This is a genomic window from Streptomyces sp. SID5464, from assembly GCF_009862985.1.
GTDB lineage: Bacteria > Actinomycetota > Actinomycetes > Streptomycetales > Streptomycetaceae > Streptomyces > Streptomyces chartreusis_D.
On sequence record NZ_WWIQ01000051.1, the window covers coordinates 1 to 47,456 of the forward strand.

The 47,456-nt window shown below is 72.8% G+C and carries 43 protein-coding genes; 31 read left to right on the top strand and 12 right to left on the bottom strand.

The window, feature by feature from the left end; genetic code table 11:
- Positions 1-227 precede the first annotated feature (227 nt).
- Together GTY47_RS40405 and GTY47_RS40410 are read left to right on the top strand one after the other, a co-directional pair.
- Positions 228-1,331, top strand: a complete 1,104-nt coding sequence (locus GTY47_RS40405) for a hypothetical protein (protein WP_202458669.1) — start codon at positions 228-230, stop codon at positions 1,329-1,331.
- Entirely contained in the window at positions 1,223-1,954 is a 732-nt protein-coding gene (locus GTY47_RS40410) for a tetratricopeptide repeat protein (protein ID WP_029181600.1), read from the top strand. The genes GTY47_RS40405 and GTY47_RS40410 overlap by 109 nt, the downstream gene beginning before the upstream one ends.
- A gap of 63 nt (positions 1,955-2,017) precedes the next feature.
- Here the strand turns inward: GTY47_RS40410 and GTY47_RS24905 are convergent, their stop codons facing one another.
- A complete protein-coding gene (locus GTY47_RS24905; protein WP_029181601.1) occupies positions 2,018-3,310 on the bottom strand; it encodes a DUF1015 domain-containing protein in 1,293 nt (430 codons plus the stop codon).
- A gap of 72 nt (positions 3,311-3,382) precedes the next feature.
- On the opposite strand from GTY47_RS24905, the gene GTY47_RS24910 reads away from it, so the two are divergent.
- The 4 genes from GTY47_RS24910 to GTY47_RS24925 all read left to right on the top strand — a co-directional run bounded on the left by GTY47_RS24910 (position 3,383) and on the right by GTY47_RS24925 (position 7,464).
- Entirely contained in the window at positions 3,383-4,414 is a 1,032-nt protein-coding gene (locus GTY47_RS24910) for an HAD hydrolase-like protein (protein WP_010046009.1), read from the top strand.
- 106 nt (positions 4,415-4,520) lie between these two features.
- On the top strand, positions 4,521-5,564 hold the full coding sequence (locus GTY47_RS24915) for an iron chelate uptake ABC transporter family permease subunit (protein WP_029181602.1): 1,044 nt from the start codon (positions 4,521-4,523) through the stop codon (positions 5,562-5,564).
- Positions 5,561-6,601 carry an iron chelate uptake ABC transporter family permease subunit gene (locus tag GTY47_RS24920; protein ID WP_010046013.1) on the top strand — a complete coding sequence of 347 codons (1,041 nt, stop codon included), beginning with the start codon at positions 5,561-5,563 and terminating at the stop codon, positions 6,599-6,601. The genes GTY47_RS24915 and GTY47_RS24920 overlap by 4 nt, the downstream gene beginning before the upstream one ends.
- Positions 6,598-7,464 (top strand): ABC transporter ATP-binding protein, encoded by an 867-nt coding sequence (locus GTY47_RS24925; protein ID WP_078602949.1) that lies wholly within the window; start codon positions 6,598-6,600, stop codon positions 7,462-7,464. Before GTY47_RS24920 ends, GTY47_RS24925 begins: the two co-directional genes overlap by 4 nt.
- On the opposite strand, the gene GTY47_RS24930 is transcribed toward GTY47_RS24925, so the two are convergent.
- Positions 7,448-7,795, bottom strand: a complete 348-nt coding sequence (locus GTY47_RS24930; protein WP_010046015.1) for a sterol-binding protein — start codon at positions 7,793-7,795, stop codon at positions 7,448-7,450. The two genes, GTY47_RS24925 and GTY47_RS24930, sit on opposite strands and share 17 nt — an antisense overlap.
- Before the next feature lie 42 nt (positions 7,796-7,837).
- On the opposite strand from GTY47_RS24930, the gene GTY47_RS24935 reads away from it, so the two are divergent.
- The 5 genes from GTY47_RS24935 (at position 7,838) to GTY47_RS24955 (ending at position 13,118) form a co-directional block, all read left to right on the top strand.
- Positions 7,838-8,146 (top strand): hypothetical protein, encoded by a 309-nt coding sequence (locus GTY47_RS24935; protein WP_010046016.1) that lies wholly within the window; start codon positions 7,838-7,840, stop codon positions 8,144-8,146.
- A gap of 7 nt (positions 8,147-8,153) precedes the next feature.
- A complete protein-coding gene (locus GTY47_RS24940) occupies positions 8,154-8,969 on the top strand; it encodes a TlyA family RNA methyltransferase (RefSeq protein ID WP_010046018.1) in 816 nt (271 codons plus the stop codon).
- On the top strand, positions 8,966-9,871 hold the full coding sequence (locus GTY47_RS24945; RefSeq protein ID WP_029181603.1) for an NAD kinase: 906 nt from the start codon (positions 8,966-8,968) through the stop codon (positions 9,869-9,871). Before GTY47_RS24940 ends, GTY47_RS24945 begins: the two co-directional genes overlap by 4 nt.
- Before the next feature lie 171 nt (positions 9,872-10,042).
- The gene (recN, locus tag GTY47_RS24950; protein ID WP_029181604.1) at positions 10,043-11,761 is read left to right on the top strand and encodes a DNA repair protein RecN; all 1,719 of its coding nucleotides are present in this window, start codon (positions 10,043-10,045) and stop codon (positions 11,759-11,761) included.
- Between the two features lie 211 nt (positions 11,762-11,972).
- A complete protein-coding gene (locus tag GTY47_RS24955; RefSeq protein ID WP_029181605.1) occupies positions 11,973-13,118 on the top strand; it encodes a glycosyltransferase family 4 protein in 1,146 nt (381 codons plus the stop codon).
- An 83-nt stretch (positions 13,119-13,201) separates the two neighbouring features.
- Here the strand turns inward: GTY47_RS24955 and GTY47_RS24960 are convergent, their stop codons facing one another.
- The gene (locus GTY47_RS24960) at positions 13,202-14,869 is read right to left on the bottom strand and encodes a PucR family transcriptional regulator ligand-binding domain-containing protein (protein ID WP_010046027.1); all 1,668 of its coding nucleotides are present in this window, start codon (positions 14,867-14,869) and stop codon (positions 13,202-13,204) included.
- 126 nt (positions 14,870-14,995) lie between these two features.
- On the opposite strand from GTY47_RS24960, the gene GTY47_RS24965 reads away from it, so the two are divergent.
- A complete protein-coding gene (locus GTY47_RS24965) occupies positions 14,996-15,952 on the top strand; it encodes an LLM class F420-dependent oxidoreductase (RefSeq protein ID WP_010046029.1) in 957 nt (318 codons plus the stop codon).
- Here GTY47_RS24965 and GTY47_RS24970 read toward each other — a convergent pair.
- Both GTY47_RS24970 and GTY47_RS24975 read right to left on the bottom strand, forming a co-directional pair.
- Positions 15,939-17,321: an FAD-binding oxidoreductase gene (locus GTY47_RS24970; RefSeq protein WP_010046030.1), complete on the bottom strand. Its 1,383-nt coding sequence runs from the start codon at positions 17,319-17,321 to the stop codon at positions 15,939-15,941. The two genes, GTY47_RS24965 and GTY47_RS24970, sit on opposite strands and share 14 nt — an antisense overlap.
- A gap of 69 nt (positions 17,322-17,390) precedes the next feature.
- Positions 17,391-19,193, bottom strand: coding sequence for a glycoside hydrolase family 15 protein (locus GTY47_RS24975; protein ID WP_010046031.1), 1,803 nt, complete (start codon positions 19,191-19,193; stop codon positions 17,391-17,393).
- Positions 19,194-19,711: 518 nt separating this feature from the next.
- Here GTY47_RS24975 and GTY47_RS24980 point away from each other — a divergent pair.
- The 10 genes from GTY47_RS24980 to GTY47_RS25025 all read left to right on the top strand — a co-directional run bounded on the left by GTY47_RS24980 (position 19,712) and on the right by GTY47_RS25025 (position 31,947).
- Positions 19,712-21,370: a CTP synthase gene (locus GTY47_RS24980; protein ID WP_010046033.1), complete on the top strand. Its 1,659-nt coding sequence runs from the start codon at positions 19,712-19,714 to the stop codon at positions 21,368-21,370.
- Positions 21,371-21,485: 115 nt separating this feature from the next.
- The gene (locus tag GTY47_RS24985; protein ID WP_010046035.1) at positions 21,486-22,112 is read left to right on the top strand and encodes an NUDIX hydrolase; all 627 of its coding nucleotides are present in this window, start codon (positions 21,486-21,488) and stop codon (positions 22,110-22,112) included.
- A 181-nt stretch (positions 22,113-22,293) separates the two neighbouring features.
- Positions 22,294-24,378 (top strand): tetratricopeptide repeat protein, encoded by a 2,085-nt coding sequence (locus tag GTY47_RS24990; RefSeq protein ID WP_010046038.1) that lies wholly within the window; start codon positions 22,294-22,296, stop codon positions 24,376-24,378.
- A gap of 136 nt (positions 24,379-24,514) precedes the next feature.
- Positions 24,515-25,639: an alanine dehydrogenase gene (ald, locus tag GTY47_RS24995; protein WP_029181606.1), complete on the top strand. Its 1,125-nt coding sequence runs from the start codon at positions 24,515-24,517 to the stop codon at positions 25,637-25,639.
- A gap of 425 nt (positions 25,640-26,064) precedes the next feature.
- A complete protein-coding gene (locus GTY47_RS25000; protein ID WP_078602950.1) occupies positions 26,065-27,192 on the top strand; it encodes a ParA family protein in 1,128 nt (375 codons plus the stop codon).
- Entirely contained in the window at positions 27,177-27,764 is a 588-nt protein-coding gene (locus tag GTY47_RS25005) for a hypothetical protein (RefSeq protein WP_040904086.1), read from the top strand. The genes GTY47_RS25000 and GTY47_RS25005 overlap by 16 nt, the downstream gene beginning before the upstream one ends.
- A gap of 264 nt (positions 27,765-28,028) precedes the next feature.
- A complete protein-coding gene (locus tag GTY47_RS25010) occupies positions 28,029-29,111 on the top strand; it encodes a segregation/condensation protein A (protein ID WP_324604467.1) in 1,083 nt (360 codons plus the stop codon).
- Entirely contained in the window at positions 29,108-29,794 is a 687-nt protein-coding gene (gene scpB, locus GTY47_RS25015) for an SMC-Scp complex subunit ScpB (RefSeq protein WP_010046052.1), read from the top strand. The genes GTY47_RS25010 and scpB overlap by 4 nt, the downstream gene beginning before the upstream one ends.
- A complete protein-coding gene (locus tag GTY47_RS25020) occupies positions 29,794-30,855 on the top strand; it encodes a pseudouridine synthase (protein ID WP_010046054.1) in 1,062 nt (353 codons plus the stop codon). The genes scpB and GTY47_RS25020 overlap by 1 nt, the downstream gene beginning before the upstream one ends.
- Before the next feature lie 72 nt (positions 30,856-30,927).
- Positions 30,928-31,947 (top strand): ADP-ribosylglycohydrolase family protein, encoded by a 1,020-nt coding sequence (locus tag GTY47_RS25025; protein ID WP_010046056.1) that lies wholly within the window; start codon positions 30,928-30,930, stop codon positions 31,945-31,947.
- On the opposite strand, the gene GTY47_RS25030 is transcribed toward GTY47_RS25025, so the two are convergent.
- Positions 31,948-32,640 (bottom strand): nucleotidyltransferase domain-containing protein, encoded by a 693-nt coding sequence (locus tag GTY47_RS25030; RefSeq protein ID WP_010046059.1) that lies wholly within the window; start codon positions 32,638-32,640, stop codon positions 31,948-31,950.
- A 22-nt stretch (positions 32,641-32,662) separates the two neighbouring features.
- Positions 32,663-33,103, bottom strand: a complete 441-nt coding sequence (locus GTY47_RS25035) for a Rieske (2Fe-2S) protein (RefSeq protein ID WP_010046063.1) — start codon at positions 33,101-33,103, stop codon at positions 32,663-32,665.
- A 177-nt stretch (positions 33,104-33,280) separates the two neighbouring features.
- Here GTY47_RS25035 and aroH point away from each other — a divergent pair, with 177 nt between their 5' ends.
- The 5 genes from aroH (at position 33,281) to der (ending at position 37,744) form a co-directional block, all read left to right on the top strand.
- Positions 33,281-33,643: a chorismate mutase gene (gene aroH, locus GTY47_RS25040; RefSeq protein ID WP_010046066.1), complete on the top strand. Its 363-nt coding sequence runs from the start codon at positions 33,281-33,283 to the stop codon at positions 33,641-33,643.
- Positions 33,640-34,725, top strand: coding sequence for a prephenate dehydrogenase (locus GTY47_RS25045; protein ID WP_010046068.1), 1,086 nt, complete (start codon positions 33,640-33,642; stop codon positions 34,723-34,725). The genes aroH and GTY47_RS25045 overlap by 4 nt, the downstream gene beginning before the upstream one ends.
- 117 nt (positions 34,726-34,842) lie before the next feature.
- The gene (gene cmk / locus GTY47_RS25050) at positions 34,843-35,523 is read left to right on the top strand and encodes a (d)CMP kinase (RefSeq protein ID WP_029181608.1); all 681 of its coding nucleotides are present in this window, start codon (positions 34,843-34,845) and stop codon (positions 35,521-35,523) included.
- Positions 35,520-36,170 carry a lysophospholipid acyltransferase family protein gene (locus tag GTY47_RS25055; protein WP_010046070.1) on the top strand — a complete coding sequence of 217 codons (651 nt, stop codon included), beginning with the start codon at positions 35,520-35,522 and terminating at the stop codon, positions 36,168-36,170. Before cmk ends, GTY47_RS25055 begins: the two co-directional genes overlap by 4 nt.
- Before the next feature lie 80 nt (positions 36,171-36,250).
- A complete protein-coding gene (gene der / locus GTY47_RS25060; protein WP_010046076.1) occupies positions 36,251-37,744 on the top strand; it encodes a ribosome biogenesis GTPase Der in 1,494 nt (497 codons plus the stop codon).
- Positions 37,745-37,805: 61 nt separating this feature from the next.
- Here the strand turns inward: der and GTY47_RS25065 are convergent, their stop codons facing one another.
- Together GTY47_RS25065 and GTY47_RS25070 are read right to left on the bottom strand one after the other, a co-directional pair.
- The gene (locus GTY47_RS25065) at positions 37,806-38,195 is read right to left on the bottom strand and encodes a hypothetical protein (RefSeq protein ID WP_010046078.1); all 390 of its coding nucleotides are present in this window, start codon (positions 38,193-38,195) and stop codon (positions 37,806-37,808) included.
- Between the two features lie 85 nt (positions 38,196-38,280).
- A complete protein-coding gene (locus GTY47_RS25070; protein ID WP_010046080.1) occupies positions 38,281-39,063 on the bottom strand; it encodes a hypothetical protein in 783 nt (260 codons plus the stop codon).
- 545 nt (positions 39,064-39,608) lie between these two features.
- Between GTY47_RS25070 and GTY47_RS25075 the strand changes: the two genes are divergently transcribed.
- A complete protein-coding gene (locus GTY47_RS25075; protein ID WP_010046083.1) occupies positions 39,609-40,253 on the top strand; it encodes a transglycosylase family protein in 645 nt (214 codons plus the stop codon).
- Positions 40,254-40,322: 69 nt separating this feature from the next.
- Here GTY47_RS25075 and GTY47_RS25080 read toward each other — a convergent pair whose 3' ends face one another.
- From GTY47_RS25080 to GTY47_RS25090, 3 genes are read right to left on the bottom strand one after another with little or no spacing between them, the layout of a single operon-like run.
- Complete coding sequence (locus tag GTY47_RS25080) at positions 40,323-40,964, bottom strand: ATP-binding cassette domain-containing protein (protein ID WP_010046087.1); 642 nt, start codon at positions 40,962-40,964, stop codon at positions 40,323-40,325.
- Positions 40,964-43,681 carry an ATP-binding cassette domain-containing protein gene (locus GTY47_RS25085; RefSeq protein ID WP_010046092.1) on the bottom strand — a complete coding sequence of 906 codons (2,718 nt, stop codon included), beginning with the start codon at positions 43,679-43,681 and terminating at the stop codon, positions 40,964-40,966. Before GTY47_RS25085 ends, GTY47_RS25080 begins: the two co-directional genes overlap by 1 nt.
- A 9-nt stretch (positions 43,682-43,690) precedes the next feature.
- Positions 43,691-44,167 (bottom strand): hypothetical protein, encoded by a 477-nt coding sequence (locus GTY47_RS25090; protein WP_029181609.1) that lies wholly within the window; start codon positions 44,165-44,167, stop codon positions 43,691-43,693.
- 143 nt (positions 44,168-44,310) lie between these two features.
- Here GTY47_RS25090 and GTY47_RS25095 point away from each other — a divergent pair, with 143 nt between their 5' ends.
- Genes GTY47_RS25095 through GTY47_RS25105 form a run of 3 tightly spaced genes read left to right on the top strand, consistent with a single transcriptional unit; the run spans position 44,311 to position 47,215 of the window.
- Positions 44,311-44,874, top strand: a complete 564-nt coding sequence (locus GTY47_RS25095) for a hypothetical protein (protein ID WP_010046097.1) — start codon at positions 44,311-44,313, stop codon at positions 44,872-44,874.
- Entirely contained in the window at positions 44,849-46,135 is a 1,287-nt protein-coding gene (locus GTY47_RS25100; RefSeq protein WP_029181610.1) for an ABC transporter substrate-binding protein, read from the top strand. Before GTY47_RS25095 ends, GTY47_RS25100 begins: the two co-directional genes overlap by 26 nt.
- 39 nt (positions 46,136-46,174) lie before the next feature.
- Complete coding sequence (locus GTY47_RS25105; RefSeq protein ID WP_010046101.1) at positions 46,175-47,215, top strand: YafY family protein; 1,041 nt, start codon at positions 46,175-46,177, stop codon at positions 47,213-47,215.
- Positions 47,216-47,456 lie beyond the last annotated feature (241 nt).

Genomic DNA, 47,456 nt, shown 5'->3' on the forward strand with positions numbered 1-47,456 from the left:
CAATCTTTGGAAGGACCCCTGGTCACCAGCGTTCAGCTGGGACCAGGGGTCCTTTTTGTTTTTGCACTGCGCGCTGGGCACCCGGCTGCGCGAGAATGACTTTGCGGTACCGAAGACAGGAGTCACCATGTCCACCAACTCTCCCGACGACCGACCGGAGCGCGACCAGCGGCGACGGGAGGGGGACCGGAGCGACCGCGGCGGTCAGCGCGGGGACCGTGGCGACCGTGGCGGCTTCCGCCGCAGCGACCGAGGTGAGCGGAGCGACCGCGGTGAGCGTGGTGGCTTCCGGCGTGATGACAACCGTGGTGGTGGCGGCCGGCGTGACGACCGCGACCGAGGACCGCGCAGGGACGACCGTGACCGGGGCGGCTTCCGGCGGGACGACCGCGGTGACCGTCCCTCCTTCCGGCGGGATGACCGAGGAGAGCGACGGGACGACCGGGACCGTGGCGGGTTCCGCCGCGACGACAACCGTGGCGGTGGCTACGGCCGCCGTGACGACAGCCGGCGCGATGACCGACGGGGCGATGACCGCGGGCAGCGCGGTGGCTTCCGACGGGATGACCGTCGGGACGACAGGCGCGATGACCGCCGTGACGACAGGCGCGAGGGCGACCGAGGAGGGTTCCCCCGGCGTGACGACCGTGCCCCGGAGCGCCGCGACAACCGGGACCGTAATTTCCGTGGCGACGACCGGGACCGCGGGCCTCGGGGCGACGACCGCGACCGTGGCTTCCGGCGCGACGACCGGGACCGTGGCTTCCGTGGGGACGACCGTGACCGCGGTTTCCGGCGTGACGACCGGGACCGTGGCCCCCGCGGCGACGACCGCGACCGTGGCTTCCGGCGTGACGACCGCGGTGGCTTCCGCGGCCGTGACGAGCGCCGTGACGACCGTCGCGGGGACGACCGCGGGGAGCGCGGCGGTTTCCGGCGCGACGACGCCCCTCGGGGCGGGCGTGGCGGATTCCGCCGGGACGACGGTCCTCGGAGCGAGCGTGGCGAGTTCAGGCGAGACGACAGCCGTGACACCCGCGGCGACCGCGGTGGTTTCCGTGGGCGGGACGACCGTGGGCGTGGCCCGCGGCGTGATGATCGCGGTGGGCGGCCCGGGGGCTTCCGGGGTCGTGATGACCGGCGCGACGACCGTCGGGACGACCGGCGTGGCGGCGGCCGGTTCCGTGAGGAGCGGGAGCGGGACAGGGAGCCGATCAAGCGGCTGCCGATCCCCGAGGACGTCACGGGCGAGGAGATCGACAAGGACGTACGGCAGGAGCTCCAGAGCCTGCCGAAGACGCTCGCGGACGATGTCGCGAAGAACCTGGTGATGGTCGCGCGGCTCCTCGACGAGGACCCCGAGGGCGCGTACGGCTACTCCAGGGTGGCGCTGCGGCTGGCGTCGCGGGTCGCCGCCGTGCGGGAGGCCGCCGGGTTCGCCGCGTATGCCACTCAGAAGTACGGCGAGGCGCTGGCCGAGTTCCGGGCCGCCAAGCGGATGACGGGGAACATCGACCTGTGGCCTGTCATGGCCGACTGCGAGCGCGGGCTCGGACGGCCGGAGAAGGCGCTGGACATGGCCGGGGCGCCCGAGGTGCACAAGCTCGACAAGGCCGGACAGGTCGAGATGCGGCTCGTCGCGGCCGGTGCGCGGCGGGACATGGGGCAGCTGGACGCGGCCATCGTGACGCTGCAGAGCCCGGAGCTGGCCTCCAACTCCGTGCAGCCGTGGACCGCTCGCCTGCGGTACGCCTACGCCGACGCACTGCTGGAGGCCGGGCGGGAGAGCGAGGCGCGGGAGTGGTTCGCGAAGGCCGTGGAGGCCGACCGGGACGGCAGCACGGACGCCTCGGACCGGCTCGCCGAGCTGGACGGGGTGGAGTTCGTGGACGCCCTGGCCGAGGACGAGGACCAGGGTGAGGGCGGCGACACCGCCGAGGAGGAGAAGGACTGACATCGCGCGGAGGGGGCGGGTCCCGGTCGGGATCCGCCCCCTTCGTGTGTCGGAAACAGCGCGTCAGAGGTCCAGCGCGCGCAGTACCAGGCCCGAGGCAGGCTTCGGGCCGAACGACGTCGACTTGCGCGGCATGGTGACGCCCTGCCGGGCCAGGTCGCGGACGACCTCCTCGCGGACCGGGTGCATCAGGACGGCCGTACCGCCGTCGCGTTCCGCCTTCGCGACCGTGGCGGCCGTGTCGTGGATGTAGGAGATGTGGGCGGGGGAGTCCTCGGGGATGCGCCAGACGTGGTCGAGGAGCGTGGCGTGCAGGACCGTCGCGTCGAGGGTGCGCCAGGCGGTGGGGCGGTCGGCGGGGACCGTGCGGGCCAGGAGGTCCGGGTCCGGTCGGTCGACGAGGTGGAAGGCGCCGTCGCCGGCGAGCAGGAACGCGTTGCCCGCGCAGGCCGCGTCCGCGAGCGTCGCCAGGGCTTCGGGCAGGGGGACTTCGAGGCGGCGCACGCGGAAGTGGCCGTCCAGGGCGGCTACGGCGTCGCCGACCGGCAGGTCGTGGAGGAGGCGGTGGATGGCGCGGACGCGGAGGGGGTAGCGGGCCGTGTCGACCAGGAGGACCAGGCCGTGGTCCCACGGGCTGGGGGAGGGGTGCTCCGTGCGGAGGCGGCGGTAGGTCGCCCAGCGGTGGTGGCCGTCGGCGATGAGGGCTTGGTGACGGGCCAGGCCGCTCTGGATCGTCGTCAGGTCGGCGGGGGCGGTGACCGACCACAGGCGGTGGCTGAAGCCGTCCTCCGTGGTGGTCGCGAGGAGCGGTGGCTGCTCGGCGGTGCGCTCGATCAGGTCCGCCGTGGCGGTCGTCGAGTCGTCGCCGCGGTAGGTCAGCAGGAGGGGTTCGAGATTCGCGGAGGTGGCCCGCATCAGGGCCGCGCGGTCGGCGACGATGTGCGGCATGACGTCCTCGTGCGGCAGCACCACCTGCTCGGCCGGGTCCGAGACGCGCAGGGCGCCGATGATGCCGCGTTGCAGCATGCCGTTGCCGTCCCGCTGCTCGTAGACGTACAGGCCGGGATCCGGGTCGGTGGTCAGGACGCCCTCGGACAGCCAGCGGCGCAAAGTCTGCGCGGCCTGGTCGTTGCGGGCGCTGGGAGTGGCGGCCTGGGGGAGGATCAGGCGGACGATGTTGTGCGGGTCGGCGGACTGGAGATGGTGCACTCCGTCGGGGCGGACGACGACGTCGTACGGCGGGGACGTCACTGCGGCCAGGCTGCCGACCCGGTCGGGGTCGTAGCGAAGGCCTCGGAACGGGGTGAGTTCCAGGCCTCGGCGCTCCGTTGCTTCCGAGTGACCTGCTGTGTTCATCCCGGCATCGTACGGCTGTCAGTGGCATGGGGGATGATCGGGGGAAAGCCGTCGAACGAGGAGCGATGCGGGATGAGCCGGAGCGTCAGGACGAGGCCCGAGGGCAGTGGGCAGGCCCTGAACGAGGCGTACGACACGGCGCTGCTCGACCTGGACGGTGTCGTGTACGCGGGCGGGAGCGCGATCGCGTACGCCGTGGAGTCGCTGGCCACGGCGCGGACGGGCGGGATGCGTCTGGCGTACGTCACCAACAACGCGCTGCGGACTCCGGACACCGTGGCCGAGCATCTGACCGAGCTGGGCATACCGACGGGCGCGGACGACGTCATCACCTCGGCGCAGGCGGTCGCGCGGCTGATCAGCGAGCAGGTGCCGCAGGGCGCTCGCGTGCTGGTGATCGGCGGTGAGGGGCTCCGGGTGGCGCTGCGCGAGCGCGGGCTGGTGCCCGTGGAGTCGGCGGACGACGATCCGGTGGCGGTGGTGCAGGGGTACGGCGGTCCCGAGCTGCCGTGGGGGCGCTTCGCGGAGGCCAGTTACGCCGTCGCGCGCGGTGTGCCCTGGTTCGCCTCGAACACCGACCTGACGATTCCGAGCGGGCGTGGTATCGCACCGGGCAACGGCGCGGCGGTGGAGGTGGTGCGGATCGCCACGGGCGCCGAGCCGCAGGTCGCGGGCAAGCCGCTGCCGCCGATGCACCGGGAGACCATCCTGCGGACCGGGGCGGAGCGGCCGCTGGTGGTGGGCGACCGGCTGGACACAGACATCGAGGGCGCGTTCAACGGGGAGGTCGACTCGCTGCTCGTCCTGACCGGGGTGACCGACGGCGCTCAGCTGCTGGCGGCGCCGCCGCAGCACCGGCCGACGTATGTGGACGCCGATCTGCGCGGGATGCTCAGCGGCCAGCCTGATGTCGTGGAGGCGGGCGACGGCGGCTTCCGGTGCGGTGACTGGACGGCGACGGCCGGTGCGGACCGGCTGGAGCTCGACGGGGACGGTGAGGCGCTGGACGGGCTGCGCGCGTTGTGTGCCGCGGCGTGGACGGCCGCCGGTGCGGGGGTCTGCGAGCTGGACGGAGGGAAGTCGCTGGCGAGGCTGGGGCTTTGACTGCCGGTTGGATCCTTGGTTCGCGGGCACGCTCCGGTCGGGCGCCCGTGGCGGCGGCAGGGCTCGGGATCGAGATCGAATGGCAGGGTAGGCTAACCTAACCTGCGTGTTGGTCGAGAGTCCCCCCGAACAGCGCGCGGAGACCGCCCCCGCGCCCCCGGCCCGACGGGCGATACGTGCCTTTGGGCTCGTCCTGGCCGTCGCGATCCTGGTGCTCGTCGCGCTGGCGAGTATCGCGATCGGAGCGAAAGAACTGTCCCTCGGGCAGGTCTGGCACGGCTTGTTCGAGGACTCGGGGACGTACGGCGACGTCGTCGTCGCGGAGCGGCTGTCGCGGACCGTGCTCGGGCTGCTGGCCGGAGCAGCCCTCGGTCTGGCCGGAGCGGTTCTCCAGGCGCTCACGCGCAACCCGCTGGCCGACCCCGGGCTGCTCGGCATCAACGCGGGCGCGTCCGCCGCGGTCGTCACGGCCATCACGTACCTCGGGATCACCTCGCTCAGCGGCTACGTCTGGTTCGCGTTCCTCGGCGCGGCCGCGGTCGGGGCGCTGGTGTGGTTCCTGGGCGGCAGCCGGGGCGCGACGCCGGTGCGGCTCGCGCTCGCCGGTACGGCGCTCAGCGCCGCGCTCTACGGCTACCTGCAGGCCGTGATGATCATGGACGACGCGGCGCTCGGCAAGATGCGGTTCTGGACGGTCGGTTCACTGTCCTCGGCGAGCGACTCGATCATCAGGCAGGTCCTGCCGTTCCTGCTGGCCGGCATGGTCCTGGCGCTGGCGCTGTCCCGGCCGCTCAACGCCATGGCCATGGGCGACGACACCGCCAAGGCGCTCGGCGCCAACCTGAACCGGACGCGGGCGCTGTCCATGCTGGCGGCGACCGTGCTGTGCGGGGCGGCGACCGCGGCCTGCGGGCCGATCGTGTTCGTCGGGCTGATGGTGCCGCACGTCGTGCGTTCCTTCACCGGGCCCGACCTGCGCTGGATCCTGCCGTACGCGGCGATCCTGTCGCCGGTGCTGCTGCTCGGCGCCGACGTCGTCGGCCGGATCGTGGCCCGGCCCGCGGAACTGCAGGTGGGCATCGTCACCGCGATCCTCGGCGGGCCGGTGTTCATCTATCTCGTACGACGGCGGAGGACGGCGCAGCTGTGAAGACCACCAACCGTGCTGTGAGGACCCCGGGCGGGCTCTCCGTGCGCCTGGACGTGCGGGCCTTCACCGTCGTGCTCCTGCTGCTGGTCGCGGCGCTCACGGCGAGTGTCGTGCTCATCGGCACCGGCGACTTCCCGATCCCGGCCGCCGACGTGCTGCGGACGCTGTTCGGCGAGGGCAACGCCGGCCAGGAGTTCATCGTCAACGAACTGCGGCTGCCGCGGGTCCTGGTCGGGCTGCTGGTCGGCGCCTCGCTCGGGCTCGGGGGCGCGCTGTTCCAGTCCATCTCCCGCAATCCGCTGGGCAGTCCGGACGTGCTGGGCCTCGGGCAGGGGGCGACGGCCGGAGCGCTCACGGTGATCGTGCTGTTCTCCGGGAGCGCGAACCAGGTCGCCGCCGGCGCGCTGGTGGGCGGCCTGGTGACCGGCCTGGCCATCTATGTGCTCGCCTGGAAGCGGGGCGTGCACGGATACCGGCTGGTGCTGGTCGGTATCGGTGTCTCCGCGATCGTCACGGCGGTCAACGGCTATCTGCTCACCAAGTCCGACATCGTGGACGCGGCCCGCGCGGTCGTGTGGATGACCGGATCCCTCGACGGCCGTGACTGGGCCCAGGTGTGGCCGCTGCTCGGGCTGTGCGCCGTGCTCGTGCCGCTCGTCCTGAGCAACGCGCGCGGGCTGCGGATGATGGAGATGGGTGACGACGTGTCGTACGCCCTCGGGGTGCGGGTGGAGCGCGTACGGCTGCTGCTGATGGTGGCGGCCGTGTTGCTGACAGCGTCGGCGACCGCCGCTGCCGGTCCCGTCAGCTTCGTCGCGCTCACCGCGCCGCAGCTGGCCCGGCGCCTGACCCGTGCGCCGGGCCCGAACCTGCTGGCCTCCCTGTGCATGGGCGCCGCCCTGCTGGTCATCGCCGACTGGCTCTCGCAGCGGGCGTTCGGCGCCGAGCAGTTGCCCGTGGGTGTGGTCACCGGCGTGCTCGGCGGTGTCTATCTGCTGTGGCTGCTGGTCACCGAGCGCAAGGCGGGCCGGATATGAGCAAGAACCGAAGGAGCACCGTGAACCGTCTGTCCGCCGAGAACGTCACCCTCGCCTACGACCAGCGGGTGATCGCCGAGCAACTGTCGGTGGAGATACCCGACAACTCCTTCACCGTGATCGTCGGCCCCAACGCGTGCGGCAAGTCGACGCTCCTGCGGGCGCTGTCGCGGATGCTCAAGCCCAGTGCGGGCCGGGTGCTGCTCGACGGTCGGACCATCCAGTCGATGCCCGCGAAGAAGGTCGCGCGGACGCTCGGTCTGCTGCCCCAGTCGTCCATCGCGCCCGACGGCATCACCGTCGGCGATCTGGTGGGCCGCGGCCGCTACCCGCACCAGGGGATCCTGCGCCAGTGGTCGACCGAGGACGAGCGGGTCGTCCAGGAGTCGATGCGGCAGACCGGCGTCGCCGAGCTGGCCGAGCGCTACGTCGACGAGCTGTCGGGCGGTCAGCGCCAGCGCGTGTGGATCGCCATGGCACTCGCCCAGCAGACGCCGTTGCTGCTGCTCGACGAACCGACGACGTACCTGGACATCCAGCACCAGATCGACGTGCTGGACCTGTGCGCGGAGCTGCACGAGGAGCAGGGGCGCACGCTCGTCGCCGTGCTCCACGACCTGAACCACGCCGCCCGCTACGCCACGCACCTCATCGCCCTGCGCGAGGGCCGGGTCATCGCCGAGGGCACGCCGAAGGACATCGTCACGGCCGACCTGGTGGAGGAGGTCTTCGGACTGCGCTGCCAGGTCATCGACGACCCGGAGACGGGCACGCCCCTGGTCGTGCCGGCGGCGCGCAAGGCACGCGCCGGGGCCCCGGCAGGGAACGGGGCCGGGCAGGCGGTCGCTACAGAAGCTTCCTGAGCTGCAGCAGGTCGCGCACACCCGCGTGCAGTTTCACCCGGCCCGAGCCCCAGGCCTTGGCGAAGCTCAGCTCGCCGTCGACCAGGGCGACCAGGTCGTCGCCCGTCATGGCGAGCCTGATCTCGGCCCTGTCCGGCGGCGGTCCCTGCACGGTGTCGTGCACCTCGATCCGCCCGCCGCGCATGCGGCCGACGAAGGTGACGTCCAGGTCCGTGATGTGGCAGCTCACCGAACGGTCCAGGGCCGCCGCGTCGCGGACGTCCCCTTCGGCGCGCTGCATGTTGTCGGAGAGCTTGTCGAGTGCGCTGCGGCACTCCTCGATCGTGGCCATCGCGGTCGACGGTACCGCAGCGGTTCGCGGTAGCGTCGGGGCATGGAAGACGCAGTTCCCGAAACGCCGGCGGCGGAGGAAGAGCCCGCTCCCGCGCCGGAGCCCGAGCCGGCGCCGGAACCGGAGGACGACCCCGCCGCCCCCGCCCCGCTGGACGTGCCCCGCACCCCCACGGGCAACGCCGACGTGGACGCGGCCCTGGACCGGCTCGGTGACGCGGACCACCTCGCCACGGACGGACACGTCGAGGTGTACGAGGATGTACACCGGGGGCTGCGCGACGCGCTCACCGCGCTCGACGCCCGCCCGGGACCTCCGGTGCCCCCGCGGCCGTACGAACACAGGAGCTGAACACACCGTGGCAGGAGTCGCTCGCCGCCGTCTCGACGCGGAGCTGGTCCGCCGGAAGCTCGCGCGCTCGCGTGAGCATGCCGGCCAGCTGATCGCCGCCGGGCGGGTCTCCGTCGGCAAGACCGTCGCGACCAAACCCGCCACGCAGGTGGAGACCGCGGCCGCGATCGTCGTCGCGGCCGACGACAACGACCCCGACTACGTGTCGCGCGGCGGCCACAAGCTCGCCGGCGCGTTGGCGGCGTTCATGCCGCAGGGCCTGGTCGTCGATGGGCGCAGGGCGCTCGACGCCGGCGCGTCCACCGGCGGTTTCACCGATGTCCTGCTGCGGGCGGGCGCCGCCCATGTCGTCGCCGTGGACGTCGGATACGGACAACTCGCCTGGTCTCTTCAGAACGATGAACGCGTCACCGTCAAGGACCGTACGAACGTACGCGAATTGACACTTGAAGAGATAGATGGGGAGCCTGTGGATCTTGTCGTGGGGGATCTGTCCTTCATCCCGCTCGGGCTGGTCCTGCCCGCCCTGGTGCGGTGCGTGAAGCCGGACGCGGACCTGGTGATGATGGTCAAGCCGCAGTTCGAGGTGGGGAAGGAGCGGCTGGGCAGCGGGGGAGTCGTGCGCAGCACCCAGCTGCGGGCCGAAGCGGTGGCGGGGGTGGCCCAGAAGGCCTGGGGACTGGGGCTCGGGGTGAAGGGCGTGACGGCCAGTCCGCTGCCCGGGCCTTCGGGGAATGTCGAATACTTTCTGTGGCTGCGGGCCGGGGCACCGGAACTGGACCCGGCCGATGTCGACCGTGCAGTGGCGGAGGGGCCGCGTTGACCGAGAACCGAGCTCGTACTGTTTTCCTGCTCGCCCACACCGGGCGGCCCGCCGCCGTGCGCAGTGCCGAGCTCGTGGTGAAGGGACTGCTGCGCTCCAGGCTGGGCGTGCGCGTCCTGGAGGCCGAGGCGCGTGACCTGCCGCTGCCGGACGAGGTGGAGCTGGTCAAGGAGGCCACTCCGCAGTGCCTCGACGGGTGTGAGCTGCTCATCGTGCTGGGCGGTGACGGCACGCTGCTGCGCGGTGCCGAGTTCGCCCGGGCGTCGGGCGTGCCGATGCTCGGCGTCAACCTCGGGCGGGTCGGGTTCCTCGCGGAGGCCGAGCGGGACGACCTCGACAAGGTCGTCGACCGGGTGGTGACCAAGGCGTACGAGGTCGAGGAGCGGATGACCGTCGACGTCGTGGTGCACCGCAACGGGGACATCGTGCACACGGACTGGGCGCTGAACGAGGCGGCCGTGCAGAAGGTGTCCGCCGAGCGGATGCTGGAGGTCGTCCTGGAGATCGACGGGCGGCCGGTGACGGGGTTCGGCTGTGACGGGATCGTGTGCGCCACGCCCACGGGGTCGACGGCGTACGCGTTCTCCGCGGGTGGGCCGGTGGTGTGGCCGGAGGTCGAGGCGTTGTTGATGGTGCCGATCAGCGCGCACGCGTTGTTCGCGAAGCCGTTGGTGACATCGCCGGATTCTGTGTTGGCTGTGGAGGTTCTGCCACACATTCCGCCGGGGGTGCTGTGGTGTGACGGGCGGCGGACCGTGGAGTTGCCGCCCGGGGCGCGGGTGGAGGTGCGGCGGGGGGCTGTGCCGGTGCGGCTGGCCCGGCTGCATCATGCGTCGTTCACGGACCGGCTGGTGGCCAAGTTCGCGCTGCCCGTTTCCGGGTGGCGGGGGGCTCCTCACTAGCGGTTTGTGGGGGGTGGTTGCTCGTCGTCGGCGGGTGCGGGTTCGTTGTGGCTGGTAGCGCAGTTCCCCGCGCCCCTGAAAGAAGGGCGTTGCCACTCTCGTGGGTGACAAGACCGGGCCAGTCGCAATCCCTGGCCCGGACCTCGTAAGGTCGTGTCCGTGTTGGAGGAGATGCGGATACGGTCGCTCGGTGTGATCGACGACGCCGTTGTCGAGCTGTCGCCCGGGTTCACCGCGGTCACCGGTGAGACGGGTGCGGGCAAGACCATGGTGGTCACCAGCCTCGGGTTGCTGCTGGGCGGGCGCGCGGACCCGGCGCTCGTGCGGATCGGGGCCGGGAAGGCCGTGGTGGAGGGGCGGATCACCGTCCCGGACGACGCCACGGTCGCCGTACGTGCCGAGGAGGCCGGGGCCGAGCTCGACGACGGGGCTCTGCTGATCAGCCGTACCGTTTCCGCCGAGGGGCGCTCACGGGCGCACCTGGGCGGGCGCAGCGTGCCCGTCGGCGTGCTCGCCGAGCTAGCCGACGAGCTGGTGGCCGTGCACGGGCAGACCGACCAGCAGGGGCTGCTCAAGCTGTCCCGGCAGCGGCAGGCGCTCGACCGGTACGCGGGCGACGCGGTCGCCGTGCCGCTGGCCAAGTACGGCGAGGCGTACAAGCGGCTGCGGGCCGTCTCCGCCGAGCTCGACGAGATCACCACGCGCGCGCGTGAGCGGGCCCAGGAGGCCGACATGCTGCGCTACGGGCTCGACGAGATCGCCGCCGTGGAGCCCCGGGCCGGTGAGGACGTGGAGCTCGCCGAGGAGGCCGAGCGGCTCGGGCACGCCGAGGCCCTGGCGTCCGCCGCCGCGGTCGCGCACGCCGCGCTCGCGGGCAATCCGGAGGACCCGGAGGGCGTCGACGCCGGGACGCTCGTCGCGGGCGCGCAGCGGGCCCTGGACGCCGTACGGTCGCACGACCCGGCGCTGGCCGCGCTCGCCGACCGCATCGGGGAGATCGGGATCCTGCTGCGCGACGCGGCCGGTGACCTGGCCGGGTACGCCGACGACCTGGACGCCGATCCGCTGCGGCTGGCGGCCGTCGAGGAGCGGCGGGCCGCCCTGACCGGGCTGACGCGGAAGTACGGCGAGGACATCGCCGCCGTGCTGGCCTGGGCCGAGCGCAGTGCCGCCCGGCTGACCGAACTCGACGGCGACGACGAGCGGATCGGGGAACTGACCGCCGAGCGGGACGCGCTGCGGGCCGAACTGGGCGGGCTGGCACAGGCGTTGACGGACGCGCGCACGGAGGCCGCCGAGCGGTTCGCCGCGGCCGTGACCGCCGAGCTGGCCTCGCTGGCCATGCCGCACGCGCGGGTGTCCTTCGACATCCGGCAGACCGAGGACCCGGAGGGCGTCGAGGTCGGCGGCCGTCCGGTCGCGTACGGGCCCGCGGGTGCCGACGAGGTCGAGCTGCTGCTCGCCCCGCACCCGGGCGCGCCGCCGCGGCCGATCGCCAAGGGGGCGTCCGGCGGTGAGCTGTCCCGTGTGATGCTGGCCGTGGAGGTCGTGTTCGCGGGGACGGATCCCGTGCCGACGTACCTCTTCGACGAGGTCGACGCCGGTGTCGGTGGCAAGGCGGCGGTCGAGATCGGCCGGCGGCTCGCGCGCCTGGCGAAGACCGCGCAGGTCGTGGTCGTGACCCATCTCCCACAGGTCGCCGCCTTCGCCGACCGGCAGTTGCTGGTCGAGAAGACGAACGACGGGTCGGTCACCCGTTCCGGTGTGAAGGTGCTGGAAGGGGAGGAGCGGGTCCGGGAGCTGTCCCGGATGCTCGCCGGCCAGGAGGACTCGGAGACGGCCCGGGCGCACGCGGAGGAGCTGCTGGCGACGGCCCGGGCGGATCTGTAGCGAAGACGCGGTCGTGTAGTTGACGGGAGACGTGCCGATCTTCACTCGTGTGGGTGACCCGGCCCGGCGCGTCTCCCCGCTGCCGCGCCCCGCTGTCGCGCCGCCGGGCTTCGGGCGTTCCCGGAACTCGCATGTGTCCTGGCATCCTTGGCGGAGGACGCGTGGGAATCCTGCGCGGTGACCGCCCGACCCGAACCAGGAGCCCGGCCACGTGACCCCCGTGAGCAGCCACTCACCGCATGGCCAGTCGCCGTTGCGCACCGTTCAGGTGCTGGGCGGAGGCAATGCGGCCAGCAGTGTGCATGTGCGCTCCCTGACTGCGGGGCTCGTCGCGCGGGGCGTGAAGGTCACGGTGTGCGCCCCCTATGAGGCGGAGCGCGCCTATGACTTCAGCGGTGTCGGGGCCGACCATGTGCATGTGCCGCGCAGCAGTGACCCGGTGTCGGTCGCGGCCCTGCGGGTGGCCTGTGCCGATGCCGATCTGGTGCACGCGCACGGGCTGCACGCCTCGTTCCGCACCGTGCTCGCTCTCAGCGGGCGGCGCGTGCGGACTCCGCTGGTCGTGACGTGGCACGACCGGGCGCACGCCGACGGGGCCCGCGCCCATCTGCTGCGGGTGCTGGAGCGGCGGGTCGTGAAGGCGGCCACCGTGGTGCTGGGGACGACCTCGGCCCTCGTGGACCGGGCGCGGCGGAGCGGCGCGCGGGACGCGCGGCTCGCGGCCGTCGCGCTGCCCGGCCCCCGCAGGTCCGTCGAGCCCGACGATCCCGACCGGCTGCGGCCCAAGGTGCGTGCCGAACTCGGCTCCATCGGACGGCCGTTGCTGATGGCCGTCGGCTCTCTGGAGCGGCACCGGGGGTACGACGTGCTGCTGGACGCCGCGCGCGCGTGGCGCCGGCTCGACCCCGTGCCCCTGGTCGTGATCGCGGGCGAGGGGCCGCTGCGCGGTGAACTCCAGGAGCGGATCGAGGACGAGGGGCTGCCCGTCCGGCTCATCGGGCGGCGCGACGACATCACCGACCTGCTCGCCGCCGCCGACCTCGCCCTGCTGCCGAGCCGGCGGGAGGAGGCGCGCTCCGTCCTCGCCCAGGAGGCCCTCCACACGCGTGTGCCGCTCGTCGCGACCGACGTCGGCGGCATCCCGGAACTCGTCGGCGACGCGGCCGAACTCGTACCGTGCGGTGACGCGGAGGCGCTCGCCGGCACCGTCGTACGCCTGCTCGGCGACCCCGAGCGCCGGGAGCTGCTGAAGGCCAGGGGCGCCCGGCAGGCGGCGACCTGGCCGAGCGAGGACGAGACGGTCGCCCAAGTGCTCAGCGTGTACGACGAGTTGACCCAGCCCCGGCCCCTCGCCTAGGGCCTGACGTTTGTATCAGACCCCGCTCACCGGCGCTGACGAGATGCCGCCGATTCCCTGCGACCTGATCCAAACGACAGGCCCTAGGGGCCGCCCTGGAGCGGACCCTGGGGAACGTGCCTGCGGGCCCGCAGCGCCAGGCTCAGGGCCAGTACCGTCTGCGGGTCGTCGAGGTCCGTGCCCAGCAACTCCCCGATGCGCGCCAGACGGTTGTAGAGCGTCTGCCGGTTGAGGTGGAGCTCCCGGGCCGTCTCCGCCTTGCGTCCCGCGTGGGCGAGGTAGGTCGACAGGGTGGGCAGCAGCGGCGGACGGGAGCGCCGGTCGTGTTCCAGGAGCGGGCCGAGGGCCCGGTCGACGAAGGCGGCCAGGTCCGGATGGTCGCGCAGCCGCCACAGCAGCAGATCGATGTCCAGGCGCCGGGCGTCGTACCAGGGCCGGTCCGGCAGGCCCTGGGCCGCCGTGGCCGTCTCGGCCGCGTGCCGCAGGCCCGACGCCGCGGCCGTCCAGCCTCCGGCCACCCCCACGACCACCACGGGCGGCTGCCCGCCAGGCCGCAGCATCCCGGCCCGGCCGACCCCGGCCCGCAGCGCCGCCGCGACCCGGTCCGCGACCGTCGCCCGCTCAGCCTCCGAGCGCAGCCCCAGCAGCACCAGCACCCGGCTCTCCACCGGCCGCACCCCGAGCAGCACCGGCACGCCCACCGAGGCCAGTTCCTCGGACACCGCCCGGGCGAGCACGGCCCAGCCTCCCCCCGGCGACAGGGCGTCGCCGAGCCGCATGACGACCGGCAGCAGCGGGCCGTCGCCCGGCCGGAAGCCGAGGACGCGCGCCTGCGCCGGGGCGTCCTGAGCCGTGACCCGGCCCTCGGCGAGGTCCGTGAGGAAGTCGCCGCGCCCGCGCGCCGCCAGCTCCTCCTCCTGCCGTGCCTGCATCAGCACCACGGCCAGGATGCCCGCGGCCCGCTCGGCGGCCATCCGGTGCACCGGCGCCAGGGAAGCCCGTACGGGCAGCAGGACGAGCCGCGCGCGGACGCCCCCGCTGCCGGGCCCGCCGCCCGGCACGTCCACCAGGACCGAGCCCGCGAGCGGCGGCTCGTCCTTGTGCTGGCCGCGCAGCCCTTCCCACACCTGGAGCGGGTCCGCGCCCTCGGGACCGGCCCCCGCGGCGTACAGCAACTGCCCGTCCGCCGTCTCCAGGAAGACGGGGTTGCCGCCGAAGTCGGCCAGGATGCCGAGGACCTGGGGCACCCCGCCGCCGCCCAGCAGGGCCTCCGTGCACCGCCGGTGCACCTCCTCCGCCCGCTGGAGCAGCGCGTAGTGGCCATTGACGATCTCGGTGTGGATCTCCTCCGTGACCGTGACGAACGGCACCTCGCGGTGCAGCTGGACGAGCGGCAGCCCGGCCGAACGGGCCGTGTCGACGAGGGCGGCGGGCAGCCGTGTGAAGCGCGGGCCGAGCTCCACGACCAGGGCGGCGATGCCGCGCTCGGCCAGCGTGCGCACGAACGCCCGCTGTTCGGCCGGGCGGGCGCCGAGGCCGTAGCCCGTGGTCAGCAGCAGCTCGCCGCCCTTGAGCAGCGAAGCGATGTGCGGCACCTCACCGGCGTGCACCCAGCGCACGGTCCGCCCCAGCCGGTCGGCCCCCGCCAGCACCTCGGGCAGCCCACTGCGCAGCCCCGGCAGCTCCAGTGCCCGCTGCACCGTGATCCCGGCGCCCCGGGTGTCGAAGCCGCTGTCCGTCCCGCTGTCCATGAGCCGGACGCTACCCGTGCAGCTGCCTCCGGGACATCTGCGGAGGGGCACCGGGACGATCACCTTCCCGAGTCCGCGGCGGATCTCAACGGATTACGACGTGATCGACCGGGTACGGGCGCGGTCATGGACATCAGTGTGGTCGCGGTGGGGCGTGAGGACGACAGCCCGGTCGAGGAGCCGTTGCGGGTGGCGGTGCTCGCCGACCGGCTCGGGTACCGGGAGGTGTGGGCGGGCGAGGGACCGACGTGGGACTCGTTCGTCCTGGCGACGGCGATCGGCGCGGCCACCGAGCAGGCGACGCTGACGGCCGGCCCCGTCCCGGTGTCGGTGCGCGACCCGCTCACCATCGTGCGGGGCGCCGCGTCCACCGCGGCCGTCACCGGCCGGCCCGTCGGCGTGGCCCTGGGCACCTCCAGCAAGCGCGTCGTCGAGGGCGTGCACGGCCGGCCGCGGACCCGGCCCGCCGCCGCCCTCGCGGAGTCGGCGGCGGCCGTGCGCGCGCTGATGGACAGCCGGCCGGGCGAGCCGATCGTGCCCGGCAGCGGTTTCCCGCGCCGTCTCCCGCCGCCGGGAGGCATGGTCACCGTCGCGGCGTTCGGCGAACGCGCGGTCGCCGCGGCCGTCGAGCACGCCGACCGGATGCTGCTCGACATCGTCTCCCCCGAGCAGGTCCGCATGCTGCGGGCCCGGATGCTCGCCGCCGCCGAGCGGGCCGGGCGTACGCCGCCCCGGCTGGCCGCCTGGCTGCCCGCCGCCGTGGATCCGGAGCCCGAGACGCTCACCCAGGTCCTGCGCAGCGTCGTCGGCTATCTCACCGTGCCGGGCTACAGCGACATGTTCGTCGAGGCGGGGTTCGCCGAGGTCGTCGAACTGGCCGCCAAGGGTGCCGACCCCGACACGCTGCTGCGGGCCCTGCCGCCCGAGGCCGCGGAGAGGGTCGCGCTGGTCGGCGATGTCGGTACCGTCCGCGCCCGCATCGACGCCTACGCCGAGGCCGGCCTCGACGAGATCGCCCTGGTCCCGGCCACGGCGGGCGACGTGGCGGGGGAGCGGACGCTCACGGCCCTCAGGCCGGCGTGATGTTGTGGTTGAAGCGGAACACGTTGTCCGGGTCGTAACGCCGCTTCAGCTCCGCCAGCCGCCGGGTGTTCTCCGCGCCCAGTCCCGCGACCACCCGATCGGTGCCCTCGTCACCGATGAAGTTCAGGTAGACGGCACCGGTGCTCCACGGCCGCACGTCGGCGCGCACGTCCCGCACCCACCGCACGCACCGCTCGTCGTCCGCCGGGTCCTCCCAGATGCCGAAGGGATGCACCGCCCAGGGCGCGTCCCGGTAGGGCACCGGATACTCGCCCGGGCCGTCGGCGATCGCCCCGCCCTGCGGGAACAGCACGTGCTGGGTGCCGGTGGGCACCGGCATGGACGCGGCCCGGGCGCAGAAGACGTCCACGAAGTCGTCGGGCGCGCCCGTCAGGTACTCCGCCGACCAGTAGTTCCGCATGCCCGGCGGGTCGTCGATCATGCACTGGACGTCGGCGTACGGCATCGCGCCGACGATCTCGGCCTCGTGCGGCAGGGCCAGCAGGGGCTGGGCGACCTTGCGCATGTCGTCCTCGCCGCCGGCGTACGTCAGCAGCGTGCCGCACACGAGCGTGCCCACGAGGTGCTCGGGCACGAACTCCTCCGGCGGGCCGGTGAAATAGAGGGCGCCACCGCCCGCCTCGTCGGGCCCGTGCGCGATCACCTCGCGGTAGGTGCGCACCACGTCCGGGCCGTGTTCCGGCAGGTACAGCACCAGCGCGATGGAGAACTCGGGCAGTTCGTGCAGCCGCAGCGTCATCGCCGTGGCGACGCCGAAGTTACCGCCGCCGCCGTGCAGGGCCCAGAACAGGTCCGGGTTCTCGTCCGCGTCGGCGTGGACACGGGTGCCGTCGGCGGTGACGAGTTCGACTCCCAGCAGGTTGTCGACGGCGAGCCCGCACCAGCGGTCGAGCCAGCCGGTGCCGCCGCCCAGCACGAAGCCGCCGACGCCGGTGGTGGAGGCACGACCGCCGGTCGTCGCCAGTCCGTACGGCTGGGTGGCCCGGTCCAGGTGGCTCATCGTGGCCCCGCCGGCGACCCGGACCGCCTGGGCCGCCGGATCCACGGTCACCTCGTGCATCCGGCGCAGATCGACCACCACGCCGCCGTCGCTCACGGCCATGCCCGCCACGCTGTGGCCGCCGCCCCGGACCGCGACGGGCAGATCCAGCTCCCTGGCGAACCGCACGGCCCGCACGACGTCGTCCTCGTCGGCGCACTGCGCGAGCACGGCGGGCCGTCGGTCGATCATGGCGTTGAAGACGGCCCGGGCCTCGTCGTAGCCCGGGTCCTCCGGAGCGAACACGTCGCCGGTCAGATCCTCGCGCAGCGCGGTGAGGGCCGCGCCCGCCTTCGAGAGGGAAGCCATGGCCGCCCCCTTCCCAAAAGGGGGAATTGTCCGCTTCAAGCCTAGGCGGCCACGGCCGGTCGGGCCCGTTCAGCCGCCGTAGGCCCCCGAAGCCGTCAGACGCAGCGCCGTGTCGATCAGCGGCACGTGGCTGAACGCCTGCGGGAAGTTGCCGACCTGGCGCTGCAGGCGCGGGTCCCACTCCTCCGCCAGCAGGCCGAGGTCGTTGCGCAGCGACAGCAGCTTCTCGAACAGCTTGCGGGCCTCGTCCACGCGGCCGATCATCGCCAGGTCGTCGGCCATCCAGAACGAGCAGGCCAGGAACGCGCCCTCGTCACCGGGCAGGCCGTCGACACCCTCGTCGCCGCCCGAGGTCGGGTAGCGCAGGATGAAGCCGTCCGGCGTGGACAGCTCCCGCTGGATCGCCTCGATGGTGCCGATGACGCGCTTGTCGTCCGGCGGCAGGAAGCCCATCTGCGGGATCAGCAGCAGCGACGCGTCCAGCTCCTTCGAGCCGTACGACTGCGTGAAGGTGTTGCGTTCCTTGTCGTAGCCCTTCTCGCACACGTCCCGGTGGATGTCGTCGCGCAGCTCCTTCCAGCGCTCCAGCGGGCCGTCCGCGTCGCCGGACTCGATCAGCTTGATCGTGCGGTCGACGGCGACCCAGGCCATCACCTTGGAGTGCACGAAGTGGCGGCGCGGGCCGCGCACCTCCCAGATGCCCTCGTCCGGGTTCTGCCAGTGGTCCTCCAGGTAGCGGATCAGCTTCAGCTGGAGCAGCGAGGCGTAGTCGTTGCGGGCGAGGCCCGTCATGTGGGCCAGGTGCAGGGCCTCGGTGACCTCGCCGTAGACGTCCAGCTGGAGCTGGTGCGCGGCGCCGTTGCCGACCCGGACCGGGGTGGAGTTCTCGTAGCCCGGCAGCCAGTCCAGCTCCGCCTCGCCGAGCTCGCGCTCGCCGGCGATGCCGTACATGATCTGGAGGTTCTCCGGGTCGCCGGCCACGGCCCGCAGCAGCCACTCGCGCCAGGCGCGGGCCTCCTCGCGGTAGCCGGTGCGCAGCAGTGAGGACAGGGTGATCGCCGCGTCCCGCAGCCACGTGTAGCGGTAGTCCCAGTTACGGACGCCACCGATGTCCTCCGGCAGGGACGTGGTCGGCGCGGCGACGATGCCGCCGGTCGGGGCGTACGTCAGGGCCTTCAGCGTGATCAGCGAGCGGACCACCGCCTCCCGGTAGGGGCCGTGGTACGTGCAGTGGTCGACCCACTCGCGCCAGAAGTCCTCCGTCGCCTCCAGCGACTGCTCGGGCTCGGGCAGCGGCGGCGGCTCCTTGTGCGAGGGCTGCCAGGAGATCGTGAACGCGATCCGGTCACCCGGCGCGACGGTGAAGTCCGCGTACGTGGTCAGCGACTTGCCGTAGGTCTCGGCGGATGTGTCGAACCACACGGAGTCGGGGCCCGCCACGGCCACGGTGCGCCCCTCGTGCTTGTGCACCCACGGCACCACCCGCCCGTAGGAGAACCGCATCCGCAGCGCCGAGCGCATCGGCACCCGGCCCGAGACGCCCTCCACGATCCGGATCAGCTGCGGGGCGCCGTCACGCGGCGGCATGAAATCGGTCACCCGGACCGTGCCCCGCTGGGTGTCCCACTCGGACTCCAGGATCAGCGAGTCACCGCGGTAGCTGCGCCGGGCCGCGGTGGGCGGCTGCTGGTCGGAGGCGTACGCCGGGCCGAGCCGCCAGAAGCCGTGCTCCTCGTTGCCCAGCAGGCCGGCGAAGATGGCGTGCGAGTCGAAGCGGGGCAGGCACAGCCAGTCGACTGTGCCGTCCCGGCAGACCAGGGCAGCGGTCTGCATGTCTCCGATGAGTGCGTAGTCTTCGATGCGCCCGGCCACGTGCAACTCCAGTCGAACGGCCACGTCACCCCACGAGGGGGCTGTCGCTAGTGCGGTCAAGGGGGGTTTTCAGCAGTCTTGCAATCCGTCGTTGAGCGATGAAGCAAAACAGGTCGCTCTGCCGTGATGCAAAGTGCCAATTGTTGCTCAACGAACTGACGAGCTCACGTTGTTCCGGTGCTTACGGGCGGGGGTGGTTGCCGTGGGGCCGGGCGGGCTCGGCAGCGAGTGTCCGAGCAGGATACGACGCATGCAGATGATCTGGGTGCCGCTCCGGGCAAGGCGAGTACGCCGAACGAGTGAGCAAGGGGTGAGAGACCGGTGTGGGTTGCCGTCTCCGTGGCGGCGCGTGCGCGGAGCGTGGCCGGAAGCCATCGCCCCGCGGCGCTGATACGCTGGTAGCCCGTGGACCGGTGGGCAGCAAACCCCCGAACCGCAGCGACGGCAACCCCCGGAAAACTCCGGCAGGCAGCCGCACCGCACCCCCAGACCGCGACCACGGGAGCCCCCTCTTGGCCATGCCGCCCGCTGCTTTTCGAAACTCGACGACCAAGCACATCTTCGTCACCGGGGGTGTCGCCTCCTCGCTCGGCAAGGGCCTGACGGCCTCCAGCCTCGGCATGCTGCTCAAGGCCCGGGGCCTGCGCGTCGTGATGCAGAAGCTCGACCCGTACCTGAACGTCGACCCCGGCACGATGAACCCCTTCCAGCACGGTGAGGTGTTCGTCACCAACGACGGCGCAGAGACCGACCTGGACATCGGCCACTACGAGCGCTTCCTCGACCGCGACCTGGACGGCTCCGCGAACGTCACCACCGGCCAGGTGTACTCCACCGTGATCGCCAAGGAGCGGCGCGGCGAGTACCTGGGCGACACCGTGCAGGTCATCCCGCACATCACCAACGAGATCAAGCACCGCATCCGCCGCATGGCGACGGACGAGGTCGACGTCGTGATCACGGAGGTCGGCGGCACGGTCGGCGACATCGAGTCGCTGCCGTTCCTGGAGACCGTCCGCCAGGTCCGGCACGAGGTCGGCCGCGACAACGTCTTCGTCGTCCATATCTCGCTCCTGCCGTACATCGGCCCCTCGGGTGAGCTGAAGACGAAGCCCACACAGCACTCGGTTGCGGCCCTGCGCAACATCGGTATCCAGCCGGACGCGATCGTGCTGCGGTGCGACCGCGAGGTGCCGACCGCGATCAAGCGGAAGATCTCGCTGATGTGCGACGTCGACGAGGCCGCCGTCGTCGCCTGCCCCGACGCCCGCTCGATCTACGACATCCCGAAGACCGTGCACGGCGAGGGCCTGGACGCCTACGTGGTCCGCAAGCTGGACCTGCCGTTCCGGGACGTCGACTGGACGACCTGGGACGACCTGCTCGACCGCGTCCACAACCCCGACCACGAGATCACCCTCGCACTGGTCGGCAAGTACATCGACCTGCCCGACGCCTACCTGTCGGTCACCGAGGCGCTGCGCGCCGGCGGCTTCGCCAACCGGGCCCGCGTGAAGATCAAGTGGGTCACCTCCGACGACTGCAAGACCCCGGCGGGCGCGGCCCAGCAGCTCGGCGACGTCGACGGCATCTGCATCCCCGGCGGCTTCGGCGACCGCGGCGTGCTCGGCAAGGTCGGAGCGATCAAGTACGCCCGCGAGAACAGGATCCCGCTGCTCGGCCTCTGCCTCGGCCTGCAGTGCATCGTGATCGAGGCCGCGCGCAACCTCGCGGACATCACCGACGCCAACTCCACCGAGTTCGACCCGGCCACCGCCCACCCGGTCATCTCCACGATGGCCGAGCAGCTCGACATCGTCGCCGGCGAGGGCGACATGGGCGGCACCATGCGGCTCGGCATGTACCCGGCGAAGCTGGCCGAGGGCTCCATCGTGCGCGAGGTGTACGACGGCAAGGAGTACGTCGAGGAGCGCCACCGGCACCGCTACGAGGTGAACAACGCCTACCGCGCCGAGCTGGAGAAGAGGGCGGGCATCCTGTTCTCCGGCACCTCGCCGGACGGCAAGCTCGTCGAGTACGTCGAGTACCCGCGCGACGTCCACCCGTACCTGGTCGCCACCCAGGCGCACCCGGAGCTGCGCTCGCGCCCGACGCGCCCGCACCCGCTGTTCGCCGGGCTCGTCAAGGCCGCGGTCGAGCGGAAGACTTCGAAGTAACACACCAGTTGTACGGTGGCCGGGGTGCATCCCTTCAAAGGGTGTGCACCCCGGTTTCTCTTCGGCACGTCGGGCCCGGCACGTGGAGTCGTGCCGGGCACGTGGAAGGACAGGCATGACGATCAAGGACACCCCGGAGGAGTGGGAGATCCGGGCGACGGACACCCCCTTCGTGGGCAACAAGACCTCCGTCCGCACCGACGACGTGGTCATGCCCGACGGCACCGTGGTCGGCCGCGACTACCAGGTCCACCCCGGCTCCGTGGCCGTCCTGGCCCTCGACGAGGCCGACCGCGTCCTGGTCCTGCGCCAGTACCGCCACCCCGTGCGCCACAAGCTGTGGGAGATCCCGGCCGGCCTGCTCGACGTCCCCGGTGAGAACCCGCTGCACGCCGCACAGCGCGAGCTGTACGAGGAGGCGCACGTCAAGGCCGAGGACTGGCGGGTGCTGACCGATGTCTACACCACCCCCGGCGGCTGCGACGAGGCCGTCCGGATCTTCCTCGCCCGTGGTCTGTCCGAGGCCGAGGGCGAGCGCTTCGCGGTTGCGGAGGAAGAGGCCGACATGGAGCTCGACCGGGTGCCGGTCGAGGACCTCGTCCGCGGCGTGCTGGCCGGGGAGCTGCACAACAACTGCCTCGTCGTGGGCGTCCTCTCCCTGGTCGCCGCGCGCGCCGGCGACGGTCTGGACGCACTGCGCCCGGCCCAGGCGCCGTGGCCGGCGCGTCCCTTCGAGGCGTGAAGGTGTCCGAATCCCACCCCTGCGCCCTGCGCGGTGTGAAGATCGGCTGATCCGATCGGGGGATGTGCCCGCCGTGCCCGTCGTGCTCCGCCCGGGGCGTTGCAGAGCGTGAACTAGGCTCTGTTCACGCCCGGACCGGAGTCCCGGCGGGCTTGTGTGTGGTGGGACGGGAGTGTGGCCCGTGACGGATCAGGTCGTGGAGAGAGGCGACGTGCGGCTGACCGGACACGCTGCCGGGGAGAGTCGATTCCTGGGCCGCTCACGGGAGTTGAAGGAACTGCGCGCCGACATCGAGCGTGCCGGCCTCGACACCCTCGCCGGCCGCAAGCCCCCACGCGCGCGGGTGCTGCTCATCGCCGGCCGGCCCGGCTCGGGGCGCACCGCACTCGCCGAGGAGCTCGTCCGGCAGGTCGCGGACCGTTACCCGGACGGGGTACTGCGCGCCCGCCTGAGCGACCCGGACGGCACCCCGGTGCCGGTCGAGCGCACCGCCCGGGACCTGCTCGCCGCCCTGGACCGGGAGGCGCCGGCAGGCGCCTGTGAGGACGACCTCACCGACGCCCTGCGCACCGCCCTGTCCGACCGCCGGGCCCTGCTCCTGCTGGACGACGCTGCCGACGCCGAGCAGGTCGGCGCCCTGCTGCCCGACACCCCGGACTGCCTGGTCGTCGCGGTCTCCGAAGGCCCGCTGACCGGCATCTCGGACGTCCGCCCGTGCACCCTGGGCGGCCTGGACGCCAAGTCCGGGGTGGAGCTGCTGTCCCGGCACACCGGCTCGGTCCGCATCACCGTCGACCCCCGCGCCGCCGAGGGCCTCGCCGAGGAGTGCCAGGGGCAGCCGGCCGCGCTGATGCTGGCCGGTGGCTGGCTCGCCGCCCGCCCCAAGGCGGCCGTCTCCGACCTCGCCAAGCAACTGCGCGCCGAAGACAGCGAGGGGACCGCGCTGAGCCGCGTCTTCCGCCTCGCCTACGCCGCCCTGCCGGCCACCGCCGCCCGGACACTGCGTCTGCTGGCCCTCGCCCCCGCCGGACTCGTCGACCCGCAGACCGCCTCCGCGCTCGCCGGCTGCTCGGTCGGCAGCGCCCGCACCACCCTGGACGACTTCGTCGCCCTCGGTTTCCTGCACGTGGTGGACTCGCCGCTGCCGCAGTACCAGGTGCCGGGCTGCCTGCACGACCGGCTCCGCACCCTCGCCGAGCACCACGAGCGCCCGGGTGAGCTCCAGCTGGCCCGCGCCCGCATGCTGGAGCGGACGGTACGGCTGCTCCAGGCCTGCCGGGCGATCACCGAGACCGACAGCCCCCAGGCGCGCCAGAAGCTCCTCGACCTGCCGCGTGCCCTGCGCTTTCCCACGCCCCGGGCGGCCGCCGAGTGGCTGCGCGTGACCCGGCCCGCCCTGCTGGCCTCGGCCCGGCTCGCGGTCGCCGACGGGCAGCTGGACACGCTGGCGAGGCGGCTGATGTCCCAGCTGGTGCGGACCATGGTGGCGCATGTCGGCACCCAGGCGGCGGCGCCCGACCTCTACGACATCCACAGCCTGGTCCTCGACGTGGCGGAGCGGCGGAACCTGCCCCGCGAGCGGGCCGCCGCCCTGCTCAACCTCGGGGACCTCGACGCCCGGACCGGCCGCACGGCCGACGCGCTGGCCCGCTACCGGGCCGCGCTGGACGCCGGACGCGAGGTGAACGATCCGTATGCGACCGGCCGCGCGATGGAATCCGTAGGCGGTGCGCACCTGGAGCTCGGGGACTTCGACCGGGCCGCCGACTGGTTCGGCCGGGCCCTGGTCGAGCGGCTCGCCCGGGACGAGCGTGCCGAGGCCGCCCGGCTGTACGGGCGGATCGCCGCCGCCCACACCTACGCGGGCCGCTACGGCGAGGCCCTGCGGAACTGGCGCGCGGCGATCGCCGGGCACCGCAGACACGGTGACGTGGCCGCCCAGGCGCGGGCGCTGAGCGAGTTGGCACGGGTCCAGGAGTACGCGGGCCGGCCCGAGGAGTCGCTGCGCACCTGCCGGGAGGCCGTGGAGTGGGCGCGGCGGGCCGAGGACACGCGGTTGCAGGCTGCGCTGCATCTGCGGGTCGCCGACACCCTCGAGCATCTCGGCGACCCCGCCTCGGCCGGGCTGCACCGGGGCGCCGCCGAGCGGCTCCTCGGGGAGGACGAGGAGGACCACGAGGAGCCCGTGGCGGCCTCCGACAGCGACTCACATCGGAAACCGGAACCTGACGCCTGCGAAATCCGTGGCACATCCGCTGGAGATTGATGCAATGAAAGGCTAGACAGCGGGAACACCTTCATTAGACTGGCTCTGCCGCACGTTCTCCTGCGGTCTCTCCCGGTGTGCCCGCGCGCGCCCGGGTATGTCTAGTAATACGCCCATACCCTCTGAGCCAAGGACCGTGATCGACGTGAAGGTCGGCATCCCCCGCGAGGTCAAGAACAACGAGTTCCGGGTGGCCATCACCCCCGCCGGCGTGCACGAGCTGGTGCGTCATGGCCACCAGGTCGTCATCGAGCGCGGCGCCGGTGTCGGCTCCTCGATCACGGACGAGGAGTACGTCGCCGCCGGCGCACGGATCCTGGACACGGCCGACGAGGTGTGGGCCGCCGCCGACCTGCTGCTGAAGGTCAAGGAGCCCATCGCCGAGGAGTACCACCGCCTCCGCAAGGACCAGACGCTCTTCACCTACCTGCACCTGGCCGCCTCCAAGGAGTGCACGGACGCCCTGCTGGAGTCCGGCACCACGGCGATCGCCTACGAGACGGTCGAGCTGCCCGGCCGCGCGCTGCCGCTGCTCGCCCCGATGTCCGAGGTCGCCGGCCGGCTGGCACCGCAGGTCGGTGCCTACCACCTGATGCGCGCCAACGGCGGCCGCGGCGTGCTGCCCGGCGGCGTCCCCGGCGTCCTGGCCGGCCGGGCCGTCGTCATCGGCGGCGGCGTCTCCGGCTGGCAGGCGGCGCAGATCGCCATCGGCCTGGGCTTCCACGTGACCCTGCTCGACAAGGACGTCAACAAGCTCCGCGAGGCGGACAAGATCTTCGGCACGAAGATCCAGACCGTCGTCTCCAACGCCCTGGAGCTGGAGAAGGCCTGCCTGGAGGCCGACCTCGTCATCGGCGCCGTCCTGGTCCCCGGCGCCAAGGCCCCGAAGCTGGTCACCAACGAGCTCGTCTCGCGGATGAAGCCCGGAAGTGTCCTTGTCGACATCGCGATCGACCAGGGCGGCTGCTTCGAGGACTCCCGTCCGACCACCCACGCCGAGCCGACCTTCCAGGTCCACAACTCGGTCTTCTACTGCGTCGCCAACATGCCCGGCGCGGTGCCCAACACCTCCACCTACGCGCTCACCAACGCCACGCTGCCCTACATCGTGGAGCTCGCCGACCACGGCTGGGCGGACGCGCTGCGCCGTGACCCGGCGCTGGCCAAGGGCCTCAACACCCATGACGGCAAGGTCGTTTACCGGGAGGTCGCCGAGGCGCACGGCGTGGAGCACGTGGAGCTGTCCTCGCTGCTCGGCTGAGCCGCCCACCGGCCCTCGGGGGCCGGTAAGTCGGCTAAGTCACCAACCCGCAAAGGCGATACGTCAACACAGGTCGTCAACGCCGCGCACCCGGCCGGACCTTGCCCGACAAGGTCCGGCCGGATGTGTGTATGGTCACTTCGCGATTCTCGGGCAACTCGCCTCGAACGTAACCCTTCAACCGATTCGCACACCGGTGAAACCTGCCGTGCGACGGCCGTACGCCCTTGACAGCGGGATGTTTCATTGCCGACACATCGGGCCGGGTCCGGCGGATTGTGTTGCTGCGGACGCCCGACACGCCATAGAGTCGCCAACCGTCGGCATGGTGCCACGCTGACCTGTCTAGAAGTTTCCTGGTCACCAAGGAGGTAAGACGACTTGTGAATGAGTCGACATTTACTCCCGGGGGTGGTCAACCAGGAATGCCTGCACGGGGCCAGGGTCCCGCGGGGTTCGCTGCTGTCGGCTCCGTCGCTGTGCGCACCTTCGCAGCCCACCAGAGTCAGCAGGCGACTCACACAGCACACCAGAAGATGGATGGCCATCACGTGAACGCCATGGCCGGCGACGGAAGTGGCGCGCCCCACAACCACTTCGCCGACTACGACGAACTGCCCGAGGGGCACTTCTACGACCCCGACGCGGAGTACGAGCCCGACCCCGAGTACGCGGCCACTCTCGCGCCCGACGCGGCCAGACAGCGCCGGGAGCGCATCGGCCCGACGGGGCGTCCGCTGCCGTACTTCCCGATCCCGGGCCCGCTGACCGACCACGGACCCGCGAAGATCATCGCGATGTGCAACCAGAAGGGCGGCGTCGGCAAGACGACGTCGACCATCAACCTGGGGGCCGCGCTCGCGGAGTACGGACGCCGGGTCCTGCTCGTGGACTTCGACCCGCAGGGCGCGCTGTCGGTCGGACTCGGCGTCAATCCGATGGAACTCGACCTCACCGTCTACAACCTGCTCATGGAGCGGGGGATGGCGGCCGACGAGGTGCTGCTGAAGACGGCGGTCCCCAACATGGACCTGCTGCCCAGCAACATCGACCTGTCGGCGGCCGAGGTCCAACTCGTCTCCGAGGTCGCCCGCGAGTCGACCCTGCAACGCGCCCTGAAGCCGCTGCTGGACGACTACGACTTCATCGTCATCGACTGCCAGCCCTCGCTCGGCCTGCTCACGGTCAACGCCCTGACGGCCGCGCACAAGGTGATAGTGCCGCTGGAGTGCGAGTTCTTCGCGCTGCGTGGTGTGGCGCTGCTGACCGAGACCATCGAGAAGGTCCAGGAGCGGCTCAACCCCGAGCTGGAGCTCGACGGGATCCTCGCCACGATGTACGACTCGCGCACGGTGCACAGCCGTGAGGTGCTCGCGCGTGTAGTCGAGGCGTTCGACGATCACGTCTACCACACGGTCATCGGGCGCACGGTCCGCTTCCCGGAGACCACGGTCGCCGGTGAGCCGATCACCACCTACGCCTCCAACTCCGTCGGTGCCGCCGCCTACCGCCAGCTCGCCAGGGAGGTGCTCGCCCGGTGTCACGCCGAGTGAGTCTGCCGGGGGCCGACGAACTCTTCCGTACGACAGGGGGGATGGCGCTTCAGTCGTCCCAGCCCAGGCGTCAGGCCAACGGCGACGCCCGGGTGCCAGCTCCGGCGGGGGAGGGCGACGCGGTGGCCGCAGCGGCCACGGCCGCGGAGGACGTGCCGCAGTCGGTGCCCGCGCAGGGTGGTGACGGCGAGGGCGCGGAGCATGTCGCGGCGGACGCGGAGCCGGCCGAGGCCGGGGAGTCCCGCAGCCGCTCCGGCTCCGCCCGCCGGCAGGCGGCGCAGGAAGGTTCTGCCGCGGGTGCGGCCGGTGCCGCCGCGGCGGCACCACGCAAGCGCGGGCGGGCCGCCGCACGCCGCCCCAGCGGCCGTGAGCGGCACGACGAGAAGATCACGGTGTACGTGTCGGCCGAGGAGCTCATGGACCTGGAGCACGCCCGTCTCGTGCTCCGCGGCGAGCACGGCTTGGCCGTCGACCGCGGCCGCATCGTCCGCGAGGCGGTCGCCGTGGTCCTCGCCGACCTGGAGACCCGCGGGGACGCCAGCATCCTCGTACGACGGCTCCGCGGACGGTAGCGGTAGCCTGCGGGGGCCATGACCTCGAACGCGTCCCCACCACCCCCCGGCGGCCCGTCCGGCCGTCGGCGCGCGCTGGGGCGGGGACCGGTGGCTCCGCCGGTTGAGCCGCCCGGGCCTTCCGAAGAGGCTGCCGAGCAGGGCGGGTCTCCTGGGGATGCGGGGCGGACGGCTCCGCAGGTCGAGCAGCCGGCGATCGAGACGGGGGCTGCGCTTCCGGCAGGGGTGGGCGCAGTTCCCGCGCCTACGGATCCGGCGGTTTTGGTGGCTGAGCCCGTCGGGACGAGACTCCCGCCCGAGTCTGTGCGGGCGGCCGGGCCGGTGGCGACGGCCGAGTCCGAGGTGCGGCCTGCGGGTGGGGCCGGTTCGGCCGGCCCCGGGTCGTTGCCCGCGGACGCGACCGGGCCGGTGGGCGTGGCCGACTCCGGCAGGCCTCCTGTCGAGGAGGCGTCCGCGGCTTCCCCGGCCGGCTCTCCGGATCCTTCGGGGCCTGCCCCTGAGGCCCGGCCCGCTGCCGGTGACGCCGAGGCGGCCGGCGACGGGGTCTTCAAGGTCCGGCTCGCCAACTTCGAAGGGCCCTTCGACCTGCTGCTCCAGCTGATCTCCCGGCACAAGCTGGACGTCACCGAGGTCGCGCTGTCGAAGGTGACCGATGAGTTCATGGCGTACATCCGGGCGATGGGGCCGGACTGGGATCTGGACGAGACGACCGAGTTCCTCGTCGTCGCGGCAACGCTGCTCGATCTGAAGGCGGCGCGGCTGCTGCCCGCCGCCGAGGTGGAGGACGAGGCCGACCTCGCCCTGCTCGAAGCCCGGGACCTGCTGTTCGCCCGGCTGCTCCAGTACCGCGCGTACAAGCAGATCGCCGACATCTTCAGCGGGCGGCTCGATGACGAGGCCCGGCGCTATCCGCGTACCGTCGGGCTCGAACCCCACCACGCCGAGCTGCTGCCCGAGGTGGTCATCAGCATCGGCGCGGAGGGGTTCGCGAGGCTCGCCGTGAAGGCGATGCAGCCCAGACCCAAGCCGCAGGTGTACGTCGACCACATCCACGCCCCGCTGGTCAGTGTGCAGGAGCAGGCCGGGATCGTCGTCGCACGGCTCAGGGAGCTCGGCGAGGCCAGCTTCCGGGAGCTCGTCGCGGACACCGACGACACACTGACCGTCGTGGCCCGGTTCCTCGCGCTGCTGGAGCTGTACCGCGAGAAGGCCGTCGCGCTGGAGCAGGAGGCCGCGCTCGGTGAGCTGCTCGTGCGGTGGACCGGCGGGCACGGGGACGGGACACCGACCGTCACCGACGAGTTCGACCGGCCGCCCGAGCCGCCGAAGGAGGAGAAGAAGGCGTGAGCCCCGAAGCCACCGAGGTCCCGGCCGGGCTGCGTGCCGTCGCCGACCTCGCTCTCAAGCCCGCTCTGGAGGCCGTCCTGATGGTCGTGGACGAGCCGGCGACCGAGGAGCACCTCGCGAAGATGCTGGAGCGGCCGAAGCGCCAGATCGCGGACGCGCTGCGCGAGCTGGCCGACGAGTACACCGTCCAGGGCCGCGGTTTCGAACTGCGGTTCGTGGCGGGCGGCTGGCGGTTCTACACCCGCGCCGCGTACGCGCCCGCCGTCGAGCGCTTCGTGCTGGACGGCCAGCAGGCCCGCCTCACCCAGGCCGCCCTGGAGACCCTGGCCGTCGTCGCCTACCGGCAGCCGGTCAGCCGCAGCCGGGTCTCCGCCGTACGCGGAGTCAACTGCGACGGCGTCATGCGCACCCTTCTCCAGCGCGGTCTGATCGAGGAGGCGGGCACGGAACCCGAAACAGGTGCGATCCTGTACACGACGACGAACTACTTTCTGGAGCGGATGGGCCTGCGCGGCCTGGACGAGCTCCCGGAACTCGCGCCCTTCCTCCCGGAGGCGGAGGCGATCGAGGCCGAGACCCAGGAAGGCGTACCGTCGTTCGACCCGGACGCGCCTGATGACGACGTGCCGGGCCGCCCGGTCACCCCGGGTACCGACGACGAAGACGACCAGACGGAACTTTGATGCGAAGCAGCGGCAGCGGCAAGAGCGGCGGACGCGGTAACCACCGCGGCGCCGGCAACAACAGGGACCAGAAGCAGGGGCAGGGCCGCCCCCGCAAGCCCCGCCCCGAGGAGCGCCGCTACGACGTGGGCCCCGGGGCGACGAAGGACGGACCCAAGTCCGGGCGCGGCGGTGCGGCGCGCGGCGGCGCCAAGGGCGGGCCCAAGCAGCCCCAGCAGCGGGGGCGTACGGCCCCCGCGCGCCCCCGCGAGTACGAGGCGCAGATCGAGGAGCGCAACCGCGACCGGTACGCCGGGAAGAAGGACGTCAAGCTGCCCAAGACCTTCCCGGGCGCCGAGCAGGAGGGCGAGCGGATCCAGAAGGTCCTCGCCCGCGCGGGCTTCGGCTCCCGGCGCGCCTGCGAGGAGCTGATCGAGGAGGCCCGGGTCGAGGTCAACGGCGAGATCGTGCTGGAGCAGGGGCGGCGGGTCGACCCGGAGAAGGACGAGATCAAGGTCGACGGCCTGACCGTCGCCACCCAGGCCTACCAGTTCTTCGCGCTGAACAAGCCCGCCGGGGTCGTCTCCACCATGGAGGACCCGGAGGGCCGGCAGTGCCTAGGTGACTACGTCACCAACCGCGAGACCCGGCTCTTCCACGTCGGGAGGCTCGACACCGAGACCGAGGGTGTCATCCTGCTCACCAACCACGGCGAGCTGGCCCACCGGCTGACCCACCCCAAGTACGGCGTGAAGAAGACCTACCTCGCGCACATCGTGGGCCCGATCCCGCGCGACCTGGGCAAGCAGCTCAAGGACGGCATCCAGCTGGAGGACGGCTACGCGCGCGCGGACCACTTCCGGGTCGTCCAGCAGACGGGCAAGAACTACCTCGTCGAGGTCACCCTCCACGAGGGCCGCAAGCACATCGTGCGCCGGATGCTCGCGGAGGCCGGTTTCCCGGTCGACAAGCTGGTCCGCACCGCCTTCGGCCCGATCACCCTCGGCGACCAGAAGTCCGGCTGGCTGCGGCGGCTGTCCAACACGGAGGTCGGCATGCTGATGCAGGAAGTCGATCTCTAGGCTGACCCGGACACCCTGAGTGCCGTGAGTTCCCCGTGTCCTTCCGGGCGCGGGGACGGAAGGACTTCTGACATGACCACGCTCGTCTACAAGCAAGCTGCCACGGGAGCGCTCACCGGCCTCGCCCTGGGGGACGCGCTCGGGTATCCCACCGAGTTCAGCGACGTCCCGCGGATCGAAGCCAGGTTCGGTCCGTGGCGGCGGCTGGACCTGCCGACGCCGGCGCTCGTCACCGACGACACGCAGATGACGCTGGCGCTCGGACGGGGCATCCGGACGGCGATGGACCGGGGCGTACTGGAGCCCGAGGGGACGGCCGACGCCGTGCGGCGCGAGTTCATCGCCTGGAACCGCTCTCCGGAGAACAACCGCGCTCCCGGCAACACGTGCCTGCGGGCCTGCGCCCTGCTGGAGCACGCGGACCGCCCCTGGCAGGACGCCAGTCAGATCCACTCCAAGGGCTGCGGCGCCAACATGCGCGTCGCGCCCCTGGGGCTGGCCCCCGGCCTGAGTGACGAACAGCGCGCGGGCGCCGCCCAGTTGCAGTCCGCCCTCACCCACGGGCACCCCACCGCGCTCGCCGCGTCCGACCTCACCGCGCACGCCGTACGGCTGCTCGCGCAGGGCGCCGAGCCGGCCGGGCTGATCGGTCTGCTCCGCTCGTACGCGCTGGAGAACCGCAGCCTCTACCACGAGCGCTGGCTCGGCGACCTGTGGCGCCGGGCCCAGGACCCGAGCCCCGAGCAGTTCATCGCGCGCGGCTGGGACGAGTGCCTGGCGATCCTCGACCGGCTCCAGCACGCCGTGGGCACCGTCTCGCCCGAGGCCGACCCGTGCCTGGCCACCGGTGAGGGCTGGATCGCCGAGGAGGCCCTGGCGACCGGGCTGCTGTGCTTCCTGCTCTTCACCGACGAGCCGCTCACGGCCCTGCGCCGCGCCGCCTGCACCTCAGGTGACTCGGACTCCATCGCCTGCCTGGCCGGCGCCTTCGCCGGCGCGTACCTGGGCGCGGACGCCTGGCCGGGCGAGTGGGCCGACCGCATCGAGTACCGGAGCGACCTGCTGACCCTCGGGGCGCTCTGGGACGCCTGATCAGGCACTCGGTCCGAGGGCCGAGGCGCGGCGGGCGCGGGTGAGGAAGTCCTCCACGCGCCGCCGGTCCGGTGCGGCCGGGAGCGGGCTGCGGTGGGCGGCTTCCTCGGCCTCCCGCTCCAGGCGGGTCATCCACGTCTCGACCGCGGACCAGGGCACCTCGCCGCGCTTCACCGCGAGCAGGGACTCCCGCCGGTCGCCGACGTCGATCGTGAGCGTGCCCGTGTCCAGCAGGTCGCGGGCGCTGATCAGCAGGCGCAGCAGGTGCATGGCGTGCTTCCAGCGGGGGGTGCCGTGGTTGCGGACGTGGGCTTCCAGTTTGCTGCGCTGGCCGTGCGCGTAGCGGGTGAACGTGGCGTGGACCTGCCTGGACAGGAACGCCCCCCGCAGGGCGAGCAGCTCGCGGCCGGTGTCGTCGGCGTACTCCACGAGCGGGGAGTGCAGGCACTCCAGGATGTTGGGGTTGGCGCGCATGGCCAGCTCGCAGAAGCGCTCCAGCTCCCAGCTGAACTGCTCCTCGGCCGGGCCCTCGACATGTGTCGGCGGCTTGTCGAAGCGCCAGAACAGAGGCGTGGGAGCCAGGAACACGCCACGGCGGTCGGTGTCGCTGCCGTCCGTCGCCAGCCCGAAGGCGCGCGAACCCATCACACAGGCGTAGATCGTGTGGTCGCGTACCAGCGTCTCGGGCTGCATGCCCGGGAGCGTACGCGGCCCCTCACGTCAGGCGAACCGAGTTTCCCTCCACGGTGATCTGCTCGGCGGGCAGCGGACGCGTCGCCGGTCCGTGGGCCACCGAGCCGTCGGCGACGTGGTACTTGCTGCCGTGACACGGGCAGTTGATGGTGCCGTCGGAGACGGACGCCACCGTGCAGCCCTGGTGGGTGCAGATCGCCGAGAAGGCTTTGAACCGGCCCTGCTCCGGCTGCGTCACCACGACCTGCTGCCCCTTGAAGATCTTGCCGCCGCCGACCGGGATCTGGTCGGTGGTGGTCAGCTCCTCACCGGCCGGGGCGCTGGTCGCCTCCTGCCCGGTCGGTGAGCTCGTCGACGCGGGGCCGTTGTCGTCACCGCCCCCGCCGCAGGCCGCGACGAGCGCCACCGCGCCCGTCGCGCCCGTCGCCAGGAGAACCGTGCGGCGCGTGGTCTCGTAGGTCATATGTCACTCCGAAGGTGCTGAAGAGGGGTAAATCGGAATTCTCTGCATCTTGGCATCGAAAATACCCAAGGAGCGGTAATCCCGGTGTCTCATCGGATGGGCGCCGCACACCCCGGAAGGGCGGGCTGACTAGGCTTGACACGGAGAGCGACACGCACGTCAGCAAGGAGCATCGCCGTGGCGGTACGAGCGGTCCGGGGCGCCGTCCAACTCGAACGGGACGAAGCCGGGCACATGGACGAGCAGGTCGGAGCCCTGCTCACGGCCATCCTGGAGCGCAACGGCCTCACCGCCGAGGACCTGATCAGCATCTGGTTCACGGCCACGCCCGACCTGCACAGCGATTTCCCGGCGGCCGCCGCCCGCAAGCTCGGCATCGTCGACGTCCCGCTGATCTGCGCCCAGGAACTGGACATCGAGGGCGCCATGCCGCGCGTCGTCCGGGTCCTCGCGCACATCGAGTCGGACCGGCCCCGCGCCGACATCGCCCACGTCTATCTCGGCGCCGCGGCCGCCCTGCGCAAGGACATCGCCCAGTGAGAACCGCACTCGTCATCGGTACCGGGCTCATCGGTACGTCCGCCGCCCTCGCCCTGTCCCAGCGGGGTGTCACCGTGCACCTCGCCGACCCGGACCCGGAGCAGGCCCGTACGGCGGCCGCGCTCGGCGCCGGCACGGACGAGGCGCCGGACGGGCCCGTCGACCTGGCGATCGTCGCCGCCCCGCCCGCGCACGTGGCCGATGTGCTCGCCGACGCCATGCGCCGCGGTGCGGCACGCGGCTACCTCGACGTCGCCAGCGTCAAGGGCGGGCCACGCCGCGAACTGGAGGCACGGGGCCTCGACCTGACGGCCTACCTGGGCACGCACCCCATGTCGGGCCGGGAGAAGTCCGGCCCGCTGGCCGCCACCGGCGACCTCTTCGAGGGCCGCCCCTGGGTGCTCACCCCGACCCGGGACACCGACACCGAGGTGCTGAACCTCGCGCTGGAACTGGTCTCGCACTGCCGTGCCGTGCCGGTGGTGATGGACGCCGACGCCCACGACCGTGCCGTCGCCCTGGTCTCCCACATGCCGCACCTGGTCTCCAGCCTGGTCGCCGCGCGCCTGGAGCACGCCGAGGAGGCCGCCGTACGGCTGTGCGGGCAGGGCATCCGGGACGTGACGCGGATCGCCGCCTCCGACCCCCGGATGTGGATCGACATCCTCTCCGCGAACCCCGGGCCGGTCGCCGACCTGCTCACGGACGTCGCCGCCGACCTGGAGGAGACCGTGCGGGCCCTGCGCGCCCTGCAGTCCTCCGACGAGGACAAGCGCCGTGACGGCACCACCGGCATCGAGGACGTCCTGCGCCGCGGCAACGCCGGGCAGGTCCGCGTTCCCGGAAAGCACGGGTCCGCTCCGCGGGTCTACGAGACCGTGGCCGTGCTCATCGACGACCAGCCGGGGCAGCTGGCCCGGATCTTCGCGGACGCGGGCAGGGCCGGCGTCAACATCGAGGACGTGCGCATCGAGCACGCGACCGGGCAGCAGGCAGGTCTGGTGCAGCTGATGGTGGAGCCGAAGGCGGCGCCCGTGCTGAGCGCCGCGCTGCGGGAGCGGGGCTGGGCGATCCGGCAGTAGTGCATGCTGGACGCGGCTGACCGACGCGCGGCCGGACGAGTGACCCGCACCCAGTAACCTTGTGCGGGGCAGTCGCGCCCTCACCCCCGCCAGCCCGGTTCAGGAAGGTCTCCCACAGTGGAAAGCGCCACGCCAGTGATTGTCGCCATCGACGGCCCCGCCGGCACGGGCAAGTCGAGCACGTCGAAGGCCGTGGCGGCACAGCTCGGCCTGAGCTACCTGGACACCGGCGCCCAGTACCGGGCGATCACCTGGTGGATGGTCAACAACGGCATCGACATCGACGACCCCGCCGCGATCGCCGCCGCGGCGGGCAAGCCCGAGATCGTCTCCGGCACCGACCCGGCGGGCCCGACCATCACGGTCGACGGCGTGGACGTGTCCGGCCCGATCCGTACCCAGGAGGTCTCCTCCAAGGTCAGCGCGGTCAGCGCGGTGCCCGAGGTGCGCGCCCGGATCACCGAGCTCCAGCGCTCCATCGCCGCCTCCGCGGCGAACGGCGTCGTGGTCGAGGGCCGGGACATCGGCACGACCGTGCTGCCGGACGCCGACCTCAAGATCTTCCTCACCGCCTCCCCCGAGGCGCGTGCCGCCCGGCGCAGCGGTGAGCTGAAGGGCGCCGACGTGCACTCCACCCGCGAGGCCCTGATCAAGCGGGACGCGGCCGACTCCAGCCGCAAGACCTCGCCGCTCGCCAAGGCGGACGACGCGGTCGAGGTGGACACCACCGAGCTCACGCTGGCCCAGGTCATCGAGTGCGTCGTCACCCTCGTCGAGGAGAAGCGGGCCGGGAAGTGACCGACCAGCTGCCTTCACTGCGGGGCGCCGAGGTCGGGCGGCGCATCGGCGTCGGCCTGATGTACGGGCTGTGGAAGCCGCGCGTGCTCGGCGCCTGGCGGGTGCCCACGACCGGCCCGGTGATCTTCGCCGTCAACCACTCCCACAACATCGACGGCCCGATGGTCATGGGCGTGGCGCCCCGGCCGACGCACTTCCTGATCAAGAAGGAGGCGTTCATCGGCCCGCTCGACCCCTTCCTGACCGGCATCGGCCAGCTGAAGGTGGACCGGGACACCACCGACCGCACGGCGATCACCCGGGCGCTCGGCGTGCTGGAGAACGGCGGCGTGCTCGGCATCTTCCCGGAGGGGACCCGGGGTGAGGGCGACTTCGCCTCGCTGCGCGCCGGGCTCGCGTACTTCGCGGTGCGCAGCGGCGCCCCGGTCGTGCCGGTCGCCGTGCTGGGAAGTTCCGACCGGCGGGGACGGTTGATAAAGGGGCTGCCTCCGCTGCGGTCCCGCGTCGACGTCGTCTTCGGGGAGCCCTTCGAGGCGGGTGACGGCAGCGGGCGCCGTACGCGCAAGGCCCTGGACGAGGCGACCGGGCGCATCCAGAAGCAGCTCGCCGCCCACCTGGAAAACGCCAGGCGCCTCACCGGGCGCTAGGCGACACTGAGTAGTGGATCAGCCCGTGAGACAGCGGGTACTCCACCGACCACCACGATGAACGACGAGGTACGGACTTCATGAACGACCACACCCAGCCCGACGGCTCGGACGCCTACGAAGGCGCGCCCGAGCACGACCACGGGGCGCTCGGCGACGCCGAGTACGCGGAGTTCATGGAGCTCGCCGTGGAGGAGGGCTTCGACCTCGAGGACGTCGAGGGCGCGATCGAGGCGGCCGGGCACGGCCCGCTGCCCGTCCTCGCCGTGGTCGGCCGCCCCAACGTCGGCAAGTCGACCCTGGTGAACCGCATCATCGGCCGCCGCGAGGCCGTCGTCGAGGACAAGCCCGGTGTCACCCGCGACCGTGTGACCTACGAGGCCGAGTGGGCGGGCCGCCGCTTCAAGGTCGTCGACACCGGCGGCTGGGAGCAGGACGTCCTCGGCATCGACGCCTCCGTCGCCGCCCAGGCCGAGTACGCCATCGAGGCGGCCGACGCCGTCGTCTTCGTCGTCGACGCCAAGGTCGGCGCCACCGACACCGACGAGGCCGTCGTGCGGCTGCTGCGCAAGGCCGGCAAGCCGGTCGTGCTGTGCGCCAACAAGGTGGACGGCCCGAGCGGCGAGGCCGACGCGGCCTACCTGTGGTCGTTGGGCCTGGGGGAGCCGTACCCGGTCTCGGCGCTGCACGGCCGGGGCACCGGCGACATGCTCGACCAGGTCCTGGAGGTGCTGCCCGAGGCGCCGCGTGAGACGTTCGGCGGGGGTGGCATCGGCGGGCCGCGACGCATCGCCCTCATCGGCCGTCCTAACGTGGGCAAGTCCTCGCTGCTGAACAAGGTGGCGGGCGAGGAGCGCGTCGTCGTCAACGAGCTGGCGGGCACCACCCGGGACCCGGTCGACGAGCTGATCGAACTCGGCGGTGTCACCTGGAAGTTCGTCGACACGGCGGGCATCCGCAAGCGCGTCCACCTCCAGCAGGGCGCCGACTACTACGCCTCGCTGCGCACCGCCGCCGCCGTCGAGAAGGCGGAGGTCGCGGTCATCCTCATCGACGCCTCCGAGTCCATCTCGGTGCAGGACCAGCGGATCGTCACCATGGCCGTCGAGGCGGGCCGCGCGGTCGTCCTCGCCTTCAACAAGTGGGACACCCTCGACGAGGAGCGCCGCTACTACCTGGAGCGGGAGATCGAGACCGAGCTGGGCCAGGTGGCGTGGGCCCCGCGCGTCAACGTCTCGGCGCGCACCGGCCGTCACATGGAGAAGCTGGTCCCGGCGATCGAGACGGCCCTGGCGGGCTGGGAGACCCGGGTCCCGACCGGCAGGCTGAACGCGTTCCTCGGCGAGCTGGTCGCCGCCCACCCGCACCCGATCCGGGGCGGCAAGCAGCCGCGCATCCTGTTCGGCACGCAGGCGGGCACCAAGCCGCCGCGGTTCGTGCTCTTCGCCTCCGGCTTCATCGAGGCGGGCTACCGGCGCTTCATCGAGCGTCGCCTGCGCGAGGAGTTCGGCTTCGAGGGGACGCCGATCCACATCTCGGTGCGGGTGCGCGAGAAGCGCGGCAAGAAGAAGTAGCGCCAAGCAGCGGAAGGGCGGCCCCGGGCAGGGGCCGCCCTTCCGCTGTACGGTGCTCGCTTCAGACGCCGCCGCGCCGACCCGGCGGCAGTGCGGCCGGCACGTGGTGCATCCCCGGGCCGTGCGAGCCGACGGTCCCGACGCGCTGCCACTGCGTCTGCTGTCCGGCGGCATGGCGGGCGCTCTGGGCACCCGCGCTGTAGGCACTGTACGAGCTGCTGTGCGAACTGCCGTAGGAGCCCGTGCCGTGCGGGATGTTCCCGAAGGCGGTGAAGCCGAATTTCTCTTCGCCGCTGCGGTCGCCGGGAAGTGCGCGGAAGGACTTGACGTACTCGGCGTAGAGCGCGTCGTAGATCGGCGTGGCCGATGGGCCGCCCTGGGAGTCCTGAGCCGACCGTGCGGAGGGGATCGACGAGTAGGACTGGCGGCGGGGAACGTCGTATGCGTGCACGTATGTCCAAACGACCCCGGGGGTCAAGGGATGCGGCCCGGGTACGGCTTTCGCAGGGGTGCGGTCCGCTCGGGTGACGCGCCGCTCAGGTGCCGGCCAGCGGCAGCGCGGCGGCGACGAGCTTTCCGGTCGCCGCCGCCTTGTCCAGCGCGTCCCGCAGCAGGTCCTCGCGCGGCTGGCGGCCGATCGAGCCGACCGGCGCGGCGAACACCAGCGCCTGCTGGTGCTTGTTGGCGGCCGCGCGCCAGCCCTCGGTGACCTGGAGCGGCTGGTGCGCCTGCCACCAGGCCACCGGCTGGCCGCCGTTGCCGCCGGGCTGGAGCACCGCGTGCAGCTGGCCCACGGCGAGCAGCACGGACCAGCCGTGCAGCACGGGCGGTACGGCCGACAGCTCGGTCAGCGGCATGAAGCCCTGCTCGATCAGCAGCGGCAGGAAGTCGTCGCCGGAGCCCGTGGCGCCCGGCCGGGCGATGGGCGCGGTCGGCTCCACCACCAGGGCCGGATGCAGCTCCCCGGCGATCAGCACGAGTCCGCTGGTCACGCCGAGCACCGCCTGCTCGGGCACCACCTTGTCGGGTTCCAGGTCGACGGTGTCGCCGGTGATGGACTTCACGGCGCCCCGCAGCTGTTCCTCGGTGACCTGGACGACCTGCGAGGGCAGGCAGCCTGCGTGGGCGAAGGCGAGGACGGCGGTCTCGTCCCCGATGAACAGGACGGTGCTGGTGCGCTCCTGCTCGGAGTCGCCCGGAGTGCGGCAGGACGTGCAGTCGTAACTGCCCGGGGCGGTCTCTCCGGCGAGCAGGCGGTCTGCTTCTTCGTCGCCGATCTCGGCGCGTACCTCGTCGCTGACGTCGAGCATGCGCGGCACGGGTGGCTCCCTCGGGGATGCGGTGCGTGACAGGACCGGGTGGCTCCCGGCCCGTGGTCCGGGTGGGTCCCGGCTCATGAAGAAGACAACGGGCGATCTGTGGCGGGAGTCACGCCCCAGAGCGAACGGAATCGAACCAACCAGCGCGCAGGGTCACGCTCGGCGCGGAATCGCGTACTCACCGTCAAGTCGCCCGTTTCTCAGGGGGGTTGAGGCGGTGAAGTGGGTCACAGACCGTCGGGCGCGTTGGTCGACATATCCGGAAATCCAGGAATGAAGTGGGTGTCCGGAAATAGCCGTTACCCGAGGTATCGGGGAACTGGCCTGGCATGACGGGCAACCGGTTGATGACGGCCCGTCAACCTCCTTAGATTCCTCGGCCGTGTGCAGCGAGCACCGCTCGGGTACGTCCGCCGGCCGCGTGATTCTCCGGAACCACGCACAGCACCACACCGGCGGACGGGGCGAGCGCGACCCACGCGCCCCATGGCGCGGGGCGTGGCGTTCCGCCTCGGGGGACCCCGAGTGCTTCGAGAGGGAACTACATGTCCGAATGTGCCGATACCACGCGCGACAACGCTCGGAAGAACCAGGTTCGTACGACGGCGGTCCTCGCCGGGGCGGCACTGCTCGCGCCCCTCGGGCTGCTGGCCGCGACCGGAAACGCCGCGGCGGCTGACAGCGGAGTGTGGGACCGCATCGCCCAGTGCGAGAGCGGCGGCAACTGGCACATCAACACCGGCAACGGCTACTACGGCGGACTCCAGTTCGCCGCTTCGACCTGGCGCGCCTACGGCGGCACGGCCTACGCGCCCACCGCCGACCAGGCGAGCAAGTCCCAGCAGATCGCCGTCGCCACCAAGGTCCAGCGGGCCCAGGGATGGGGCGCCTGGCCGACCTGCTCGGCACGCGCCGGGGCGGGCGGCAGCGCACCCGCGGCTTCCGCGGCGGGCGACCCGGTCAGCGCCGCCGAGCCCGCTCCGGCGAAGCCTTCGAAGACGCCGGCGCGTTCCACGGCACACCCCGACCGCGGCTCCTCCCGCGGCGACTACACCGTCCGCGAGGGCGACACACTGAGCGGCGTCGCCGCCCGGCACGGGACCACCTGGCAGCACCTCTACGCCGCCAACCAGGCCGCCATCGGCGGTGACCCCGACATGATCGTGCCCGGCCTGCGCCTCGCACTCTGAGCCGCTCCCCCTCGCCGGGACACGGGCCCCGTCCGGTCAGCCGACCGGACGGGGTCTTCGCATGCCGGGTCAGCGGGGGAGCTCGCCCGACTCTCCGGCGAACACGACCGTCCCGCGCCGCAGTTCGTAGACGATCGCGGGCCGCTCCCGCAGGGCGGGCGGCAGGCGCTGCTCGGCGACCACCACGCACGCGTCGAGCGCGCTCAGCAGCTCGTACGTGCGGGCCGCGACCGAGGGCGACATGCCCTGGGCGGGCTCGTCGACGAGCACCACGCGCGCGCGGGCCAGCAGCGCCCGGGACAGGGCGAGCATGCGCTGTTCCCCGCCGGAGAGGGTGCCGGCCCGCCGCTCCAGCAGGGGCCGCAGCTGCGGGTAGGCGTCGAGGGCCGGGCCGTGGTCCGGGGCGGCGAGCCCGAGGTTCTCGCGCACGGTGAGCGAGCCGAACACGGCCCGTCGCTCCGGGACGAGGCACAGCCCGCGCCGGGCCCGCTCGTACGCGGGGACGCGGGTCACGTCGGCGCCGTCCCACACCACGGCGCCGCCCGACAGGGGCACCGTTCCGGCCAGGGCGTGCAGGGCGGTGCTGCGGCCGGAGCCGTTGCGGCCCAGCAGCACGGTCAGGCCCGGGCCCGGGGCGGCGAGGGTGACACCGTGCAGGGCCTCCAGGGGGCCGTAGCGCACGCGCGCGTGGCGCAGGGCGAGGGTGGTCATCACCCGGCCGCCGTTCCCAGGGCGTCCAGGACCCGCCCGGGCGGGCCGGAGGCGACGATCCGGCCCGCCGTCATCACGTGCACGACGTCGGCGAGGCCGGCCACCAGGTCCAGGTCGTGCTCGACGACGAGCAGGGCCGTGCCGTCGGCGGCCAGGGCCTTCAGGACCCGGGCGAGGGTGGCCACTTCGCTAGTGTCGAGGCCGGCGGCGGGCTCGTCGAGCAGCAGGACGCGCGGGGCGCCCGCGAGGGCCCGGGCCAGTTCGACGCGGCGCAGCGTCCCCGTGGGGAGACCGGCGGCGGGCAGCGCCCGCACCGGCCCGTCGAGTCCGAGCAGCCTGAGGGTCCGCTCCACGGCGCCCGGATCGGTCACCCGGCCCTGTTCGGCGCCCACCCGGACGTTCTCGGCCACGGTCAGCGAGGGGAAGACGGCCAGTTGCTGGAAGGTCCGCGCGACGCCGAGCCGGGTGCGGGCGTGCGCGGGCAGGGCGGTGATGTCCCGCCCGCCCAGCCGTACCGTGCCACGTGCGGGCCACAGCGTCCCGGCCAGACAGTGGAACAGGGTGCTCTTTCCCGCCCCGTTGGGGCCCACGACCGCGGTGATCCGCCCGGGGGAGACGTCCAGGTCGACCTCGTCGAGGGCGGTGAAGCCGCCGTAGCGGGCGTGGAGGCGGCGGGCCGTGAGGAGGGGGGAGGCGGGGGCCGACGGTGTGGCTGAGCCCGGGGAGGCCGGTGGCCGGCTGCTCCGGTGGTGTGCCGCACGCGCTGTCGCCCCTGTCGCCGTCGCCCCTGTCGTTGTCGCCCGTGTCGGTCCTGCCGCCGTCGCGCCCGCGGGCACCGGCGCCGTCCGGGCCGCCCGTCGCTCCGCCGGGCGCAGCAGCCCGCGTGCCCGGGCTCCCGCCGGTGTGAGGGCCGGTGCGCGGCGCAGGCGCAGGCGTTCCGCCGCTGTGCGCAGGGCCTCGTACGGGCCGCCGGGGAAGCGTCCCACGAGGACCGCCAGGACGCCGATCAGGGCCGCCGCCACGCCGCCGCGCGTGCCCGCGTCCAGGCCGACCAGGAGGGCCGCGGCGCCGAGCGCGCCGAGGGTGCTGTCGGCGCCCAGCACCACGACCGCCGCGAACCACAGCAGACCGCGCACGGGGTCGTAGGCGGTGGGGTCGAAGGCGCGCAGGCCCATGCCGAGCATGCCGCCGCCCAGCGCGGCGAGCGCGGCGCCCGCGACGAAGGCGAGCAGCTTCAGGGACGGCACCCGGACGCCCGCCGCCTGCGCCCCCGCCTCGTGGTCCCGCATGGCCGCGAGGGCCCGGCCCGTCCGGCCCCGGCGCAGCGCGTGTGCCACGAGCAGCGCGAGCGCCAGCAGGAGCAACTCCAGGACGTAGTACGCGCGGTCCCCCTCGAAACCCGCCGGGCGGCCCGGCGACAGGCCCGAGGTGGCGTACGGCTGGGTGAAGACGAAGCGGCTCACGCCCACGCCGACGGCGAACGTCGCCAGCGCCAGCGCCAGGCCCCGGCGGCCGATCGCCGGCCAGCCCGTGAGCAGGCCGAGCGGTGCCACCAGGACGATCGCCACCGCGAGGGCCGCCAGCTCCGGCACGGCCGGCAGGCCAGGGAAGCGGCCCGCCGCCAGCAGCGCGGTGAACAGCGCGCCCAGACCCGCGTACGCCGCCTGCCCCAGGGAGATCTGGCCGCCGCGGCCGGTGACCACCACCAGGGACAGCAGGACGACGGCCAGCGCCGGCACCTGGATCGACGTGTGCAGATCCCGGCCGGCGAGGCCCAGCGGCAGCAGGAACAGCACGGCCGCCACGATCCACGCGCCCGGCGGTGTCGGAACCCGGGCGGTGGCCGTGCGCGGCAGCGCGTCACGGGTGCCCACGCCCGGCAGGACCAGGGCCGCGACCAGCAGAGCGACGACGAACAGGTTCGTGGCGGCCGTCTGGAGCAGCGGCGCGCCCCACCCGGACGGGTGCAGCCGCGTGAGCTGGCTCTGCGCCACCCCGACGCCCAGCGCCACCACCACCGCGACCGGCAGACTCCGCATCCGCGCGGCCACCGCGACCGCCACGACCTCCATCACGAGCAGCGACAGCCCGTACGGGTCGAGCCGCACGTACGGCGCCAGCAGTACGCCGGTCAGGCCCGCCGTGAAGGAGCCGAACGCCCAGCCCGCCGCCGCGACCCGGTCCGCGTCGATGCCGCCCAGCACGGCGAGCCGCCGGTCGTCGACCACGGCCCGCAGCTCCCGCCCGAACCGCGTCCAGCGGACGACCGCCGTGACCCCCGCGGCCAGCACCAGCACCACCGCCAGTTGCCTCCACGGCTCGTCCGGCACCAGCTCCGGCGCGTCGTCCCGCGCCCCCTGTCCCCACAACAGCGCCGCCCCGCCCACCAGCAGCACGAACACGCCGATGGACGCCACCAGCGTCTGCGCCGGGTCACCGCCGAGAACCGCCAGGGGCCGGAAGACGAACCGTTCCAGTACGACACCCAGCCCCGGCGCCAGCACCAGCAGCGCCACCGCGGCCCCGAGCCACAGCGGCCAGCCCCACTCGACCACGCACTGCCGCAGCGCGTAGGCGCACACCATCGCGATCGCGCCGTGCGCGAAGTTCAGCACCCCGGTCGCGCGGTACGTCACGATCAGGCCGATCCCGGTCAGCGCCGCCGCGCTGCCGACCGACAGCCCGGCCAGAGTGAGGTCGTACGTCAGTGAGGACATCGTCCGGGCTCAGTCGGTCTCGTCGGCGGGCTCGCAGATCGGGCACGGGCCCAGCTCGCCGCTCGCCACCAGCTCGGAGTCCACCGGAACCGCCTCCTCCTTCCCCGCCACCAGCGGGCAGTCCGCGCGGTGCCACAGCGTGCCGCCCGGCACCATCAGCAGCTCGCCGCTGACCGCGAGGGGCGCGAGCGCGGCCTGCCCGGTCACGTCCGCGTCCGCCGGCTCGGCCGCCACCAGCAGGCCGTACAGCTCCTCCACGCGCGCGGCGGCGATCGAGCCCCGGCCGTGGGCCAGCAGCACCGCACCGGAGACGATCAGTGCCGCGCCGGGGATCGTGCAGGAGGCGAGGTAGGGCAGCTGCCGCTCGGCGAAGCGCTCCCCGGAGACGCCGTACCAGCCGACGACGCACAGCACCGCGCCGGCGGCCAGCGCCGCCCAGCCGGCCCAGAGGACGGGATGCACGGTCCGCAGTCGGCTTGTCCGCATCGCTGGCTCCCACACGTCGGTTGTCCGGGCACGCGCCTGGCCGCCTGTTCAAGTCCGCCGCTCGCTTGCACTATGCCCCTTGGAAGCTGACCCTGAAAGCACCGGGCGCACATGGCCCGGACCGACACCCGGTGGTGAGCCAGATGGTTCTCGGCAGCGACCTCAGGCGGGGGAACGCGACACGGGGCCCACGAGCCGCAGGACGGGGCACGGCGATCGCGGCCGCCCTGATCCTCACCCTCGCCCCGGCTCTCGCGGCATGCAGCGACGACAACGGCGGCGGCAGCCGGAGCACGCCGCCCACACCGACCGCGGAGCGGACCACGAGCGCACCGGCCAGCGCGCCGGCGGACCGGGCCGCGGCCGAGACGGAGATCAGGCAGAACTGGCAGAAGTTCTTCGACCCGAAGACCTCGACCGAGGACAAGCAGGCCGTCCTGGAGAACGGCAACCGGATGGGCCCCGTCCTGCGGGCCTTCAGCGGTGACGAGCGCGGCGGACAGGTCCAGGCGAAGGTCACCAAGATCGAGTTCACCTCGGCGACCGAGGCGGACGTGACGTACACGCTCACCCTGAAGGGCGCCACCGCCCTGCCGGACGCCTCCGGGACGGCCGTCGAGCAGGACGGCACCTGGAAGCTGTCCGTCAAGACGCTGTGCGCGCTGGTCCAGCTGAGCGGCAATGCGTCGCCGGTCCCGGGCTGTTGAGGCCCTCGCCGCGGTGCTGCTGCTCGCCCTGAGCGCGGCCTGCGGCAGCCGGCTCCCGGAGAGCGACTTCGAGCACGACGACCGCGGCTCCGCGCCCCGCGACTCCGCGCCCCTGCGGGTCGGCATCATCACCAGCGCCACCAGCCCGGTCGGCGGCAGCGCCTTCACCGGCCCGCGCGACGGCGCCCGGGCATGGTTCGACCGGCTCGACGCGCGCGGCGGCATCGACGGCCGCCACGTGGAGGTACGCCTGTGCGACGACGGCGGCAGCGGCGTCGGCAACAACGAGTGCGTGCACCGGCTGGTCGAGGAGGACAAGGTGGTCGCCCTGGTCGCCACCACCGCCCTGGACTACGCGGGCGCCTCCCGCGTCTCCCGCGCGCGCGTGCCCGACATCGGCGGCCAGCCCATCGGCAGCGCCTACGACACCTACCCGCACCTCTACGGCATCTACGGCAGCCACGCGCCGCGCAACGGCACCACCGGCTGGGACGGCAAGCTGTACGGCGGCACCGAGGTCTACCGCTACTTCAAGCGCGAGCACGGCGCCCGGACCGCCGCCGTCGTCTCCTACAACCAGTCCGCGTCCGCCGCCTACGCCCGGCTCGTCGAACGGGGCCTGCGCGCCGAGGGCTACCAGGTCGTCACCGAGCAGGTCGACTTCGCCCTGCCCAACTTCCGCGCCGTCGCGGCCGACCTGAAGGAACAGGGCGCCGACCTCGTCTTCGACGCCATCGACAGCCACGGCAACGCCCGGCTGTGCCAGGCCATGGACGAGGTCGGCGCCCACGTCACCGCCAAGGTGACCAACGTGCAGAACTGGACGTCCACCGTCGCCGACGCCTACAAGGACGCCCCGCGCTGCCGCAACGCCCTCTGGGCGACCGGGTCCAGCCGCAACTACGACGACACCGGCCACCCGGCCGTACGGGAGTTCCGCGAGGCGACGAAGAACCTGAAGACGCACTCGCAGTGGCAGTTGGAGGGCTGGGCGGCCGCCCGCTGGTTCACGGACGCCGCGCGGTCCTGCGCGAGGACGGGCATCACGCGCGCGTGCGTCGACGCCTACATGAACCGCAGCGAGGGATACACCGCGGGCGGACTGCTCCTCCCCGTCGGGTTCGAGCGGCTCGCCGAGCCGCCGAGGACCAGCCGGACCTGTCTGTCGGTGGCCCGCTGGCAGGACGGCAGGGGCTGGGTCGGCCAGGGGAACATGAACCGCACCTGCTTCGACGTCCCGCAGCTGGCGTACGAGCCTTGAGGACAGCCACTGTCCGCAAGGGCTGGCAGACTCGCCCCCATGTTGGAGACCTCGGCACGCCTGCTGCGCCTGCTGTCCCTGCTCCAGGCCCACCGCGAGTGGTCCGGCCCCGACCTTGCGCAGCGCCTCGGCGTCAGCGCCCGCACCCTGCGCCGGGACGTGGACCGGCTGCGGGAACTCGGCTACCCGGTCAACGCCAGCCCCGGCACGGGCGGCGGCTACCAACTGGGCGCGGGCGCCGAGCTGCCGCCGCTGCTCCTGGACGACGACGAGGCCGTCGCCGTGGCGATCGGGCTGCGCACGGCCGCCGGGCAGGGCATCGAGGGCATCGGCGAGACCTCCGTGCGGGCTCTGGCCAAACTGGAACAGGTGCTGCCGAACCGGCTGCGCCGCCGGGTGGGCGCCCTCAACGCCTTCACCGTGCCGATGCTGCGCGGGCCCGTGCCCGACGCCGTCGACCCGGCCGTGCTGACCGAGCTCGCCCACCTGTGCCGGGACGCCGAGCGCCTGCGCTTCGAGTACCGGGGCCACGACGGCACCCAGAGCCGCCGCAGTGTCGAACCGCACCGCCTGGTGTGCACCGAGCGCCGCTGGTACCTGGTCGCCTGGGACCTCGACCGGGAGGACTGGCGCACCTTCCGCGTCGACCGCATCACGCCCAGGCCACCGCACGGCCCGCGCTTCGAGCCGCGTGAGGCGCCCGCCGAGGACCTCGCCGCCTACGTCTCCCAGGGCGTCTCCACGCGCGTGTACGCCACCCACGCCGTCGTGCGGCTCCTGGCGCCCCTGGAGGAGGCCGCCGCGCACATCTCGCCCAGCGCCGGGGTGCTGGAGGCGGAGGGCCCGGACAGCTGCCTGCTGCGCTGCGGCGCGGGGAGCATCGACGTGATGGTGATCCACGTGATGATGCTGGGCTTCGAGTTCGAGGTGCTCGAACCCGACGGGCTGATCGAGGCGATCAGGAGGGCTCGCGACCGGCTTGATGGCGCTCTGGCTCGGGCTGCGCAGTCACCGCCGCGTACTGCGGATGGTGCAGGTCGAACGCCGGCGACTCGGACCGGATCCGGGGCAGCACCGTGAAGTTGTGCCGGGGCGGCGGGCACGATGTCGCCCACTCCAGGGAACGGCCGTAGCCCCAAGGGTCGTCGACCTCGACCTTCTCGCCGTACTTGGCGGTCTTCCACACGTTGTAGAGGAACGGCAGCGTCGACATGCCGAGCAGGAAAGCGCCGATCGTCGAGACGGTGTTGAGCGCCGTGAACCCGTCGGCGGCGAGGTAGTCGGCGTACCGGCGGGGCATGCCCTCGGCGCCCAGCCAGTG

Coding starts and splice junctions, on each gene's coding strand:
- GTY47_RS24985 (WP_010046035.1), top strand. CDS start 21,486: ATGACGATCAAGGACACCCCGGAGGAGTGGGAGATCCGGGCGACGGAC.
- GTY47_RS25080 (WP_010046087.1), bottom strand. CDS start 40,964: ATGACCACCCTCGCCCTGCGCCACGCGCGCGTGCGCTACGGCCCCCTG.
- GTY47_RS25085 (WP_010046092.1), bottom strand. CDS start 43,681: ATGTCCTCACTGACGTACGACCTCACTCTGGCCGGGCTGTCGGTCGGC.
- der (WP_010046076.1), top strand. CDS start 36,251: ATGAACGACCACACCCAGCCCGACGGCTCGGACGCCTACGAAGGCGCG.
- GTY47_RS24935 (WP_010046016.1), top strand. CDS start 7,838: ATGGAAGACGCAGTTCCCGAAACGCCGGCGGCGGAGGAAGAGCCCGCT.
- GTY47_RS24960 (WP_010046027.1), bottom strand. CDS start 14,869: ATGGACAGCGGGACGGACAGCGGCTTCGACACCCGGGGCGCCGGGATC.
- GTY47_RS25100 (WP_029181610.1), top strand. CDS start 44,849: ATGCGTCGCCGGTCCCGGGCTGTTGAGGCCCTCGCCGCGGTGCTGCTG.
- GTY47_RS25025 (WP_010046056.1), top strand. CDS start 30,928: ATGACCACGCTCGTCTACAAGCAAGCTGCCACGGGAGCGCTCACCGGC.
- GTY47_RS25030 (WP_010046059.1), bottom strand. CDS start 32,640: ATGCAGCCCGAGACGCTGGTACGCGACCACACGATCTACGCCTGTGTG.
- GTY47_RS25105 (WP_010046101.1), top strand. CDS start 46,175: ATGTTGGAGACCTCGGCACGCCTGCTGCGCCTGCTGTCCCTGCTCCAG.
- GTY47_RS25035 (WP_010046063.1), bottom strand. CDS start 33,103: ATGACCTACGAGACCACGCGCCGCACGGTTCTCCTGGCGACGGGCGCG.
- GTY47_RS25020 (WP_010046054.1), top strand. CDS start 29,794: ATGCGAAGCAGCGGCAGCGGCAAGAGCGGCGGACGCGGTAACCACCGC.
- GTY47_RS25090 (WP_029181609.1), bottom strand. CDS start 44,167: ATGCGGACAAGCCGACTGCGGACCGTGCATCCCGTCCTCTGGGCCGGC.
- GTY47_RS24980 (WP_010046033.1), top strand. CDS start 19,712: ATGCCGCCCGCTGCTTTTCGAAACTCGACGACCAAGCACATCTTCGTC.
- GTY47_RS24925 (WP_078602949.1), top strand. CDS start 6,598: ATGAGCAAGAACCGAAGGAGCACCGTGAACCGTCTGTCCGCCGAGAAC.
- GTY47_RS24905 (WP_029181601.1), bottom strand. CDS start 3,310: ATGAACACAGCAGGTCACTCGGAAGCAACGGAGCGCCGAGGCCTGGAA.
- GTY47_RS25075 (WP_010046083.1), top strand. CDS start 39,609: ATGTCCGAATGTGCCGATACCACGCGCGACAACGCTCGGAAGAACCAG.
- GTY47_RS24930 (WP_010046015.1), bottom strand. CDS start 7,795: ATGGCCACGATCGAGGAGTGCCGCAGCGCACTCGACAAGCTCTCCGAC.
- GTY47_RS25095 (WP_010046097.1), top strand. CDS start 44,311: ATGGTTCTCGGCAGCGACCTCAGGCGGGGGAACGCGACACGGGGCCCA.
- recN (WP_029181604.1), top strand. CDS start 10,043: ATGCGGATACGGTCGCTCGGTGTGATCGACGACGCCGTTGTCGAGCTG.
- GTY47_RS24910 (WP_010046009.1), top strand. CDS start 3,383: ATGAGCCGGAGCGTCAGGACGAGGCCCGAGGGCAGTGGGCAGGCCCTG.
- GTY47_RS25000 (WP_078602950.1), top strand. CDS start 26,065: ATGCCTGCACGGGGCCAGGGTCCCGCGGGGTTCGCTGCTGTCGGCTCC.
- GTY47_RS24965 (WP_010046029.1), top strand. CDS start 14,996: ATGGACATCAGTGTGGTCGCGGTGGGGCGTGAGGACGACAGCCCGGTC.
- GTY47_RS24970 (WP_010046030.1), bottom strand. CDS start 17,321: ATGGCTTCCCTCTCGAAGGCGGGCGCGGCCCTCACCGCGCTGCGCGAG.